Source organism: Haloarcula amylolytica (assembly GCF_049705545.1).
In the GTDB taxonomy this organism is placed as follows: domain Archaea; phylum Halobacteriota; class Halobacteria; order Halobacteriales; family Haloarculaceae; genus Haloarcula; species Haloarcula amylolytica_B.
In genome coordinates this window covers 1,873,689-1,930,687 of the sequence record NZ_JBNAMU010000001.1, presented here as the reverse complement: position 1 = coordinate 1,930,687, position 56,999 = coordinate 1,873,689, and the positions used below count along the sequence as shown (strand labels likewise).

At 64.4% G+C, this 56,999-nt stretch carries 51 protein-coding genes (2 of these 51 cut by a window edge); 12 read left to right on the top strand and 39 right to left on the bottom strand.

Annotated features, from left to right (window positions below; genetic code table 11):
• Positions 1–1,876, bottom strand: the 5' portion of a protein-coding gene (locus ACOZ4H_RS10095) for an ATP-dependent helicase (RefSeq protein WP_424329156.1). 875 nt of this gene lie to the left of the window's left edge; only the first 1,876 of its 2,751 coding nucleotides appear in the window; the start codon lies at positions 1,874–1,876; its stop codon lies off the left edge, out of view.
• 97 nt (positions 1,877–1,973) lie between these two features.
• On the opposite strand from ACOZ4H_RS10095, the gene ACOZ4H_RS10090 reads away from it, so the two are divergent.
• Both ACOZ4H_RS10090 and ACOZ4H_RS10085 read left to right on the top strand, forming a co-directional pair.
• The gene (locus ACOZ4H_RS10090; RefSeq protein ID WP_424329155.1) at positions 1,974–2,846 is read left to right on the top strand and encodes a dihydrodipicolinate synthase family protein; all 873 of its coding nucleotides are present in this window, start codon (positions 1,974–1,976) and stop codon (positions 2,844–2,846) included.
• A gap of 148 nt (positions 2,847–2,994) precedes the next feature.
• Entirely contained in the window at positions 2,995–3,822 is an 828-nt protein-coding gene (locus ACOZ4H_RS10085; protein WP_424329154.1) for an ArsR/SmtB family transcription factor, read from the top strand.
• Between the two features lie 22 nt (positions 3,823–3,844).
• Here the strand turns inward: ACOZ4H_RS10085 and ACOZ4H_RS10080 are convergent, their stop codons facing one another.
• Positions 3,845–4,459: a class I SAM-dependent methyltransferase gene (locus ACOZ4H_RS10080; RefSeq protein WP_424329153.1), complete on the bottom strand. Its 615-nt coding sequence runs from the start codon at positions 4,457–4,459 to the stop codon at positions 3,845–3,847.
• A 282-nt stretch (positions 4,460–4,741) separates the two neighbouring features.
• Here ACOZ4H_RS10080 and ACOZ4H_RS10075 point away from each other — a divergent pair, with 282 nt between their 5' ends.
• Positions 4,742–5,500: an MBL fold metallo-hydrolase gene (locus tag ACOZ4H_RS10075; protein WP_424329152.1), complete on the top strand. Its 759-nt coding sequence runs from the start codon at positions 4,742–4,744 to the stop codon at positions 5,498–5,500.
• Here the strand turns inward: ACOZ4H_RS10075 and ACOZ4H_RS10070 are convergent.
• The 17 genes from ACOZ4H_RS10070 to ACOZ4H_RS09990 form a co-directional block, all read right to left on the bottom strand.
• The gene (locus ACOZ4H_RS10070; protein WP_424329151.1) at positions 5,497–6,654 is read right to left on the bottom strand and encodes an ATP-binding protein; all 1,158 of its coding nucleotides are present in this window, start codon (positions 6,652–6,654) and stop codon (positions 5,497–5,499) included. The genes ACOZ4H_RS10075 and ACOZ4H_RS10070 overlap by 4 nt on opposite strands.
• Positions 6,655–6,773: 119 nt before the next feature.
• The gene (locus ACOZ4H_RS10065) at positions 6,774–7,841 is read right to left on the bottom strand and encodes an mRNA surveillance protein pelota (protein ID WP_424329150.1); all 1,068 of its coding nucleotides are present in this window, start codon (positions 7,839–7,841) and stop codon (positions 6,774–6,776) included.
• 76 nt (positions 7,842–7,917) lie between these two features.
• Entirely contained in the window at positions 7,918–8,637 is a 720-nt protein-coding gene (locus ACOZ4H_RS10060) for a DUF4013 domain-containing protein (RefSeq protein ID WP_424329149.1), read from the bottom strand.
• Between the two features lie 159 nt (positions 8,638–8,796).
• Positions 8,797–9,498, bottom strand: coding sequence for a DUF4013 domain-containing protein (locus ACOZ4H_RS10055; protein ID WP_424329148.1), 702 nt, complete (start codon positions 9,496–9,498; stop codon positions 8,797–8,799).
• 200 nt (positions 9,499–9,698) lie between these two features.
• Positions 9,699–11,078 (bottom strand): hemolysin family protein, encoded by a 1,380-nt coding sequence (locus ACOZ4H_RS10050; RefSeq protein WP_424329147.1) that lies wholly within the window; start codon positions 11,076–11,078, stop codon positions 9,699–9,701.
• An 11-nt stretch (positions 11,079–11,089) separates the two neighbouring features.
• The gene (locus tag ACOZ4H_RS10045; protein WP_424329146.1) at positions 11,090–13,201 is read right to left on the bottom strand and encodes a dipeptide ABC transporter ATP-binding protein; all 2,112 of its coding nucleotides are present in this window, start codon (positions 13,199–13,201) and stop codon (positions 11,090–11,092) included.
• The gene (locus tag ACOZ4H_RS10040; protein WP_424330361.1) at positions 13,198–14,088 is read right to left on the bottom strand and encodes an ABC transporter permease; all 891 of its coding nucleotides are present in this window, start codon (positions 14,086–14,088) and stop codon (positions 13,198–13,200) included. The genes ACOZ4H_RS10045 and ACOZ4H_RS10040 overlap by 4 nt, the downstream gene beginning before the upstream one ends.
• Before the next feature lie 26 nt (positions 14,089–14,114).
• Complete coding sequence (locus ACOZ4H_RS10035; RefSeq protein WP_424329145.1) at positions 14,115–15,110, bottom strand: ABC transporter permease; 996 nt, start codon at positions 15,108–15,110, stop codon at positions 14,115–14,117.
• A 172-nt stretch (positions 15,111–15,282) separates the two neighbouring features.
• Positions 15,283–17,151 (bottom strand): ABC transporter substrate-binding protein, encoded by a 1,869-nt coding sequence (locus ACOZ4H_RS10030; protein WP_424330360.1) that lies wholly within the window; start codon positions 17,149–17,151, stop codon positions 15,283–15,285.
• Positions 17,152–17,418: 267 nt separating this feature from the next.
• Positions 17,419–18,066 (bottom strand): helix-turn-helix domain-containing protein, encoded by a 648-nt coding sequence (locus ACOZ4H_RS10025; protein WP_424330359.1) that lies wholly within the window; start codon positions 18,064–18,066, stop codon positions 17,419–17,421.
• A 102-nt stretch (positions 18,067–18,168) separates the two neighbouring features.
• Positions 18,169–19,629, bottom strand: a complete 1,461-nt coding sequence (locus ACOZ4H_RS10020; RefSeq protein WP_424329144.1) for an SLC13 family permease — start codon at positions 19,627–19,629, stop codon at positions 18,169–18,171.
• A gap of 109 nt (positions 19,630–19,738) precedes the next feature.
• Positions 19,739–20,758, bottom strand: a complete 1,020-nt coding sequence (locus ACOZ4H_RS10015) for an AIR synthase family protein (RefSeq protein WP_424329143.1) — start codon at positions 20,756–20,758, stop codon at positions 19,739–19,741.
• Between the two features lie 45 nt (positions 20,759–20,803).
• Complete coding sequence (gene rqcH / locus ACOZ4H_RS10010; RefSeq protein WP_424329142.1) at positions 20,804–22,954, bottom strand: ribosome rescue protein RqcH; 2,151 nt, start codon at positions 22,952–22,954, stop codon at positions 20,804–20,806.
• A 36-nt stretch (positions 22,955–22,990) separates the two neighbouring features.
• Entirely contained in the window at positions 22,991–24,025 is a 1,035-nt protein-coding gene (locus ACOZ4H_RS10005; RefSeq protein ID WP_424329141.1) for an NAD(P)/FAD-dependent oxidoreductase, read from the bottom strand.
• A 71-nt stretch (positions 24,026–24,096) separates the two neighbouring features.
• Positions 24,097–25,401, bottom strand: a complete 1,305-nt coding sequence (locus ACOZ4H_RS10000) for a hypothetical protein (RefSeq protein ID WP_424329140.1) — start codon at positions 25,399–25,401, stop codon at positions 24,097–24,099.
• 110 nt (positions 25,402–25,511) lie between these two features.
• Complete coding sequence (locus ACOZ4H_RS09995) at positions 25,512–28,919, bottom strand: CARDB domain-containing protein (protein WP_424329139.1); 3,408 nt, start codon at positions 28,917–28,919, stop codon at positions 25,512–25,514.
• Between the two features lie 355 nt (positions 28,920–29,274).
• Positions 29,275–30,930 carry a tRNA uridine(34) 5-carboxymethylaminomethyl modification radical SAM/GNAT enzyme Elp3 gene (locus ACOZ4H_RS09990; RefSeq protein ID WP_424329138.1) on the bottom strand — a complete coding sequence of 552 codons (1,656 nt, stop codon included), beginning with the start codon at positions 30,928–30,930 and terminating at the stop codon, positions 29,275–29,277.
• Between the two features lie 107 nt (positions 30,931–31,037).
• Here ACOZ4H_RS09990 and ACOZ4H_RS09985 point away from each other — a divergent pair, with 107 nt between their 5' ends.
• Both ACOZ4H_RS09985 and ACOZ4H_RS09980 read left to right on the top strand, forming a co-directional pair.
• Entirely contained in the window at positions 31,038–31,172 is a 135-nt protein-coding gene (locus ACOZ4H_RS09985; RefSeq protein ID WP_424329137.1) for a hypothetical protein, read from the top strand.
• A gap of 139 nt (positions 31,173–31,311) precedes the next feature.
• The gene (locus ACOZ4H_RS09980) at positions 31,312–33,204 is read left to right on the top strand and encodes a methyl-accepting chemotaxis protein (RefSeq protein WP_424329136.1); all 1,893 of its coding nucleotides are present in this window, start codon (positions 31,312–31,314) and stop codon (positions 33,202–33,204) included.
• 3 nt (positions 33,205–33,207) lie between these two features.
• On the opposite strand, the gene ACOZ4H_RS09975 is transcribed toward ACOZ4H_RS09980, so the two are convergent.
• From ACOZ4H_RS09975 to glmS, 7 genes are all read right to left on the bottom strand, one after another.
• A complete protein-coding gene (locus ACOZ4H_RS09975) occupies positions 33,208–33,696 on the bottom strand; it encodes a cupin domain-containing protein (RefSeq protein WP_424329135.1) in 489 nt (162 codons plus the stop codon).
• A gap of 40 nt (positions 33,697–33,736) precedes the next feature.
• Positions 33,737–35,920: an OB-fold nucleic acid binding domain-containing protein gene (locus tag ACOZ4H_RS09970; RefSeq protein WP_424329134.1), complete on the bottom strand. Its 2,184-nt coding sequence runs from the start codon at positions 35,918–35,920 to the stop codon at positions 33,737–33,739.
• Between the two features lie 64 nt (positions 35,921–35,984).
• On the bottom strand, positions 35,985–36,248 hold the full coding sequence (locus tag ACOZ4H_RS09965; protein ID WP_310896252.1) for a hypothetical protein: 264 nt from the start codon (positions 36,246–36,248) through the stop codon (positions 35,985–35,987).
• 26 nt (positions 36,249–36,274) lie between these two features.
• Positions 36,275–36,907, bottom strand: a complete 633-nt coding sequence (locus tag ACOZ4H_RS09960; RefSeq protein WP_424329133.1) for a YIP1 family protein — start codon at positions 36,905–36,907, stop codon at positions 36,275–36,277.
• A 152-nt stretch (positions 36,908–37,059) separates the two neighbouring features.
• Positions 37,060–37,638 (bottom strand): NADPH-dependent FMN reductase, encoded by a 579-nt coding sequence (locus ACOZ4H_RS09955; protein WP_424329132.1) that lies wholly within the window; start codon positions 37,636–37,638, stop codon positions 37,060–37,062.
• A 109-nt stretch (positions 37,639–37,747) separates the two neighbouring features.
• Positions 37,748–37,909, bottom strand: a complete 162-nt coding sequence (locus tag ACOZ4H_RS09950) for a hypothetical protein (RefSeq protein WP_162470422.1) — start codon at positions 37,907–37,909, stop codon at positions 37,748–37,750.
• A gap of 135 nt (positions 37,910–38,044) precedes the next feature.
• The gene (glmS, locus tag ACOZ4H_RS09945) at positions 38,045–38,491 is read right to left on the bottom strand and encodes a methylaspartate mutase subunit S (protein WP_101350135.1); all 447 of its coding nucleotides are present in this window, start codon (positions 38,489–38,491) and stop codon (positions 38,045–38,047) included.
• A gap of 249 nt (positions 38,492–38,740) precedes the next feature.
• On the opposite strand from glmS, the gene ACOZ4H_RS09940 reads away from it, so the two are divergent.
• On the top strand, positions 38,741–39,280 hold the full coding sequence (locus ACOZ4H_RS09940; protein WP_424329131.1) for an N-acetyltransferase family protein: 540 nt from the start codon (positions 38,741–38,743) through the stop codon (positions 39,278–39,280).
• A gap of 21 nt (positions 39,281–39,301) precedes the next feature.
• Here the strand turns inward: ACOZ4H_RS09940 and ACOZ4H_RS09935 are convergent, their stop codons facing one another.
• The 3 genes from ACOZ4H_RS09935 to ACOZ4H_RS09925 form a co-directional block, all read right to left on the bottom strand.
• Positions 39,302–40,309: a sodium:calcium antiporter gene (locus ACOZ4H_RS09935; RefSeq protein WP_424329130.1), complete on the bottom strand. Its 1,008-nt coding sequence runs from the start codon at positions 40,307–40,309 to the stop codon at positions 39,302–39,304.
• 47 nt (positions 40,310–40,356) lie between these two features.
• A complete protein-coding gene (locus ACOZ4H_RS09930; protein WP_424329129.1) occupies positions 40,357–41,292 on the bottom strand; it encodes an A/G-specific adenine glycosylase in 936 nt (311 codons plus the stop codon).
• 126 nt (positions 41,293–41,418) lie between these two features.
• Positions 41,419–43,284 carry a sensor histidine kinase gene (locus tag ACOZ4H_RS09925; RefSeq protein WP_424329128.1) on the bottom strand — a complete coding sequence of 622 codons (1,866 nt, stop codon included), beginning with the start codon at positions 43,282–43,284 and terminating at the stop codon, positions 41,419–41,421.
• Between the two features lie 157 nt (positions 43,285–43,441).
• Here ACOZ4H_RS09925 and ACOZ4H_RS09920 point away from each other — a divergent pair, with 157 nt between their 5' ends.
• The gene (locus ACOZ4H_RS09920) at positions 43,442–43,768 is read left to right on the top strand and encodes a hypothetical protein (protein WP_014040440.1); all 327 of its coding nucleotides are present in this window, start codon (positions 43,442–43,444) and stop codon (positions 43,766–43,768) included.
• On the opposite strand, the gene ACOZ4H_RS09915 is transcribed toward ACOZ4H_RS09920, so the two are convergent.
• Complete coding sequence (locus ACOZ4H_RS09915) at positions 43,765–45,039, bottom strand: MgtC/SapB family protein (protein ID WP_424329127.1); 1,275 nt, start codon at positions 45,037–45,039, stop codon at positions 43,765–43,767. The genes ACOZ4H_RS09920 and ACOZ4H_RS09915 overlap by 4 nt on opposite strands.
• A gap of 123 nt (positions 45,040–45,162) precedes the next feature.
• A complete protein-coding gene (locus ACOZ4H_RS09910) occupies positions 45,163–45,438 on the bottom strand; it encodes a PadR family transcriptional regulator (RefSeq protein ID WP_004518082.1) in 276 nt (91 codons plus the stop codon).
• 209 nt (positions 45,439–45,647) lie between these two features.
• On the opposite strand from ACOZ4H_RS09910, the gene ACOZ4H_RS09905 reads away from it, so the two are divergent.
• Positions 45,648–45,920, top strand: coding sequence for an amphi-Trp domain-containing protein (locus tag ACOZ4H_RS09905; protein ID WP_424329125.1), 273 nt, complete (start codon positions 45,648–45,650; stop codon positions 45,918–45,920).
• Between the two features lie 248 nt (positions 45,921–46,168).
• Here the strand turns inward: ACOZ4H_RS09905 and ACOZ4H_RS09900 are convergent, their stop codons facing one another.
• Positions 46,169–46,315 (bottom strand): hypothetical protein, encoded by a 147-nt coding sequence (locus tag ACOZ4H_RS09900; RefSeq protein ID WP_424329124.1) that lies wholly within the window; start codon positions 46,313–46,315, stop codon positions 46,169–46,171.
• A gap of 59 nt (positions 46,316–46,374) precedes the next feature.
• Here ACOZ4H_RS09900 and ACOZ4H_RS09895 point away from each other — a divergent pair, with 59 nt between their 5' ends.
• Positions 46,375–47,094, top strand: a complete 720-nt coding sequence (locus ACOZ4H_RS09895; RefSeq protein ID WP_424329123.1) for a DUF7117 family protein — start codon at positions 46,375–46,377, stop codon at positions 47,092–47,094.
• 4 nt (positions 47,095–47,098) lie between these two features.
• Here the strand turns inward: ACOZ4H_RS09895 and ACOZ4H_RS09890 are convergent, their stop codons facing one another.
• The 6 genes from ACOZ4H_RS09890 to glyA all read right to left on the bottom strand — a co-directional run bounded on the left by ACOZ4H_RS09890 (position 47,099) and on the right by glyA (position 51,259).
• Positions 47,099–47,581 carry an NUDIX hydrolase gene (locus tag ACOZ4H_RS09890; protein WP_424329122.1) on the bottom strand — a complete coding sequence of 161 codons (483 nt, stop codon included), beginning with the start codon at positions 47,579–47,581 and terminating at the stop codon, positions 47,099–47,101.
• Positions 47,582–48,475, bottom strand: coding sequence for a bifunctional methylenetetrahydrofolate dehydrogenase/methenyltetrahydrofolate cyclohydrolase (locus ACOZ4H_RS09885; protein WP_424329121.1), 894 nt, complete (start codon positions 48,473–48,475; stop codon positions 47,582–47,584).
• Positions 48,476–48,549: 74 nt separating this feature from the next.
• Entirely contained in the window at positions 48,550–49,146 is a 597-nt protein-coding gene (locus tag ACOZ4H_RS09880; RefSeq protein WP_424329120.1) for a hypothetical protein, read from the bottom strand.
• A 110-nt stretch (positions 49,147–49,256) separates the two neighbouring features.
• Entirely contained in the window at positions 49,257–49,625 is a 369-nt protein-coding gene (locus ACOZ4H_RS09875; RefSeq protein WP_424329119.1) for a DUF5615 family PIN-like protein, read from the bottom strand.
• Positions 49,622–49,897 (bottom strand): DUF433 domain-containing protein, encoded by a 276-nt coding sequence (locus tag ACOZ4H_RS09870; RefSeq protein ID WP_424329118.1) that lies wholly within the window; start codon positions 49,895–49,897, stop codon positions 49,622–49,624. The genes ACOZ4H_RS09875 and ACOZ4H_RS09870 overlap by 4 nt, the downstream gene beginning before the upstream one ends.
• 114 nt (positions 49,898–50,011) lie before the next feature.
• Complete coding sequence (gene glyA, locus ACOZ4H_RS09865; protein WP_424329117.1) at positions 50,012–51,259, bottom strand: serine hydroxymethyltransferase; 1,248 nt, start codon at positions 51,257–51,259, stop codon at positions 50,012–50,014.
• A 144-nt stretch (positions 51,260–51,403) separates the two neighbouring features.
• Here glyA and ACOZ4H_RS09860 point away from each other — a divergent pair, with 144 nt between their 5' ends.
• The 3 genes from ACOZ4H_RS09860 (at position 51,404) to ACOZ4H_RS09850 (ending at position 56,430) form a co-directional block, all read left to right on the top strand.
• Entirely contained in the window at positions 51,404–53,491 is a 2,088-nt protein-coding gene (locus ACOZ4H_RS09860) for a hypothetical protein (RefSeq protein ID WP_424329116.1), read from the top strand.
• 379 nt (positions 53,492–53,870) lie between these two features.
• Positions 53,871–54,689, top strand: a complete 819-nt coding sequence (tbsP, locus tag ACOZ4H_RS09855; RefSeq protein WP_424329115.1) for a transcriptional regulator TbsP — start codon at positions 53,871–53,873, stop codon at positions 54,687–54,689.
• Between the two features lie 31 nt (positions 54,690–54,720).
• Entirely contained in the window at positions 54,721–56,430 is a 1,710-nt protein-coding gene (locus ACOZ4H_RS09850; protein ID WP_424329114.1) for a YcaO-like family protein, read from the top strand.
• A 26-nt stretch (positions 56,431–56,456) separates the two neighbouring features.
• Here the strand turns inward: ACOZ4H_RS09850 and ACOZ4H_RS09845 are convergent, their stop codons facing one another.
• Positions 56,457–56,999, bottom strand: partial view of a DUF63 family protein gene (locus tag ACOZ4H_RS09845; protein WP_424329113.1) — the end only. 606 nt of this gene lie beyond the right edge of the window; only the last 543 of its 1,149 coding nucleotides appear in the window; the start codon falls outside the window, past its right edge; the stop codon is at positions 56,457–56,459.

Sequence of the window (56,999 nt, the reverse complement as noted above, 5' to 3'; positions counted from 1 at the left end):
CGAGGTCGTAGGAGAGGGGGAGCCGCTCGGAGAACCACGACGGGACCGTCGGGCGGGCGGCGGTCCGGTCGACGTACACCTTCGACCCGCGGCGGTAGCGGTACTCGAAGTTGTCCCCGCCCAGCACGAACACGTCGCCTTTCTCCAGCGTGTCCAGATACGACTCGTCCAGTTGGCCGACCCAGCTATCGTCGCTCCGTGTCACGACGTCACACGTGAAAGAGTCCGGAATCGTCCCGATGTTGGTCATGTAGATGACCCGCGCGAGCCGCCCGCGCTTGCCGATGAGGTGCTCACCCACGTCGTACTCCTCGTAGTGGTGCTCGCCGTCAGGCGCGTCGTTCGTGTCCCGCCAGATCTTGGCGTAGACGTTCTTGTCCTCCATCCCCGGGTAGTCGGCGGTCATGTACCGCATCAGTTGTTCCCAGTCCGCGTCGTCGTAGCTCCGGTACGGGTAGGCCCGCCGGAGGACGCTCTTGAACGTCGCCTCGGGACGGACGTCGTTGATAGCCATGCCGTAGACGTGCTGCGTGGCCACGTCCTGTGCGTTCTCAGGGATGAACACGCGGTCGACGAAGCCCCGCTCGGCCTTTTCGAGCATCACCGCACACTCGACCAGTTCGTCGCGGTCCAGCGCGATGACGCGGCCCTCCACTGTTTCGCCCAACTGGTGGCCCGCGCGGCCGATGCGCTGAAGCAACGCGGCGACGGACTTGGGTGACCCGACCTGCACGACGAGGTCGATGTGGGGCATGTCGATGCCCAGTTCCAGGCTCGTCGAGGTCGTCACCACGTCCAGCGTCCCGGCTTTCAGCGATTCCTCGATGTCCCGGCGCTTCTCCTTCGAGAGCGAGCCGTGGTGGCAGCCGGAGTTGGACTCGTCGTAGTCGTCGAACTTCTCGCGGAGATTGTGCAGGACCCGTTCGGCCCCCGAGCGGGTGTTCGTAAACACGAGCGTGTTGGTGTGGGACTGGACGTGCTCGTGGAGCTGGGTGTAGAACCGCTCGGTGACGATGTCCCGCGGCGTGTTGATGAGGTCGTCGGCCGGACAGGACAGCTCCATGTCGAAATCGCGGGCGAACCGCGTGTCCACGATCTCGTAGTCCCGGGGGTCGCCGCCGGGTTCTGCGCGGCCGACCAGGAACTCCGCGACGGTGTCCAGCGGCTCGACGGTGGCCGAACAACCGATTCGCGTGGGCGATTCCTCGACCATCTCCTCTAGCCGCTCCAGCGACACGGAGAGGTGGGTCCCGCGCTTGTTCTCGGCGAGGCTGTGAATCTCGTCGACGATGACGTACTCGATGGTTTCGAGCTTCTTCTTGAACTTCGGGGAGTTCAGCAGGATGGCGAGGGTTTCCGGCGTCGTATTGAGGATGTGGGGCGTCGTTTCGAGCATCGCCTGGCGCTCGCTGTCGCTGGTGTCCCCGTGTCGGATGGCGTGCCGGATTTGGACGTCCTCGCCGCGCTCGTCGAGTTTCGCCGTGATGCCGTCCAGCGGCTGCTCGAGGTTCCGGTGGATGTCGTTGGCCAGCGACTTCAGCGGCGAGACGTACAGGCAGTAGACGGAGTTCTCTAGGTCGTCCTCGCGGGCCTTCCCGAACAGTTCGTTGATGATGCCGGTAAAGGAGGCCAGCGTCTTGCCGCTCCCCGTCGGCGCACAGATGAGGGCGTTCTCACGCTCGTGGATAAGCGGGATGGCCTCCTTCTGTGGCGGCGTGAAGAAGCCGCCGTTGCCGGGGACGAACTCACCGAACTGCTCGACCCACCACTCCTGGACGACGGGCGCGAGGCGGGAAAGCACCTCGGCGTCGTCGATGTCGACCGCCTCCGGGTCGAAAGCCGGGTCCGTCGCTGCGAGACGCTCGCGTCCTCCCATTGTCGGCTCTTACCGACCAGTAGGACCGCCGCGGCAAGTGGGTTCCGCCCTATCGACGGGGCAAACGCCTAAGCGACCGCCGCGTCTGGCCTGGAGCATGGCCGAATCCTTCGACGTACTGACGCCGCTGGTGACACCATTCGACGCCGACGGCGACCTCGATGTTGCCGGTCTGGAAGCGCTGGTCCGACACGTGTCGGCGGCCGGCGTCGACGGTATCGTTCCCTGCGGGACGACCGGCGAGTTCGAGACGCTCTCGCCCGGGGAGTACCGGACCGTCGTCCGAACCGCGACAGAGACAGTGCCCGAGGACTGCCGCGTCATCGTCGGGACGGCTGCGACCGATGTCTCGACCGTCCACGAGCGGATGGCGTTCGCCGCCGAACAGGGCGCGGACAGCACACTGGTCGTGCCCTCGTACTACGGCGGGCGGGCCAGCGGGGCGGGCAACGAGGCGTTCTTCGACGCGGTTCTGGCCGACGCGCCGCTACCGGTCTACCTCTACAACATCCCCGGGGCTGTCGGACAGGAGCTATCCGTCGAGACGGTCGCCGCGCTCGCCCAGTCCGACGCCGTCGCGGGGCTCAAGGACTCTTCGGGCGACCTCCCGTACGTCACCGCCGTCCTCAACCGAACGCCCGAGGATTTCACCGTCTATCAGGGCCACGACGGCCTGTTCGTCCCATCGCTCGTGCTGGGCGGCGACGGCGGCGTCAGCGCGCTCTCCCATCTACTGTACAGCGAGCTAGAACGAGCGGGCACCGCCGTCGCCAACGGCGACGTGGCAGAAGCCAGAACGGTCCAGCGGGAGGTCCTCTCGCCGCTCTCGGAGGCGTGCGCCGAGTTCGGCTTCGCGCCCACCGTGAAGGCGCTGCTCGCCGACCGCGGCATCATCGACCACGCGACGGTGCGACCGCCCCGGGATTCACTCTCACCGGACGCAGTGGAGTCCGTGACCGGGATGCTATAGTGGCAATCAGAGCGCGCTGCTCTGCATACCGAGCGCACTGCTGTCGTAGATGGTGTGTCGTTCGTCCCTCAATAGCGCGCCCTGAGACTCAAATGGCCCTGTGAGGTTCCACGAGATTCATTACGCTGGGCGGCAGTGAACGGAATATATGTCGTTGCTGCCCTCCCGCGGTCCCGACACGAGCACCTCACAGGACGGGGAGCTCCGGGTCGTCGGGGTCGATGAAGACGTCTCAGATGTCCTCGATGCCCTCTCCTCGGAAACGGCCAGAGAGATTCTCAACACCGTCTACGACGAGCCAGGAACGCCCTCCGAACTGGCCGACCGCCTCAATATGTCGATACAGAAGGTCTCGTATCATCTGGAGAAACTGGAAGACGAAGAGCTGATCACCGTCGCAGGGGTCCAGTACTCGGAAAAAGGCCAAGAGATGAAGGTGTACGAGCCCCCGGACGACCCGCTGGTGTTGTTCGTCGGCACGCAGGAGCGCAAGCAGTCGCTCCGGTCGCTCGTTCGCCGGGTCCTGCCTGTCATCGGGGTTCTCACCGCGGCCAGCGTCATGCTGCAACTCCTGCTCGGGCAGTTCCCGATCCAGTTCGGGAGTTCGGGGGCCGGCGGCGACGCGGGAACCGCCGGAGACGGTGGTCAGGGCGGGGGGGACGCGGAGAGTCTGGATGCGGCGAACGAGACGGCCGCGACGGCCGAACCCACGCCAGCCCCGACGGAGACAGACGACAGTGGGTTCCAGATAGCCGAGGCGACGGAGACGCCGGAAGCCACGCCGGCCCCGGAAAGCACTCCGGTTCCAGAAGCCGACACCCCGGTCGAAGCGATGACCGAGGAGGCGCGGCAACTGACGACCGACGCCGCGGCCAGTGGTGGCATCGACCTCGAACCGGGCGTGGCTTTCTTCCTCGGTGGGCTGTTGGTCCTGACGCTGTACGTCTCGTTCTGGGCGTACAGGAACTACCGCTGAGCGGAATTAGCGGCCGCCCCACTCAGTCCGAGTCGACCTGTTCGGCGACCAGCACGCCAGCCTGCTCGGTGACCATCTCGACGCCAGTCAGTGCGTAGCCGGCGTCGGTGAAGGCGTCGGCAAGGACGCCGACCGTCGCCGGGTCGTCGACTTCGGGGCTGTAAAACGGTGCGTCGGGATCGTCGTCGCCGAACAGCATCACGTCCCCGAGGACGATTCGTCGTGGCCCCAGATCGGCGATGGTGTCGATAGCCTCGCGTTTCTCGTCGTCGCCGAGGTGGTGCATCGCGAAGTTCGATGTGACGATGTCTACCGGGCGGTCGACGTTCGGAGCGCGGAAGCGGCCGTCGCCGAAGGAAACGTTCCCGATGCCGCGCTCGTCGGCCTTCTCCCGAGCTTTGTCCAACATCCCGTCGCTGATGTCGCGGCCGATGATCTCCCGTGCGTCGGGCGCGAGCGCGAACGCGATGGCCCCGGTCCCCGTGCCGAGGTCGAGTACCACGTCGTCGCTTTCGGGGGCTGCGTGCTCGACAACGAAGTCGACGCAGGCGCGATACGCCGCCGAATCCTGGTCCTCGTCGTAGGCGTCGGCGTGTTCGGAGAACCGCTCGGCGTGTTCGTCGAGTGATTTCTTCATAGTCGCTTCTCGTCGTGCTCGCACAAGTGTCTCCCGCTCCGTTTTGCGGTTTTGTCGATGGTTGGGTTCGGTTAAAACGGTTTTTGAGCCACGGGTGAATTTTTGCTATCCCCGTCCAAAGGATGAACTGCGCCGTCGACGGGTGACTCCCCCACGAGGCCGCCCTGATCCCGTCCCCGCCGACGGCCACCGCCCTCACTCCGCTGACGCTCCCTGGTGGTCTCCCTGACAGCGTGTCCCCACACGCCAACGCCTTTGTCCGTTCGCTCGCTGTCGCCCAGTATGCGACTCACGTTTCTCGGCACCGGCAGCGCCATGCCCACCGGCTCCCGGATGCAGTCCGGCTATCTGCTGGAGCGCGGCGGGAACCGGCTGCTCGTCGACTGTGGCAGCGGCGTGTTGCACTCGCTGGCCCAAACAGACACGGGCTACGAAGGCGTCGACACCGTCTTGCTGACCCACCACCATCTCGACCACGTTTCCGATCTTGACGTGCTGATGAAGGCCCGCTGGCTGGCCGGTGAGACAGACCTCACGATAGCGGGTCCACCGGGCACGTCCGATCTGGTTCGGGATCTACTCGAAACACACGACTACATGCAGGACCGTCTGGACCTGACGCTCAGGGACCTCGACGGCGGACCGTTCGATCTCGCTGGATTCAGCGGCGATACCTGCGAGACGCGCCACTCGATGCAGTGTTTCGCCTACCGGCTCTCCGTCGATGGCGGCCCAGCGATAACGCTTGGCGCGGACTCAGAGGCGTTCACGGACCTCGTCGAGTTCGCCGATGGGTCGGCCGTACTCGTCCACGACTGCTCGTTCCCGGATGACGTGGACGTGTCGAACCACCCGACGCCGACGACACTCGGAGCGACGCTCCGCGATGCTGACGCCGAGGTCGGGCGTGTGTATCTCACCCACCTGTATCCACACACGGAGGGACGACACGAAGAGATGCTGGAGTCGATAGCGGACAGCTACGACGGCGACGTGCAGTTCGCCGAGGACGGCCTGACGATAACTGTCGACAGGACCTAAACGCGTTCGAGCGTGACGCGGAACTCGGCTCCACCGGCGTCGCTTTCTGCCACGCTGACCCTGCCGCCGTAGGATTCCGTCAGCGCCCGGACGAACCCGAGGCCGAAGCCGGTCCCCGAGCTCTCCTGCCCCTTCACACCCATCTCGAAGATATTCTCGCGCAGGCTTGGCGAGACACCCGCCCCATCGTCGGCGAAACAGACAGTGACCTCGTCAGGGGTGGCTTCCGCCGGAGCCACTCGCATGTGGACCTCGCCCTCGTTGTGGACCGCCGCGTTGGACATGATGTTCGTGAACACGGAGTCGAGCAGGTCGCCGCCGTACACCTGGTAATCGAAGTCTGACGGCTCGAAGTCGATAGTCAGTGACCCGTAGTTGGCTCTGACATCCCGGACTGTGTCCCCGAGGACCGTCGCGAGATTCTGTGGCTCCGGGTTGTCCTGTGCTTCGAGCGTCGAAACGAGATCGCCGACGCGCTGGATGAGGTCGGCGGCGCTCTCGGCCGCGTTCTGGATCTTGCCGGCGTACTCCGCGGTCTGGCCGTCGACCTGTCGCGCGACGGCGTCAGCGAACCCGGCAATGACCTGGAGGTCGTTGCCCAGGTCATGGCGGAGGAGTCGGTCGTACATCTCGATCATCTCCTTTCGCCGTTCCAGATCCTTGTGGGCGCGTTCTAGCCGCTCGCGAGAGCGGATGTTGGAGATGGCCGTCGCGGCATGGGTGGCGAGGATCTCCATCGGCCTGACGTACTCGTCCCCGAACTCGTCGACGGTTTGCGACCGTGTGACTAACACCGCGGTCACCTCATCGCCCATCCGGGCCGGGACAGCCAGCGCACCCGTCACGTCCGAATCGGCTGTGACAGCGGCCTCCGCGCCCTGTTCGACGAGCGTCTCGCCGGCCTCCTGGGCCCGGCAAGCCAGGTCGCTCGGTGGCTCGCCCTGGACGAGATTCGGGTTCGTGCTGTGGACGACCCGGAGGTCGTCGTCACGAACCTCGACGAACGTGGAGTAGGAGAACTCGAACAGCAGCGACATCGCTTCGAGCGTGAGGGAGACGACTTCGTCGACGGAGTCACACCGGTTGAGCGCCTGGCCGTACTTGTTCAGGTCGGCGACCTGTCTGGCAAAGTCTTGTTGCTCTTCGAACGACATCTCACCCACTCCTCGCAGACATTGGAACTACATAGCAATAGAGAGCGGGACAAAAAACGGTTTCGGGGATTTCACCGATGAAATGAAAGATGGTAGACACACAATACGGGTCCACGACTTCAGTCGAGTCGGTACCGCAGTAGCGCCGCGATACCGCCGAGATTCGAGAGTTGCTGTCCGGGCGCGAACTCCGCGGAGAAGACGGTCACGTCGCCGCCCTTCTGCTCTGTCGTCTCGATGATCTGGTCGACATCGATGTCCCAGTCGCCCTCGCCGGCCCGCTCCAGTCGGAGTCGCTCATCGAGGACAAGCAGCGTTTCGATAGCGCCGTAGTCGGCCGCTTTTGCGACTTCCTCCGGACCGTAGGCAACCTCCGCGCCCGACCCGATGCGCTCCATCAGTTCGTCGATGTAATCCGCCTCCTCGGCGATGCGGGTCTGCTGTTGCACGTCCTCGACAGCGCCGCGTTTGAGCACTTCGTGGACGCCTCGGTCGCCGACAGCAGACGTGTCCACGACCGTGATCTGCTCGGCGATCTCGGGAATCTCGTCCTGGAAGTGGTCCAGTGCGTCCTGTTTGGTGAAACCGGGGCCAGCGAGGATGTAGGCGTCTACGTCCTGGCGTTTGAGGACTGACGCCAGTTCGTCGAACAGTTCCTTCCGGGGGCGGGCGTACTCCCCCTTGCCAGTCGTCGACGTGATGGTCGCCCGCTCCTCGGTGCCGTACTGTGCGACGGTGTGGACGTGGGCCTCACCCTCCTCGACGGTCGCGATTGCCACGTCGGGGTTCTCCGTCGCTTCGACGGCTTCCTCCAGGCGGTCGGCCTGGTCGGGCTTGAGGTGTTTCTCGACGGTGAGTTCGGTGTGTTCCTCGACGTTGAGCGTGTGGTGGAAACCGAGCTGGTCCTCGCGCGAACAGTCAACGATTTCGCCGCCGACCCGGAGGCGGTTGGCGAATTTCGCGAACTCCACGTCGGTGACCTCGATCTGTATCCACATCGGCTCGCGCTCGCCACCCTTGTCCCGGAGGTTGTCGTCGTTGCGCTGGATGCGCCGCGTCGTGTCGCCGGAGACGAGGTCCCCCGGCTCAATGACGTACGAGAGGTGCCAGAGGTCGTCCAGCGTCTCGGGGACCACCTCGATGCGTTCCGCCCCTTCCGCGGTGGTCTCCTGACTCTGTATTTGCATACTGAATCGTCCGCTTCAGGGACACAAGTGTTCTGCCATTCGACGCGCTGCCACGGGGAGACTGGTACCGGGCCGGTCACGCGACTGAGCGTTCAGCGCGCGTCTCGGATACGGTTCCGACGGCCGGCACCTCTCTGACAGCGGTCCCGATTGCGTACGCGCCGGCGACGTTGCCGTAAAAGGAGATGAGCGGGACCAGGACTGCGCCGATTACCGTGGCGGAGGCGAAGCCCCCGACCACCTGTGCGCCGATAGCGATGGCGACGGCGACCAGCCACGCGACGGCGTACGTCTGTGACCCGCCAATCGCGCGCAGCGTGCCGGGCGAAAACGCTGCCCCGATACCTCCGGTCACTGCGTACGCGGCCACGGCTGCGGGGAGGAGATATGCGACACCGAGCGAGACTACGACAGTGACGACGACAACGACGAGTGCAAGCAGGAGTCCGCCGACGGCGATACCCGTCGCCGGCTCACCGGCCGCCGTCGTGACCACGGATGCGGGCAGAATGAACGAAGCGATTGCGAGGCCGATAACCACCAGCGGGACGAGCGAGTACACCAGCGTAATCAGGAACACGACCAGTCCCTCGACCAGCAGGTCGCCCCACTCCTCAAACACCGGCGGCACCTCGGTGTCGCCGTCGTTTACTGCCCGGATGACGCGGACGAGATAGCCGAACACAAACAACACCGGGATGAAAAACACGCCCAGCAAGCTCAACACGCCGCCGATAAGTAACGTTTCGACCTTCCGCTCACCGTTCCAGGGGTACCGAATTGCGTCTTCTAACATGGGGACTCCGTCACTGTGGGGATCAGGGGCAGGCTCCGATAGTCTACTCAAACCAGTGACGACTCTGTCTTGCGAAAGCAGTAACATAAATCTGCACTCCCGGAGCGGAACGACGGACGGGAATTAAAAGCAGGCACCGAGAACCGTTGCGTGACCCTTTCAGGCCACAGGCTGGGCATCCGGCGTCTCGTCGCCCGCGTCGATGGCGGGCATCTCCCGTACGGCAGTTCCGACAGCGTAGGTCCCCGCCACGTTCGCGTAGAACGTCACGAAGGGGGCCAGCACCGCGCCGATGACGACGGCGTTCAGGACGCCGATGAGGACGCCGGCGACCAGGCTGATACCGAACGCGACCAGCCAGCCAGTCGCGTAGGTCCGGCTGAACGCGAACCGGCGGAGTTCGTCCGGCGCGAACGCTGCGGCAACGCTGTCACTGCGGGCGTACGCGACGATTGCGGCCGGGAGCACGTAGGCGATGGCGAGCGAAATCACCGTCACAGCGAGCGCGGCGACGAGGGCGATGAGGCCGACGGCCAGTCCGCTTCCCGATCCGCCGTTACCGAGGCCCAGCGTCGCACCGCTTGCGAACACTGCGGCGAGGGCGATAGCCGCCGGGACGAGCGAGTAGGCGAACCCGATAGCGAACACCTTCAGGCCGTCCATGCCGAGGGCACCCCAGTCGTCGAACACTGGCGGCTCGGCTTCGCCGTTCAGTACCGCCCGGAGCGTCCGGACGAGGTAGCCGAGAACGAAGAACGTCGGGACGACGAGGAAACTCAGGAACAGCAACGCGCCCCCGATGGCGATGGTTTTCACTGCGCTGTCGCTGTCCCGCGGATACGTTATGGCTTCTTGGAACATGGTGATACTCCGTGACATCAGCCTGGCCGGCGTGGCCCCTGCCACGTCAGTCACGACGAGCTGTCACATCTATTTATAATACTACTTACAAGTATATATACTAGTATGTGTGCCGTGCTGGCTGACCGTGTTCTGGCAGCAGACCTCGGGACACCAGTTATCGGGTCTGGGACGGCTGCCGACAGCGTACGCAGTCGGGGTTAGCTGGTTGCCGCGGCGTCACTGCCCGTCGGGTTATCCGGACCGGGCTCCCGTATCGTGACGCTGGTAATTCGGGTGTTTTCAACCCCGTCGACGACCAGTTCCGTGCCTTCGTGGGTGAACGACTCGCCGTGCTCGACCAGCCGCCCGGCGCGGTTGAACAGGAAGCCGGCAATGGTCTCGTACTCCTCCCCTTCCGGAAACGTCACGTCCAGCGTCTCGTTGACAACTTCAAGGGTGACTGCACCGTCGACCCGGACCGTCCGGTCGTCGAGGTGCGTTATCGGGGCCTCTTCCTGCTCTTCGAGGATTTCACCGACGATCTCCTCGACGATGTCCTCGGTCGTGACGATCCCCTCAGTCGTCCCGAACTCGTCGATGACGACGACCATCTCCCTGCGCTCGGCACGCATCTCGGTCAGCAGGTCATCGACGTTTTTCGTCTCGGGAACCTGGAGCGTCTCGGAGACGTGCGGGCCGATTGTCTCGGGATCCCTCCCGTTCGTTTCGGCTGTCTCGTTTGCGGGGCCGCCCTGAGCCGGGTTGCAATCGCGGACGAGGTCGGACAGTTCGACGATGCCGACGACGTTGTCGAGGTCGCCGTCGTACACTGGGAGCCGCGTGTGACCGGCCTCGACGCAGGTGGCGATGGCCGCTTCGGGGCTCGCGTCTCGCTCTACAGCGGTCACGTCCAGTCGCGGCGTCATCACCTCCTTGGCGATGGTGTCGTCGAACCGGAAGATGCGCTGGAGCATCTCGCGCTCGTCGGCCTCGATAACGCCCTCGCTCGCGCCCGTCTGGATCATCTCCAGGATCTCATCGCGGGTGACGTAGGAGGTGTCGATGGCCGCGTCAGCGCCGCCGATGCGATTGACGAGCCGCGTCAGCTTGTCGAAGGTGACCACCAGCGGGTACAGGCCGTACTCCGAGAACCTGAGCGGGCGCGCCACCGTGAGCGCCCAGCGCTCGGTGTTCTCGATGGCGTAGGACTTGGGCACGCTCTCGCCGAACAGCAGGACGACTGCGGTGATGCCGAACGTCGCCGCCAGCACGGACTGCCCCTGCGAGAGGTACATCGCGAGCAGGCCCGTCGCGATCGACGACATCGCGATGTTGACGAGGTTGTTTCCAACGAGTATCGTCACGAGCAGGCGGTGGGGGTCCGCAAGCAGCGACTGCATCGTCTCCGCTCCGGGAGCCCCGTCCTCGGCGAGCGCGTCGACGCGGTGGCGAGCCAGCGAGAACATGGCGATCTCCGACGAGGAGAAAAACGCCGAGAGGCCGATCAGTGCGACGAGTACGAGCGCGCCGAGTGCCGTGCTCGTCCCCCTGCTCGGCGACAGGCCCGCCGGTCCGACCAGTACCATCACGTTTGCCATGGTCTGTGGGCTCAGTCGCTCACCGAGTCGCCGTTCTTCGGGAGCGTGCCCCCGCTGTTCACACCAGAGGCGTCCGCCTGGCGCTCGGTGACCGATCCAGTCTCGCCGTCCGGGTAGTAACACGCCGCACGGTGGTCGTCGTCGCCCGCCTCGTCGAGACCCGGTTCGGCGTCCCAGCAGGCCTCCTCGGCCTTGGGGCAGCGGGGGGCGAACGCACAGCCCGAGGGGAGATCGACCGGGTCCGGCGGCTCGCCTTCGAGCAGCACTCGCGTCCGGTCCATCGTCGGGTCCTTCTCCGGGGCCGCGGCGAGCAGTGAGGTCGTGTAGGGGTGCTTGGGCTGGCCGGCGATGCGGTCCACGTCGCCCGTTTCGATGACCCGCCCCAGGTACATGATCGCAAGGCGGTCCGCCACCTGCATCAGGCTGGCAAGGTCATGGGAGATGTACACGATACCGATGTCCTCCGCGTCGGCCAGCCCCCGGAGCAGATTGAGGAGGTTGACCTTCAGCGACACGTCCAGCATCGACGCGGGCTCGTCACAGATGAGGAAGTCCGGATCGAGCACCAGCGCCTTCGCCACGGCGACGCGCTGGCGTTGCCCGCCGGAGAGCTCGTGGGGGTACTGATCGAGGAACTTCTCGGCGGGCGTCAGCCCGACCTTCTCGAGGGTCTCGATGATCGCTCGCTCGTACTCGTCAGTCCGGTAGTCGTGAATCGTCAGGGGTTCGCCGACGAGCTTGCGGACGGTCTGTCGCGGATTCAGGGAGTCGAACGGGTCCTGGAAGATGATCTGGACCTTCCGGCGGAACTCCGTGAGGTTCCCGTCCTGGTAGTACTCGTATGGCTGCCCATCGAAGGTCATCTGGCCGCCGGTCGGCTGTTTCAACAGTGCGATAGTCTCGCCGAGCGTGGATTTCCCGCACCCGCTCTCGCCGGCGATACCGAGGATCTCCGAGCGGCGAACGGACAGCGAGACGCCGTCGACGGCCCGGACATAGTTTGGCTCCTCGCCGCGGATCTTATCAAGGAGGGGCTGGCTCTGCTCGTAGTACTTCTCCAGCCCGTCCGTTTCGAGGATGACTTCCCCGGCGTCCGAGTCGTCAGCGCCCGAGTCCGGGATGTCCCACGTCTCCGGGTCCGTCGCATCCCGTCGCATCTGTGCGGCTTTCTCCACGTTGTGACAGGCCGACCGGTGGTTCCGGTTCGGGAGGTCCACGAGATCGGGGTGTGACTCGCTGCACTCCTCGGTCGCGAACGGACACCGGTCCTCGAACACGCAGGCGGTTGGCTCCGCGTTCAGGTTCGGCGGCGAGCCCGGGATGGCGACCGGGTCCTCGTCGCCGTCGTCGATTTCGGGGAAGGAGTTCTTCAGCCCCATCGTGTAGGGGTTCGTGGGGTTGACGAGCACGTTGTCGACGCTGCCCTGCTCCATCACCTTGCCGCCGTAGAGGATCGACAGCTCGTCGCAGGTCTCGGCGATGACGCCGATCTCGTGGGTGATAAGCAGGAGCGAGCTGTCCATGCGCTCCTGGATCTCCAGGATCTTGTCGATGATCTTGTCCTGGACGATCACGTCCAGCCCGGTGGTCGGTTCGTCGGCGATGATGAGGTCCGGCTCTAGGGCCAGCGCCATCGCGATGGTGACCCGCTGTCGCATCCCGCCGGAGAACTCGTGGGGGTAGTCGTCGATGCGGTCCGGGTCCAGCCCGACGATTTCGAACAGCTCTCTGACGCGATCCCGGGCCTTCGCGTCGCTGACGTTGCGGTGTTTCTGGATGGCCTGAACGATCTGGGCACCCGTCGACATCACCGGGTCCAGCGAGTCCATCGCGCTCTGGGGGATATAGGCGATGTCCTCCCAGAGCACGTCGCGGCGCTCCGCCTGCGAGAGCGAGGTCAGGTCCTTCCCGTTGAACTCGATGGTCCCGTGTTCGACGGTACCATTGCTCGGGAGGAGGCCGAGCAGGGCCTCCGCGGCGGTTGACTTCCCGGAGCCGGACTCGCCGGCCAGGCCGTAGTTGACTCCCTCGTCGATGCTGAAAGAGACGTCGTTGACAGCGTGGACTTTACCGCCTTCGGTCGAGTACGTTACCTTGAGGTCTTCGACGTTGAGTAGCGTCATTGGTCAGTTTGGATTTCGGGGTTGATGACTTCCTCGTAGGCGCGGCCGATGAGGAACACCGAGGTGGTTATCGCGGCGATACCGAGTGCCGGTGGGACCACCCACCACCACGCGACGCGCATGTTCCCCGATTCGAACACCTGCCGGAGCATCCGGCCCCAGCTGGTCATCGTCGGGTCGCCGAAGCCGAGGAACGCGAGGCTCGCCTGTGCCGCGATGGCCCAGGCGATGCCGTAGGCCGTGTACAGGAAGCCGATTGGCAGGACGTTCGGCCCGACGTGGTACAGCATCGTCCGGAGATCGCTCGCGCCGCTCGCGCGGGCCGACTTGACGAAGGTGCGTTCCCGGACCGACAACACCTCCGAGCGGACGACCCGCGCCGGCATCTTCCAGAGGAAGCCGGCGATGATGGCCGTCATCAGCCACACGCTCGGGGTCACAAACGTCAACAGCAGGAGCGCCATCGGCATGAACGGCAGCGAGAACGTCAGGTCGGTCAGGCGCATCAGTATCTCGTCGACCCAGCCGCCGTAGTAGCCGCTGACCAACCCCACGAGGAACCCGATGGCCCCGGTTCCAATGCCGCCGAACAGCCCGACGATGAACGTCGGCCGAGCACCGGCGAGGAACTGACTCAGTACGTCCTTACCGAAGGCCGTCGTTCCCAGTACGGCCTCACCTGACGGCTCCGAGAGCCGCAGTATCGAGCCGTCCTCGCCGCGCATGTCCTCCTCGATGGGGTCGTGCGGGGCGAGCATCGGGCCGAACAGGCCGAGGAAGATGAAGCCGGCGACGACGATGACGCCGAGCATCGCCAGCCGGTCCTGGCGCAGGAAGTCGAACTGGTCGCGGACGAACCCGCGAATCTCGTCGACCCGCTTGTATATCTGCCCCGCGGACTTGCTCTCGGTGCTCACGCGGCACCACCTCCGCTGGTCGAGACCGTCGGGTCGAAGTAAGCGTACAGCACGTCAGCGGCGAGGTTTGCGATGATGACTGCAAGCGCCATGATGAACACGGCGGCCTGCACGAGCGGGTAGTCCTGCTGTTGGATCGCCAGGACGAGTTCGCGGCCGATGCCCGGCCAGCCGAAGACGACCTCAAGGAGAATTAGACCCTGGAATATCATCCCCAGCCGAAGCGCGAAGTACGTCAGGATGGGGAGCATCGAGTTCCGGCCCGCGCGGGCGAGCTGTTGCATCTCCGTGAGGCCCTTGGCGCGGTGGAGCTTGAGGAACTCCGACCCCTTCTTCTCGACGACGCCGTTGCGGGCGAGCAGCAGGAAATCGCCGCTGTAGTACAGCACCGCGATAGTAAAGGGTAGGATGTAGTGGTGGGCGAAATCCAGCGAGAGGTACGTGTCGATGTACCCCTCCGGGGAGGCGGTCACCGACCGCATCCCGAAGGCGGGCACCAGTTCGAGGTTGTAGGCGAACACGATGATGAAGAAGATGCCCGTGATGAACACCGGCGTCGAGCGCAGGAACGTCGTCGTGATGATGCTGAGCTTTTCGAGCTTGCTCCCGCGGTTCCAGCCGACGTACATCCCGAGGCTGGAGCTGAGTATCGCCGTTGTCACGAGCGCCGGGACCAGCAGGATGAGCGTATTGATGAGCCGCGGTTCAAGGACGTCCCAGACGGGCTGGCTCCGCAGGATGGAGTACCCGAACTGGAAGGTGAGGAGGCTCGTCATGTAGTTTACGTACTGCTTCCACATCGGCTGGTCGAGCCCGTACAGCGCCCGGATTTCCTCGACCTGCGACGGGCTGAGGTTCCCCGCGGTGACCAGCGCCTCGAACGGACTCCCCGGCAGGAGCCGGAGGACGACGAAGATGACGGAGACGGCTACCAGCGTGAGCACGAGCGAAATGGCGAGTCGCTTCGCTAGGAACCGCTGGAACTGACTCATAGCACCGCCCCCCTTTGTCCGCGGTGTCGGTTATGTGCCGGTTCCACTGTGTCGTGGGCCCGCTCTGCTCTCCGGGAGTCACCGCACCCATCGCCGGGGGGATCGGCGGATGCGCGGCTGGTCGCGGTGACTCCCGGCGTCCCATTGTGGCCGAGCGTAGTGTCTTGCATCGTTACGAGAAGTCCGGCTGGTCGAGGTCGCTGCGGCGCTTGAACTGGTTGCCGTCCTGAATCCGCTCGACGAACGCGGTCCAAGCCTCCCCGTTCGGGAACCTGAGGTTGTCGTCGCCGTCCCACGTGTAGCCCGCGGATTCAAGGATCGAACGGGCTTCCTCCACGTCGTAGCCGTAGTCCGTCGTCTCGCTGTTGTGCCACTGCGTCAGGCTCGAAATCGGGTTCTCGCCGGACGGTGCTTCGGCGCGACCCTGGAGGACGCCCTCGACGAACCCCTCGGCGTCGACGGCCTTCGCCAGCGCTACGCGGAACTCCTTGTCCCGGACGAGAGGACAGGAGAACATCAGCTTCGTATCGAGCGGCGCGAAGTTCCCGGTCGACATCTGCTCGATGCCGCTCGTGCTGGCCGCCCGCTCGGCCTGGCTGTTCGAGAGCGTCGTTCCGACGGCGTCGATTTCGCCGCCCTGGAGCGACCCGATCATGGAGTCGATGTTGCCAACGTTGATCCAGATGACGCCGTCGAGACCGGGGCCAGTCGTGGCCTGGTCGCCGAGCACGTCGGCCCGCCAGTCGTCGTCGAACATCCAGTGGCCGTCGTTGCGGGACACCTCGAATCGGGTCCCCTGCTCCCAGTTTTCGTACTCGAACGGCCCCGTGCCGACCGGGTTCTCGGGGTTGTGCTGCGACGGATTATCGACGTTCTCCCACTTGTGCTTGGGGATGATGACGCTGCGGACCACGCGCTGGGTCATGAACGCTGCGTCGGGGTTCTTGAGGTTGAACCGGACCTCGTGGTCGCCCAGGATCTCGACGGACTCGATGGGCTCGTAGAACGGGGTCTGGCTCGACGCGGACTGGGCCTTGTACAGTTCGACGGAGAACTTCACGTCCTCGGCGGTGAATGGTTCGCCGTCGTGCCACTCGACGCCTTCCCGGAGCGTGAGTTCGACCGTCGTGTCGTCGACGAAGCCGCCGCCGGTGGCCAGCGCCGGGACGACGTCTAGGTCCGGCGAGGCGTCGAACAGGCCGTCGTAAATGTACGTCAGCCGCTTGGCCTCCGCACCGCCTGCTGCCCAGGGAAGGTTCAGGGAGTTCATCGACGTGGTGACGCCCTTGACGTAGGTGGTGTCGTCCGTCTCGGGCTGGAGGTTGACCTCGCTCCAGACGAACGAGTCCTTCGTCGGCCCGTTGCCCGGCGTCTTCACGTAGCCAGTCCAGTTCTGCGTGTTGACGGCCGTGATGACATCCGGGAACAGCGTGATGAGCGCGCCAACGTCCTCCGCGAATATCTCCTGTGCCTGGTTGACCAGTTCCTCCCGTTTCGCCCGGTCCGTGGTTTGGGCCTGTTCGTTGAGAATCTCCTGAAGCTCCGGATGATAGTAGTTATCGTAGTTTGACGGGTTCCCCTCTGTCCGGCGCATCAAGAGTGGGTTCGGGTCGAGGCCGCGCTGTGGGTCCGGCCCGTGGGTACTCATAGAGATGACTGCCTCCAGCCCCGGTGTGTTCCAGCTCTGGGCGTACAGCTGGTTCAGCGGCCTGTCGTTGAGCGTGGCGCCGATCCCGAGGTCGCTGAGCCCGCGCTGGACCATCAGCGCGTGCTCTCGCATCCACGGGTCGTCCTCGCTGGAATATTCGAGGGGGAGTGGGTCTAACACCGAACCCGCGGTCGCACTGTAGTCAAGCGGTGGCGAATCGGCATCGATAGACGACCAATCACGCCAGTACTGTGTCTCGACGGTCGTCGGCGTGTCACCCGGTGCGTCAGGCGTGAGGTTCTGTCCGCCGCTACCACCGTCGCCGCCGTCACCGCTACCGCCCGAGCATCCCGCGACCGCCCCAGTCCCGAGCGTCGCGGCAGTCGCCGCGATGTACTGTCGGCGGGTCAGTTGTCGTCCGGTGCCAGTGACCGAATCTTCATCATTTTTGCGCTGCATTCCTCCTCCTCTATCGGGGTATATAGAATGGAACTACCCCCGATAGTGGATGATAGATATTGTACTTTAAGTGCGGGTACGAGACGGAACCGGTCGCAGAGTACTGGGAACTGATCGGACAGTACCCCGCAGACAGGTCCGTTTTCCGGTACAGAAGCCGTTAGCTCCGTTATTTCCCGCGGTAAGGTACTCATATCGACCCTATCGAGGGCCGTAAATGAGCTCTAACAGGTTCCGTTCCGCGGTTCGAAGGCGTTCGTTGACCGTCGACTGTGCGATGCCCAGCTCTTCGGCGAGGTCGGTCTCGGTCACCTCTCGTGGCGCGCTGAAATAGCCCCGATTGTACGCGGTCTCCAGAATAGCCAGCTGGTCGTCGGAGAGCTTCGAGACGACGACCTCTGCCAGTCGGCCGCTGTCGAGTGGCTCCCCGGGGTCCTCGTTCTGGCTCACCGTCAGGAGTTCGAACTCCCCGAGCGTCTCCTGAATCTCGTCCGCCAGCGCCCGGAACTGGTCCCAGTCGCGGGTCGTTATCACGCATTCGAAGATGCCCTTGTGCAGGACGATGCGGTTCGGAATCGCTCGCTGTCGGAGGATCAAACCGAGGATGAACGGGTACGACTCGTTCGCGAGAATTGTCAGCCGCTGGACGTCGACATCGGTCGACGCCGACGGCACCGGCTGGGTGTAAAACAACTCCGCCCCGGAGATCCCCTCGATGATGCTCCCCGGGTCAAAGGGCTTGTTCGACGCGACGGTCAAGGACTCGATCCACTCGCCGTCTTCGACGTAGAACGCGTTGTCGAGCTCGATACTCCGGACTTCGGGGATCCGCTCGCTGATCGTCGCCATCACCCCTGTTCTGACGGTCGTGAACTCGACGCGGAGAATCGTTCGCTCACCTGTCGAAGCAGAACCCGCTCGGTTGTATATATCCACCGTTTACCGGCCGACTCAACAGCAGGCCGACACGACCGGCCAATACACGAGCCACGACGCTGCGGCGACCACGAGCGATAACCCCATCGTCACCAGTCCGAACGTCAGAACGTCCCGGTGTGAGAGCGGGCCGCGGTCCATCGACACGAGGACCGCTGTCGTGTTGAACGGCAGCACGGTCGTCGACCCGACCACGAGCAGGACCGACAGTGCGAGTGGGACAGGGGCCACGCCGAAGGCGTCCCCGAACTCAAGGACGATAGGCAACGCGACGACGATAGCCGCAGAGCCGGTCGAGAACAGCACCCGAATGCCGACGGCCAGCGCGAGGAGGATGCCGACCATCTGCCAGTGTGAGAGCGCGGCGAACGGGACCGCCCGCGTGAGCCCGTCGACGATGTACGCCAGCGTCCCGGTCGAATCCATGACGTCCAAGATCGAGAGCATCGCCCCGATGAGAAAGATGATCCCCCAGCTCACCTCCCGCAAGTCCCCCGTGTCGATGATGTCTAGCCCGGGCAGCGCCAGCACGAACACGGCGACTGCGGCCGGCAGCACCGTCGGGACACCCACGAACGACCCCGCGATCCAGGCGATGACTGTTCCGCCCATCACGCCAGCGACGACCCGCTGCTCGCGAGTCAGGCCGCCCGGGGTATCTGTATCGGCTTCGACGGACTCGACGTCCCTCGGGACCGTCTCATCCGAGCCGATTGTCGTCTCGCCGTCGACGGCACTGAACGCCGCCGCGCTGAGACTCGCCAACCCGTACAGCACGACCGTCGGGGGGAGCATCAGCACGGCCCACTCGACCCAGGTAACCGACTGCTCGGTCGCGTTGATGATCTCGGAGGTGACCAGTGCCATCCCGCCGCCGGTCATCAGCGCCATCGACGCGATGGGGTTGACGTGGCCGAGCAACAGAAAGGCCCCGCGTTCGAAGCCGCTGCCGTCCGCTAGCCCGTAAGCGTCGACCAGCCGCTTGACGATGGGGATAAAGGTCACCGCGCGGGCCATTGCCGAGGGAACGAGCACGGCGAGCAGGAGGATGTGTGCTGCCAGCGACCGGTGGGTCTGGCGCGGCGTGTGGTCGCCCGCCAGCAGTCGCTGGGCCACGCGGCGGTCCAGCCCGACGCTGGAAATACAGTTACTGAGCAGTAGCAACAGCAACAGGAAGAACACGAGCCGCGAGGCGTAGCCGGAGGCCGCCGCCGCGAAGGAATCGACGACGCCGAGTGCGAACAACAGCGTCACGCTGAGCACGCTGGACACGACGTAGGGAACCGGCTCGGTCAGCCAGAGGACCAGCGCGATGAGAAACACCGCCAGCACTCGCTGGACTGCGGCGGAAATCCCGGGCAGTGTAGGTCCGGCGAGGCATCCGACAAGCAGCAGCGCCGCCACGGCCAAGCCACCGATCTCCGGCAGCGAGAAATCGACAGACAGACCCGCCCCGTCGGTGACCTGGTCAGCCATTAGTTCGGGAGTCGCCGCTCCGTCCAAAGAATCTGGTGGAACCGACAAACAGCGCGATGACGGGACAGACAGTGGCTCGGTCGCCGCGTCAGCGCCGCACCCCTGTGTTTCAGTCTTCTTGTGCGGCCGCCTGTAAGCTGGCGAACGCCTCCCACGAGGGGTCCGCTCCGGGGTGGGACTGCCGGGCGCCATCGACGTACAGCCCCTCACCGTCGGTCACTTCGCCGACGACGGCGGCCGGCGTCCCGCGGTCGCGGAGCGCATCGACAACATCGTCGGCATCTGCGGGGTCGACGGCGGCCAGGAGCGTCCCGCAACTGCTGACGTGCCAGGGGTCGATATCGAGCGCGTCACAGAGCGCGTCGACGCCCTCGGCGACTGGTACCGCTTCGCTGTCAACGTCGAAGCGAGCGGACGCACCGTCGGCCATCTCGATGAACGCACCGGTGATACCGCCCTCCGTCGCGTCGTGCATCGCTGTCACGTTTCCGGCCTTCGTGGCGGCCATGGCGTCCTCGACGAGGGCGGTGTCGGCCAGGCGCTCCTGTGCGGTGGCGATTCGGTCAGGCGGCAGGCCGATCTGCTCCGGGAAGAGGTGCGCGAACAGGCCCGTGACTTCCGCGCCAGGGCCGGTCCCGACGACCAGTTTGTCGCCCGGTCGTGCACCGTCCGGCCGAACGATGTCGTCGTGGGACCCGACGCCAAGAACCGTCGCGCCGCCGACCCAGGAGTAGTCGACACCGGCGTAGCGGGCGGTGTGGCCGGTTACGACGCTCACGCCGACCTCCCCGGCCCGCCCGGCAAAGCCGTGCCACATCGCCGCCAGTTCGTCGTCGCTCATCTCCGGTGGGAGGGTGAACGTCACGGAGAGGTGCGACGGCGGGACGCCGGAGACAGCAACGTCTGCCAGTACCACGTCGAGCGCGAACCGACCGGCCCGCTCGAAACCGAGATCGGGCAGCACCGACAGCGGATCGGTGGCTGTGACGAGGGCGTCGCCGCCAACGTCGATGACGCCGAAGTCGATACCGTGCGTCGGCCCCAGCGTCACGTCCTCTCGGTCCGCGCCCAGTTCCGGGTAGATGACGGTATCGAACAGTTCGCGGTCGATTTTTCCGAGATCACTCATGCAGCCAGCTACCTCCGGCACGGTGTTCTCTCTGCCCCGGCATCGTCACTCCTCGGTCATCCGGCTGCCGCCCGGCGGCAGGAACTCCTGTATCTGGTCCGGGCTGGCGACCTTCCGGACGAACGTCTCGTCTGCGAAGCGGTCCTTGAATTCCCGGTACAGGCGCTTCGCGATGTCGTTCTGGGCGTACTGGCCCGGTTCGACGGTGATGCTGGTCGCGGCCTGGCCCTCGATGGCCGCCGGTGGCCCGCCGATGACCCGCGTCTCGTCGTCGCAGGTGATGCCGACGGCGACACCGACCGGCGTGCCCTCGAAGTACGTCCGGTCGCCGCGGATAGCGAAGCCGCCTTTCTCCAGGTATTCGCCGCTCTCGGGCGTTTTCGACACCTGATCGGGGTCGACCATGTACACGTCGCCGGCGAACTTCCCGTCCTTCCAGACCGAGGAGTACGACACCGCGAACTGTGCGGCCTGGTCCAGCGATGACTGCGGGAACTCCACTTGCTTGGATGGCTCGCTGGGGCCGGTGGCCTTGAGCACCGTGACGGGACCGCCGTGGGCCTGCGCGTGGAAGAACTTGTCACCGCCCTCCAGGTACTTCTGGACGAGTTCCTCGTTGTCGTCGGCGTCGCGGCCGCCGATGACGAGGAAGCCGTCCGAGGTGTGGAACCAGCGGAACTGCTCGTACCAGCGCTCGGTCGACCGGGTCGGGATAGACTGCATCGAGAGCCAGTCGGTCGGTTCGTCCTCACTCTCGTCCTCGTCGGATTCGTCGTCGCCGTCGTCGGCCTCCCACTCGTCCCGGCGTTCTTTGACCGCTTCGAGGTCCTCGCGGGTGTTCTCGATAGCTGCGAGCGCGCCCTCCTTCTTCTCCTCGATGCGTTTGGCCTCTTTGTACAGCTCGTCGGCGTTCTTCTCGACGCCGGTGAAGGCGTCGACCGTGACGCGCGTGCCGTCGATGTCGAGGGTCACCGTCCCTTCGCTCCCGTCGAGCGAGACGACCGCCTCGGCGGCTTCGATGCCGCGGTCGGCTCCCTCGTCGAACTTCGCCTCGATGTCGTCCCAGGACACGTCGTCCTCGCGGGCGGCTTGGACTGTCGAGAGTACGTCGTCGACGAGGTCGTAGTTTGCGTACAGCAGTTCGGCCGTCTCCCGCTCGGCCTCGGCGTCGGCCTCGAAGTCCTCGATGGCCTGCTCCTGCTGCTGGATGATGCGTTTCTGTTTCTCGATCTCGGCCTCGAAGTCCGGGCGCTGGGTCTCGCCGCCTTCGACTTCCTCCTCCCGCTGGAAATTGAAGAAGTAGTCGTCCAGCGCGGGATTGAACTCGGTGAAGGATTCGCTGTACAGTTCCTCGTACTCTGCCAGCGGAATCGGCGTCACGTCGACCCGTCGGCGCTCTGGCCCGTCGGACTCCCCGCTGCTCGCACCGTCACCATCGTCGAGCGTCTCGTAGTACACCCGCGGGTCGACGTCCCCCTCGCGCAGGCGCGTCCCCATCTCGTCGACGAGTTCGTACAGCCGCTCGAAATCGGACTCGTCGAGCTCATCGACGGCGACGTTGTAGTCGATGCCGGCGCGGGTACACAGTTCCTCGCCGTAGAGGCCGCCGAAGTTCAGTTGCGTCGCCAGTGTCCGGACGAGGTCGGCGTCGGATTCCTTGATGCGGGCGACGAACCCGTCGTAATCGACGGTCATCGGGTTGAACCGCGCCGACGGGAACTCGTAGGGCGTCCCGGGCGCGACGGTCCGTGATTTGAGCCTGACCGTCTCCAGACAGTCGATGACCTCGCCGTATTCGTCGAGGACGGCGACGTTCCCGTCCCCGAACAGCTCCGCGACGATGGTGGTCGAGGCGTCTTCGCGGTCGAACTCCAGTTCGATGATGCGGTCGAACTCGAACTGCTCGACGCGAACGAGGTCAGCGCCCGACAGCCGGTTCCGGAGCATCATCGCGAAATCCGGCGGGCGGCCCGGCGCGTCGGGGACGTGTGCTGGGTCGGCAGCGTGGGCGCGCTTGACGTCGCCGACCTCGATGAGGAACTCGACGCGACCGCGGTCGAAGTCCCGGAGCTTCAGTCTGACGAGGTCGTCCTCGGGGTAGAGGTACGCCTTGTCGAGCTTCGCGCCCTCGTAGCCGGCGAGTTCGCCCTCCAGAGCGGCGAGGTCGACGCTCGTCAGTTCCCGCTTGTGGTCCATGTCGGAGGCTGTCGGCGGGCACCCAAAGGCGTTCCGTTACCCGCTGTCGGCGATTGCCTCGCCAGTCTCCAGTCCGTTCCGTAGCGCCGCGTGGAGGCGCCCCTCGCCGGCCACCCAGTCGCCGGCGAAGTGCAGGTCGTGCTCGGCCGCACACGACAGCAGGTCGTGATCGACTTCGCCTTCTGGCTGGGAGTAGCGCCAGTGCTGGTGGTCGGTCCAGTCCGGGTCGGCCAGCCGGTCGTCGTCCAGCAGTCGAGCCGTCCGCGTTGCGATATCGTCGATGAGCGTGTCAGGGTGTTCGTCGTAGTTCGCAATCGACCAGGGTTCGTTCATCTGGACCAGCAGCAGGGACTCGCCGTCGGGGACGTGGCCGTCCTTGCACTCCTCGCGGCCGACCCAGCCGATGTCGTGGTCCTTGTCGCTGTTGACCGAGGCGTACCACGGCACGTCGATTTCGAAGGGATAGTGCAGCACCCCCGCAATGACCGTTCGATAGGGGACCGAAGCGATTTCCTGCCGAAGCGCCCGGCAGTCGTCGTGATCCCACCGCGACTGTCCCAGCAAATCTGCTGTCTGGGGGGCCGGCGGTGTCAGCAGCGCGGCGTCGAAGTGCCCCAGGTCCGCTCCGTCGTCGTCCTCGAGCCGCCAGCCGTCGCGCTGCCGCTCCAGGCGTTCGACCCGGACGCCGTTCTCTACTTCGGCGTCGGTCTCGTCGAACAGTCGCTTTGCAAGCTGTGTGATGCCCGCCTCGTACGTCCATTTGTGTTCGTCAGCGTCCCGTCCGGCGTCGATTTCGCCCGTCCGGTCAAACGTGTACACTGGTTCCTCGATATTGACGAGCCCCTCGGTCGGGAGTGTCTCGGTGACCAGTTCCGTCACGCGGCCGTCGTCGGCCTTGAGATAGTTCGCCCCGTACTCGTACGTGCAGTCGCCGTGCCGCCGGGTCGCGGCGCGCCCGCAGACGCCGCGGCTCTTCTCGAACACTGTTACGTCGACTTCCGCGTCGTGGAGCGCGTACGTTGCCGCCGCACCGGCAGCGCCGGCACCGACGACGGCGAGGTCACGAGCCATACTTGCCAGTCGGACGGTGCGAGTAAAAATCCACCACACAACCAGTTCGGACCGCCCGCCGGTAGTCCGATTCAGCGGTCCCGCTGGCGTCGGAGGGCCCGACTCGTCCAGCCGATGGCGGTGAGTATCGGGACAACTACGCCCACCTGTGCGAGTGAGAACCCGGGGCCCCGTGCCGCGGTCGTCGCCTGTTCATCGCCGACAGTGGCTGGAACGGACTGGTTTTCGACCGTGAGCTGGCCCGCCGTCACGCCGTTGACCCGGACGGTTCCGTCGACCGCCTCGAACTCGGTCTCGACGACGGTCTCCTCCGCGGGGTCGAGCGCCACTTCGTTCGTTGCCACCGGTTCGCCGTCGACCGTCACGGTCAGCGTCTCGTTGACCGGCCGGGAACGGGCGTTCTGGACCGTCGTTCGCACGGTCGTGTTGAACCCGGACCGAACCCAGTCGGCCGACAGCGACGCATCCCTGATCCGCAAATCGGCGGTCTCCTGCCCCGCGGGAGTGGCTGTCCCATCGGTGCCCGTTTCCGTTACGAATCCGGCGGTTCCGTCCTCCTGGTCGGTCGTGTTGGCGGGAGGCGCGCCCCCGCCTGCTGTTCCGTTCTGCGCGGTTATGTTCGCCTCGTCGGTCGACGTCCCGCTTTCATTGCCGTCTGATTCCGTGATCCCGTCGTAGATTTCACCGTCGGACTGTGAATCGTTGCTATCATCCGAGTCGTCGGAGTCATCGGACCCGCTATCGGGGTCGGAATCGTCGGAATCCTCTGAATCATCTCTGGTAGCGTCGGTATCGCCCTCAGAGTCATCACCGTCATCGGCTTCGGTTTCCGCTTGCGTTCCGCTTTCAGTTCCTTCACTCTCGGCCGGTTCCTCGGTCTCTTCATCGTCAGTTGGCTCGTCAGCCTGAGTCGGTGTCTCGGTCTCTGCTCCGTCTGTGGGGTTCTCAGTTTGCGTCGGCTCTTCCGTTTCTTCGTTTTCAGTCGGTTCCTCCGTTGCCTCGCTCTCAGTCGGTGTTTCTGTCTCCTCGCTCTCCGTGGATCCCTCCGTCTGTTCACTCTCGGTCGGCGTTTCGGTTTCTTCGGATTCCGTCTCTGCTTCAGTTTGGGCCTGCTCTGTCGTTGTCTGTTGGTCTTCCTCGGTTTGCTCGTCGTCAGCCGGTGTGTCGGTCTCGTTGACCTGCCCGAGTAGTGCCCCTGTGGTGCGCTCGAGAACAGATGGGATGGTGGTTTCGGATGTGCTTACCGAGGCGTCCGACATGCCGCTCTGTGGACTGGCGTCGGAAGCGACGACGCTGCCGACGGCGAATAGGAACGCGAACACAGCGACGGCAAAAACGACAGCGACGGCAGTACAGAGTGTTCTGGGCTCGTCCATACAGGGGCGTACGTGAGTAAAGGATTAGTTACGTAGCAGCCAAACCGTCGGTAAGGCCGTCCTTCTCACGCTGAAACGAGAGAGACAGAACGTCTCCGTCCGCTAGAGCCCTACACTCGTCGGCGGAGTCGGACGACACCGGCGACCAGCGCCAACACGATTGCGACCAGGTGGACGGTGAAGCCGGGCCCCGACGCAGCGGTCGTTTCCGCCGCTGGCTCCGCGCCGCCACCGCTTTCCCCGGTTTCGTCTCCGGACCCGCTTGCACTCGAACCGGAACCAACGCGCAGGTCACCGGCACTGACGCCGTTGACAGCAACAGAGCCATCGACAGCCTCGAACTCCATTGTGATCGTCGTCTGTTCGCCGGCATCGAGACTGACTGTTCGGGAGATCACCGAATCGCCGTCGACGGTGACTGTCAGTGGCTGCTCGACAGCTTCGTCAGTCGGGTTCTCGACGGTCGCCCGCACAGACGTATTCAAGCCGGCCCTGACCCAGTCAGCCGTCAGGGACGCATCAGTAACGGTGAGTTCGGCGGGCGTCGGGGTCTGCGTATTCGAGGGCGTAGCTGTCGTCAGGGTGGACTCGTTAGCAGCCGGTGAAACGACAGCGATGGTTGATAGATGGGGCGATGTCGCCCGGGTGGATCTGTTCGTCCCGTTGACGGTACTGGGCAGCTGACTCCAGGACTCGTTGTGGTACTGGAACACCCGGACGTTGTCCATCGACCCGTTGGCGGGAAGCGCGGATTCGTTGAGTCGCAGGGTGTACGTTGCGCGACTGATGGCAGACGAGTTTGGGCCGGAGGTGACGGTCACGTACCCGCGCACACCGTCTTCCTGGACCGCAGCCATATCCTTTGGCGTGGCGTGTGGGCCGAGCATCGTCGCGTTGAATCCGTCGCTCCCGTTGGTCACGTTGAGCGAGAGTCCAGAGAGAGTAAACGCCGGCGCTGTCTCGGACGGGCCGGAGCGGTTCAGCGACTGGGAGACCGTCGAGTTCGCAGCGTCCGCAGTCACCTGGACAGTGACACCGTTGTCAAGGCTGGACTGCGAGATAGCGGGGGGGTTTGCGCCGCCGCCGTTGTCGGTCTCGTCCGACTCGTCATTGAGATCGAATCCGCCACCACCGCCACCACCGCCGCCACCACCGCCTCCGCCACCGCCCCCACCGCCGCCGCTACTGCTTTCGGCTTCGACGGCGAGCGTTTCGGTGATGGCGTTGCCGATAGAGAGGGACCGGTCGCCCTCGCTGTCAAAGGAGATGCTAAAGGTGACAGTTTCGGTCTGACCGCCCGCAATCGGGCCGATGGTTTTGGACTTGAGCGCCTGGTCGCTTTCTGTGAGTTCCGCTGTGTAGTTCCCACTCTCCGTTCCGACGTTTGCGACAGTCGCCGTCACGTCCACTGACTCATCGGTTTCGACGGACGAACTGCTCAGCTGCGCGTCGCGAACCTCGAACGTCGCGGGTTGGGTCACTGAGATGTTTCCGCCGGAATCACTGTTGACCGCCACGTCGTACTCACCGCCGCTCTCGAAGGCATAGACGAAGGTGACTTCGGTCTGTTGACCGCCCGAGAGCGTGACGTTCCTCGTGTCCACGATGTCGTCGTTGGTCTGGAGGCGCACCGGGGAGGTGCCTGTCTCGTCGCCGTTGTTGGCAACCGTGGCAGTCACCTCAACAGGTTCGCCCGTCCGAACGCTCGTCCGGTTCAGTTCGACGGCAGCCGTGTCGAATGCCGCCGGCTCCTTGACCGTGACAGTGCCGGCCCGCTCGCCGTTGATGTCGACAACGTAGTTCCCGCTGTCGTTGAAGACGTGGTTATACGTGATCTCGGTCGCTTCATCGCCCTCTAGCGTCACTTCTCGGCTCTCTACAATGGAGTCCGCGACGGCGAATTCACCGGTGACAGTCCCCGCTTGTCCACCGGTGTTCGTGAGGGTCGCGCTGAGCTCGACAGAGCCGCCCTGGGTCACGGACTCACTACTGACCGCCGCGTTGCTGACCTCGAACGTCGCCGGCTCCGTGACCGTCACGCTGGCTCCGAACTGGTTGTCGACGGCGATGTCTCGCGTCCCCGCATCGCTGAACGACTGGACGAACGTGACGGTCGCTTCCTCGCCGCCGTCGAGTGTCACCGACTGCGTGTCGATGGTGGTGCCGTCCTCCTGCAGCCGTACATCGGCCGTCCCAGTCTGGTCGCCTTCGTTTCGGACGGACGCGGTGACGGCTATCGGCTCCCCGGTGACGACGTCCGTTCGGTTCAGGTCGACGGTAGTGGTCTCGAACGTCGCCGCCTCAGAGACCCGGACCGTTCCAGCGCGCTCGCCGTCGATGGACACCTCGTAGTTCCCGATGGCGTTGAAGGTGTGGGTGAACGTGACTGTCGTCGACTCGCCGCCGTCGAGCGTCACGGCCCTCTCGTCGACCTGACTTCTGGAGACGCGCAGCGGGACCTCGTACGTTCCGCGCTGTCCCCCGGTGTTCTCGACAGTAGCCGTGATCTCGACGTCTTTGCCTTCAGAAATCGTCGACGCACCGAGTCGTCGGTCGCGTACGTCGAACCGCGCCGGTTCCTCGACGACGACCTGCGTCATGTCACCCTCGACACCGTACTCGTAGGTGCCGGGGTCATCGAAGACGTGCACGTCAGTCTTCGTGGCGCTCTCGCCGGGTTCCAGTTCGAACTCCAGATCATCGACAGCTCCGCGGTCGACGTACGTCTCCACGATCCGCTCGCCCGCGTCACCGCCGGTGTTCTCGGCCGTGACCGTCAGCGCGACAGCCCCGCCGGCGGGGACCGTTGTCCGGTTGAGCTCGGCGTCCGTCGCCTCGATGGCGGCGGGCGACGTGACCGAGATCGTCCCGGCCGACTCACCGTTGACGGTCATCTCGTACGTCCCCGTCTCCAGCGGGTCGATGTCGTACTCCCAGTCAAGCGAGTCGCCAGCGGGCACCTCCGGGCCCGGTTCTCGCTCGTACACCACGCTCCCGTTCGCCCGAACGGTTATCGGCACCCGACCGTCGACGTCGCCGGTGTTCTCGAACTCCGCTTCCACAACCGGCCGCTCACCCTCCGACACCCTCGACTCGCGCACGCTCGCCTCCTCGACCACGATGCTGTCGGGGTCGGACACTGTCACCGCCCCGGCGCTCTCGTCGTTGACGGCGAACTCGTACTCGCCTGGCTGGTCAAGCGTCCGCGTGAACGAGACGGACTCACTCTGGCCGTCGTCAAGGGTGACCGTCGTCGAATTGACGACATTTCCGTCCTGCGACAGCGTGACCTCCTGCGTGGTGAGACTGTCGAAGGAGTTCTCCACCGTCGCGCTCACCGTCACCGACTCGCCGACGCTGACCGTCTCGGCGCTCACCTCGGCGTCGACGACGTCGAAACTGTCCGTTCCGTGATTCCCCGCGGCCGCGAGGCCCGACCCCGCCAGCGGTGTCGTCGCCATCGCCACCACCGACAGTATCATCAGCGTCGTCAGCCACAGGCCCGTAATCTTACCCATGGGAGGGCCGATGACAGTATGGTAATTAGTTAGCGGGAACGAATCGCCAAGTAAGGTCAAATTATCGGCTTTAACGTCCGCTACCGCCGGTTCTAGTCTAATAAAGGCCACAACCCGGCATTACTGATAATGGGTTGTTCGGCACAATCGGCCCGCCAGGCTGGAGCATCGGTATACATATAGTAACTCAAACGGCGGGCGTTCCTTCGGTCATCGCCCGACTTCTGCCACGCGATGAAGATGACTCCCCGCGACCGGAGACATAACAGCGAAGTTCTGCAGCTATGGTCCATCGACAGGCTGCTCAGTCACACGCCCGAGGGCGGTTGGGTGGGAAAATCGGGTCGGAAAGCGTTCAGAGACGCTTGCTCACGTATGGCCCGTCCTGCTTGTACCCCAGTTTCTCCCGGTAGTACTGTCGGACACCGATGCCGGAGATGACGGCCAGTTTCGGGAAGCCGGCGTCCCGGGCCAGTGCTTCCGCCTTTTCCAGCAGTTTCTTGCCATAGCCTTTGTGCTGGTGGTCCTCGTCGTCGCCCTCCTGACCGACGCCGACGGCGTTGCCGTAGACGTGGAGTTCGCGCACGATTGCGGCGTCCTGTAGCTCCCGGCGGACCGGGTCGTTCGGGAACCGAAGCCGACAGAAGCCGACGAGTACGTCGTTGTCGAAGTCCTCGAAGGAGATGAAGTGTTCCGTGCCGCCACAGGCCTCGTAGGTCATCACGTTGAGTTCGATGTTCTCGGCGGCGTCGTCGCTATGTCCGGCCTCCCGGCAGCGGATGCAGTCACACGTCCAGTCGTGTTCTTCCATCCGCTGCCAGGCGAGCTGGCGGAGGTTCGACTTCCAGACCCCGCCCTCGATGAAGTCCGCCGGGATGTCGCGCTGGACGCGCTGGAGGCGGGTGTAGCGGGGAATCATGTCCTTGATTTCGGCGACCAGCTCGGCCGCCTCGTCGTTGTCTAACGGGTCGAACTCGTCCTTGCGCCACCAATCGTAGGTGACGGTCCCCTCGACGATTAGCGTCGGGTATATCTTGAGGTAGTCCGGCCGCCAGTCAGTCTGGTCGAAGATGCGCCGGAAGTCCTCCAGACACATCTCCTTGGACATACCGGGCTGGCCCGGCATCATGTGGAAACCGACCTTGAACCCCGAATCGCGCAGGCGACGGTTCGCGTCGATGGAGGCCTGGACTCCGTGGCCGCGGTGCATCTCGCGGTTGATCCGCTCGAAAGTCGTCTGGACGCCGACCTCGACTTTCGTGCCGCCGAGATCGAGCATCCGGTCGATCTGTTCGGGGTCACACCAGTCCGGCTTGGTTTCGAACGTCGTGGCGACGTTACGGACGTCGGCGGTCTCGTTTTCCGCGATGACGTCCTCCAGATAGCGGAACTCGTAGTCGTCCTCGGCGAAGCTCACGTCCTCCGCGGGCGTCGGCTCCGAATCCACGTCGAAGTCGTTCATCGCCTCCAGGGCCCGCTTGACGAACCACTCCTGGTAGTCGTGGCTCCGGGCGGTCATCGTCCCGCCCATCACGATGAGTTCGGCCTTGTCGACGGGATGGCCGATTTCCCGCAGTTGGTTGAGCCGGAGCGTGACCTGGCCGTAGGGGTCGTAGTCGTTCTGTTCGCCGCGTGCGGCCGCGGGCTCGTGGCCGGTGTAGGACTGCGCGGAGGAGAACTCCGAATCCGGGCCGCCCGGACAGTACAGGCACTTTCCGTGGGGACACCGTTCGGGCGATGTCATGATCGCGATTGGGGAGACACCCGAGGCTGTCCGAACGGGCTTGCGCTGGAGGACCTCCTCCAGCACCTCGCGGTGCTCCTGTGGCGCGTAATCGAGCAGTTCGGAGTTTTTCGGCACTTTCGGTGCGGAGTACTCCCGACAGACGTCGATCTTGGCCGATTCGACGTCGTCGCGCTCGACCTCGCCCGCGAGAATCCGGTCGACCAGCTCCGCACACACCTGCTGGAAGGTCTCTGTCTCGTCTGGGTCCGGCGTCTCCGTGCTCATCGGCGTTGTGCGAAATCGGCGTTTCGCCCGAATAAGCGTGTCGCTCGGGTATCGTCGGTGACGGAGACAGCCGTGAGGTTCATTGTGCTTTCACACCAAGTGGAGGTATGAACGGCGAAACGGACGATTCCGGGAGCCTCGACCGGCCGACCTTCCGCGGGTGCGTGTTCTGTTACAGCGCGGAGTGGGCGTACTACGGCGCGAAGAAGGCAGCTAAGTCCGTCTCAGCGAGTGATACGTAGGGGCCCGGGTAGCAGCGAGCGAGCCGTCTGGGAACAACTCCGGAGTCGTTGAAGCGCCGCCACAGTCCCTGTACCTCGTTATTTCGAATGATACTGCCGGGGGAGTCTTTTAGTCGCTGCTCTCCTCCACTGTGTCTATATGCCAGACACGACCAGTGGGTCTGCACAAACTCGCTCCCGGGAATTGACGCCGACGGAACGATTCCAGGAGTTCATTGCATACATTCCGAGTGGCGATACGATCCCCGACGAGACGTGGCGCGGCCGACACCGTAATATCCTCGTTCTGCTGCTGGCGCATGTGCCGTTCCTGCTGGCGCTCGGGCTGTATTCGGGAACTGAGTCGCTCGTCACGGGCGCGACGCTCCCCGAGATCGACACGCTCCACGTTCTCGCAGAGGTGGGAGTCGTCGTCGGCCTCGCCGTCTTGGCGAAGTTGCCGTGGTTCAGTCGGCGGACGCGAACTGCGCTGGCGACGATGGGGCTCGTCACGACATCCGGGTTCCTGGTCCACTTCTCCGGCGGGTACATCGAGGCCCACTTCCACTTTTTCGTCGTGATGGCTGTGGTTGCTGTTTACGAAGACTGGCTGCCGTTCATGCTCGGCATTGGCTACGTTTCGATCCAGCACGGGGTTTTCGGCATGATCGATCCGAGCCGGGTATACAACCACTCGGCGGCAATCAACAACCCGTGGGTGTGGGCGTTCATCCACGCAGGCTTCGTCCTGATGCTGGCCGCGGCGCTGATGGCTCACTGGGCCTCGACCGAGCGGTCCCGTGAAGCGGCGGAACAACAACTCGAACAGGCCAGAGAGAAGACCCAGGAGGTCGAAAACCTGGAGGAGAAGAAAGCCGAGATGGAGCGGACCATCGCCGAGGCCGAAGAGGCGAAAGCCGAGGCTGAGGCCCGACAGCGAGAGGTCGAGGAGTTCAACGAGCACCTCGAAGCCACGGCCGACGCCTACAGCGCGGCGATGTCCCGGGCGGCCGACGGAGACCTCACAGTCCGTATTGAGCCCGACAGCGAGAGCGATGCGATGGCACAGATCGCCGAGTCGTTCAACAGGATGATGACGGAGACGGAGTCGGCGATGGCGGAGATACAGACGTTCTCCCAAGAGGTCGCGTCGACGAGCGACCAGGCCACGGCCGGTGCCAACGAGGCAACGGGGGCCAGCGAGGACATGAGCGAATCGATTCAGGGTATCGCTAGCGGGGCGGCCGACCAGCGGGAGATGCTCGAAACCGTCTCGGGCGAGATGACCGACCTGTCGGCAACCGTCGAGGAGGTCGCCGCCTCTGCCGAAACCGTCGCCGAGCGGTCCCGCGAGACGGCCGAGATCGCGGACGCCGGCGAGGAGACGGCACAGGAAGCGATAGCGGGCTCCCGAGAGGTTCAATCAGCGATCGATTCGACCGTCGAAAACGTGGAGCGGCTGGACGAGAAGATGGCCGAGATCGGCGATATCGTCGAGCTCATCGGCGATATCGCCGAGCAGACGAACATGCTGGCCCTCAACGCCAATATCGAGGCCGCACGGGCCGGAAACGGGTCGGGCGGCGACGGGTTCGCCGTCGTCGCGGACGAGGTCAAACAGCTGGCCGAGGAGACGCAGGCCTCGGCGACCGAAATCGAACAGCTCATCGCGGAGACCCAGGCACAGACCGAAACCACGGTCACGGAGGCACGGGGGGCCAAGCAGGACATGCAGAAGAGTACCGAAGCCGTCGAAGACGTCGTCGACACGTTCACGAAAGTGGCCGAGAACGCCGAGGCGACCGATAACGGGATTCAGGAGATCAGCGACACGACCGACGATCAGGCCGCCACGACCGAGGAAGCGGTGTCGATGGTCGAGGAGGCCGTGGACATCAGCGAGGCGACCGCCGCGGAGACCGAGACCGCCTCCGCGACCGCGCAGGAACAGGCCGCGTCCATGTCACAGGTCAGCGCCAGCATCGAATCGCTCGCCGAGCAGTCAGAGCGGCTCCAGACGATGCTGTCGGAGTTCGACGTCGGCAGCCGCTAAGGCTCACTCCTCCCAGTACTCTTTTTCCGCGTTCCTATCGAGATACGTCGACAGCGTTCGGTCCGCTTTCTCGCCGCCCGGTGGCGACCCGGCGTACAGCCCGACCATCTCCCGGTCGGGGTAGACGGTGATATCCGGCTCTTCCATCGTCGAAACCATCAGCAGTCGGAGTTCAGACTCGCCGGCTTCGATTTCGTGGGCACTCTCCTCTCCGGCCGGGAGCGCGACGTAATCGCCCGGCTTGAGCGTATGTTCCTCAGCGTCGGGCCCGAGCCAGAGCGTGCCGGTCCCGGCCTGGACGAATATCGCTTCCTCGTTACCCTCGTGGTAGTGGCGCACCCAGAGCCGCTTGCCCGGCGGGACGGCGTAGAGGCTCGCACCGAGTTTTTCGCCTCCGGCGGCGTCACCGATCTGCTTGCGCTTGAACGTCCGGTCGCCGTGGTCGTGGTCGGTCCAGTCGAGATCAGCTTCGTTGACGGGGCCGTCGCTCATGCCCAGGTAGATTGCCTGCGGGTAGAAAAAATCTCCTGTGCTACAGTTCGTCGGCCAGCACGTCAAGCGTGGCGTCGAGGACGGCCGGTCGCTCGCCGGCCAGGTAGCGGATGGTCCCCTCGCGGACGCTCCGCGTCGCGACACCGCCTTCCGGCACGCGCTCGCTGACTTCGCTGACTAGCTCGTGTAGGTCCAGATCGCCGTTGGCACGGACGTACATCGTGTCCGTCGAGATGCCGAGCACGGCGTCGCTCTCGTCGCGCACGTCCCGATGGAGTTCATCGAGCAGGAGCGACTCCGGCGGGAACTCGTACTGGTGGGTGAACGCGTCCGTATCGAGGACGGCGATGTCGACGTCGCCGACGGTCCGGTGGTCGAGGTTGGCCCGGGCGGTCGACACCTCTTCGTCGACCTTCTCGCGGAACTGCTCGGCGATGTGGCCGGCCAGGCCGCCCACGTCCTCCTCGTCGTCACCGAACACGAGGTCGGTGATGAGTTCGCGCTTGTCCTCGTAGGACTGGTAGTGGGCTTCGAGCGCGACGGCTTCGCGGAGTTCCGATACGGCGGTCTCGTCGTAGCCGGCCTCACTGGCTGCGTCAAGGTACGGTTCGGGGATGTCCTCCCAGAAGCTCACGGCCGGGAGGTGCTGCAGGTCGTCGCGGACGTCCTCGTTGACGTGTGCGGCGACGTTGGCCGCGAGCGCCGTCGAGGTGGTCTCCGAAACGGTGTCGGCCGAGGGGGAGACGACGGCGTCGACCGTATCGACGACCGCGCCGTCGACGTCGATGTCGTCGATGACGACGCTCGGTGCGCCGTAGACGTTCAGCAGGTCGAAGCCGTCGAGGCTCTCGCGCGTGCCGCCGGCGGCGACGAAGACGAACAGCGGGAGCTTCTCCTCGTGACGCTCCCGGTTGTCCAGCATCGTCGTCGTGTCCTTCGTCGCGTCGTCCATGTCGTAGACGCCGCCCTCAATCGGTCGCCGGTCGAAGTAGTGGTACTTCGCGTCGGCGCGGCGGTGCTGCTCGGTGACCAGCGGGAGTGCGGCGCGTTCGAGCGCGCTGCCGGCGAGGTAGCCGTCCGCGGTGTTGGCGTGGCGGACGATGACCGGCCGGTCCGTCAGCACTGCCTTCCGGATCTGGGTCGCCGCTTCGACCAGATCATCGGAGAGGGCCGCAACCGCCGTATCGTCGGCGAGCGGTTCGGCCGTGTCAGGTCGGGCTTCGTCGTCGAGGGCGTCGGCGAGTCGCTGTTCGACTTCCTCGCGCTCCTCGGCTTCGAGGACATCGAGCTCCTCAGTCTCGACCTGCAGTTCACCGCGACGCTCGCGGACTTCGCCCGAGAGTCGGACGTAGTCGTCTTCCTCGACCTCGGGGTAGGCGCGGACGCCTGCCTCGACGAAAGCCGCGCAGTCGACAGTGCCGGTCTCGTCCTGCAGTTCGAACACCGTCGGCCCGGAGGTCTGTCGGATGCCGACGACTTCGCCTTCCAGTCGAACGTCCGCGCCGACGTGGTCGTCGAGATCGCCGATAGCCGCGGCGACCGGTTCGGCCGCGGTCGCTTCCTCCGTCTCCGCCTCGGTTGCACCCTCGTCCTCGGTCTCGGTGACGACAGCGGTGTCTGATCCGCTGTCGTTGCCGCCGACGGCCGCAGTGCCTTCGACGCGCTCGTCATCGCTGGCCCGACTGACTGCGCCGGCGTTCGTGGCGCTGCTGTCGTCGGATTCGGTGCCGTCGTCCGCGTCCGATTCGTCGTCGCTTTGTCCCGCTGACTCGTCAGTTGAGGGTCGAGACGCCTCCTCGTCCGAATCGTCGGACTGTGCCTCGTCTTCGTCGTCTTCGTTTTCAAGCAGAACGGAGTGGCCGATTTCCGGGTCGTCGACGAGGACGCCGCGGAACTCGCGTTCGGACTGGCGGATCGACCAGCCGAGGTCGACGTTGCCGTTGTCCCGTACGTTCTTGACCTGGACGTAGACGGTGTCGCCCGGCTCCCAGTCGAGGGAGTCGAGCCGTTGGTCCAGTTCGCTCCGGTGGAGCAGCCCCGTTACGCTGTCGCCGATGTCGACGAAGACGCCGAACTCGGCGAAGCCGTCGACACTGCCGCGGTAGTAGCGGTCGACCGATAGCTGGTCGGCACGAGAGCCGCGGAACTCGAACAGGGCGTCCTCCTCGTGGAGGTCACAGATGCGTCCTTCGACAGATTTGCCGCAGATGATACACGAACCCATTACACGGTGCAAGCATGTCGGGCCTAAAACGGTTGTCGAATTCCGGACGAGCGAAACTCCCGCCTCAGTCGAACATCTCACTCTCTTCTTCCAGCAGTTCGAGGCCTGCAGCGACCGCTTTCGCCTGTTCCGGGAACAGAGCGACCTCGATTTCGCTCCCCTGCTCGTCTTCGAAGGCGATTTTCACGCGCTTGTCGCCGTACTCGCGAACGTCGACGCCCTCGACGTCGTACATCTTGATGGTCGCTTCCTTGTTCGACGGCCCGACACTCTTGAACGCTCCGTCCTTGAGTTCCAGCATGAACTGGTCGATGTCGATACTGAGCATCGTGCGGAAATGCATGCGGGCAGACCCTAAAACCCGTAGTCGGCAACCAGCATCGAGATGGCCTGGAAGCCACGGAAGCCGTAGCCGAAGATGATCGCGGCGGGAACGGCTCCGACGATTGCAGCCACCGGGAGCCGGATATTGTGGACGACAGCAGTCCCGAGCAGGTACAGCCCCGCGCCCCAGGCGGTGACGAGCACACGGACCTCTGCGCTGGGCAGGCCCGCAAGCAGACAGGGGGCCATCGCGTAGCACATCACCTGGACGGTTTCGCTCACGCCGCCGCGGTCCGACGCGACGGGGAGCAACAGCAGGGTCTGCAACGCCGCTGTCAGATGCACCGTTGCCGGCGTGACGAACACGAGGATGGCAAACAGCGCCAGCACCGCGACGCCGGGCGAGAAGCCGCCGATAGCGGGGTAGTCGAACGGCCCGGTAGACAGGAGCCCCCGCTCGGCTAACTTGACGACGGCGTAGCGGCTCACTTCCTCGAAGAGGACCACCGTCGCCGCGAACACCAGCCCCGGGGCCTGGTCGCCCGGTGCGACGCCGGTGCGGAAGAACCGCCGCGGGCGGCTGAGTATCTCGACCCACGCACGCACCAGCGCGGTGGGCCCGCGGTCCCGGCCACCGGTCGGATTCTCGACCCACTGAGTCACGCCAGAAACTTGGGCGCGAGCCGGTTTGATCGTTTCCTTCTCTCGGTCAACGGCCCCCTACTGCTCGGACACGGAGAGCGGTCCTCACGGCTAATCATCCGCTCCTGCGGACCGGACGCTCACGGCTCGGACACGCACAGCGGACCTCACCGCTAATCGTCCGCTCCGACGTTCTCCGTACTCTCGAAACACGCCGGGTCCGGCTCGATGTTCGCGTACTGGACCGCTTCCTCGCCAAGTGTCGCCACGCGTTCCTCGATACCGGCGTCAACTATCTGCCCGTCGGCGATGTGATTGCGCGCGTTCGGAACCGCGGCCTGATGCGGGATGACCCAGCAGTTTAGCGCCCGACAGACCGAGCGGAGGTGTTCGAGCGCAGTGATAGGAAAGCCTCCGCCGGCGACGGCCAGCAACCCCACGGTCTTGTGTTCGAACTCGTCGAAGCCACAGTAGTCCAGTGCGTTCTTCAGCACGCCGGAGTACGACCCGTGATACACCGGCGTCCCCAGTAAAATCGAATCGGCCGCGTGGATTCTTTCGGCGAACGCGACGGCGTCGCCGGCCTCGCGGTGATCGGCGTCGAACACTGGCAGATCGAACTCCTGGAGGTCTAGCGATTCCGTCGTCGCCCCCAACCCCTCGGCAGCGGCGAGTGCGCGCTCGATACCGATCCTGGTGTAACTCTGCTCTCTGAGACTGCCGACGACACCGACGACGTGTGGTTCGGACATGACGGCTCTATGGAGCGGGGACGGTATATCGATAGGGGAGACGAGGTCTGCCACTGGTCTCGGTCCCACTGTCGGCTTGTCAGACCATCGAATTCGCTCTAGCCGACGCTCAGTTGTCGTGGTAGACGTAGAGGAGGTTCGGATACGGGATGTACGCGACGCGTTCGAGCCCGCCGCTGCCGACCTCCTTCTTCAGGTGGACGCCGTTCGACCCTTCGACCACGTCGTGGATGTTCTTGATTTCGGTGCCGTCACTCAGCTCAGCGGTCATGTGTGACATCATGAATCATACACGTTCTGGTCGTAAAGCACCCCGGGCTGCGCGTGGTCGACGACAGCAGTCGATGAGTGGCTGGCGGATTACGCATGGTTCGCTACGCTAGCGGCTGGAAAAGGAGTCCGAGGCTCAGGAGCCGAGCTGAATCTTCTCGGACGACGCTTCCTCACGGGAGCGGTGACCGAGATCGGCCTTCAGCGCCTCGATGGCCTCCTCCGGGTCGGTCTCCGAATCGAAGACCCGGTCGAAACCGAGCGCTTTGAACGTCTCGCGCGTCTCCTCGAAGGAGTCCTGCCCGACAGCGAGGTTGCCGCCGATGTACGTCGTCACGTCCAGACCCGCCTCGTTGATCTGCTGCTGGAACCCCTGGCAGTCCTGCTCGGCGTGGCCGTACAGCGACGAAACGAGTATCGCTTCGGCGTCGTGTTCATCCGCGGCGTCGATGAACTCCGACTGGGACGACTGGACACCGAGGTTGACTACGTTGAACCCTGCCGCTTCGAACGCTCGTTCCAGAATGGTAATCCCAACGACGTGCGCGTCGGAGCCGATGACACCGAGGATGACTGTCCTCATACAAGACCACCAATGGGTGTCAACTACATAAACCTAATGATAAACCATGATAGATTATGAGAGCAGTTCACACACACCAGGGGAGGATATTAGCCATGATAGCACAAACGAACCGATAGACACAGCACCTATGGTACGCGACACGTCTCAGCATCTGGCAGATCCCCGGGTACTGCGCCGCCTATCGCATCAGTCCACCCACTGTGGCACCCGCTCGGAACAATCTGTCTGTCCGTCGTCGGGACACGCATGACGACCATCCGCCGAGCCTTCGACGCCGACGCCGACGGCATCCGCCGGGTCGCACGGGCGGCGTGGCACGACGCCTACGACTCGCTGGATTCCGACGTCATCGACGAGACGATATCCGACTGGTACGCCGACCCGCTGGGCAGCGCGCTCCACGGGTGGGCCGGCGGCGTCCCGGCCAACGACCTCGACGACATCGAGGCGACGCTACTAGTCGCCGAACAGGACGGCGAAATCATCGGCTTCACCCAGGGCATCACCATGCATACGATGGGGACGATGCTGCGGCTGTACGTCCACCCGGACTACCACGGGGAGGGTGTCGGGACGGCGCTGTACGACCGGCTCGAAGACATCTTTCTGGAACACGGCGTCGAACAGTTCCGGGCGCTCGACCTGGCCTCGAACGACCGGAGCCGGGAGTTCTTCGAGAACCTCGGCTTCGAGCGGATCAAGACTCGGACACTCACTATCGGCGGCGATCCCTACGACGAGGCCGTGTATTCCCGCGAGCTATCGCCCGAAGAAGGCGACGAGTAGCGTCAGCTAACGCGATCCGTCTCAGATACCACTGACCGTCTCGATGAGCCCGACCGATTCGAGGGCCATCCAGCAGACGAACACCACGTACAGACCAAGCAACGTGTACGCTTCGCGGTCAGAGAGTTCGAGCTCCGTCCGGATGAACACGATGAACACCAGCGTTGCGAACCCCAGAAACCCCATCGTCGGAATCGCCACGAGAAAGTCGATTGTCGCCCGCCCTGCCAGGAGGACGCCGACCGGAATCGCCACCAGCAGATTGAACGTATTGCTTCCCAGAACGTTCGTCAGACTCGTGACACTGTCGTCGTTTTTCGCCGCCCGGACGCTGACGAAGGCATCAGGGAGGCTCGTGCCGGCAGCGATGACGGTCAACCCCCAGAGGAACGTCGGGGTGTCGAAGATGACACCGAGGGCGAGCGCGCCCTGAACCATCCCCTCGACGCCGACAGTGATGATGACGAGTCCGACCCCGAGCATCCCCCACTCCCGGCCCGGCCGGACGCTGTGGGTTTCGTCCGCGACGTGCTCGCTGGCGTCCTGCTGATGCAGGAAGACGTAGATGCCGTAGGTCACGAGCGGAATGGCGGCGAGCGTGGGGGTCAGAATAGCCGCCTCGTTCGTTCCGCCCGGGACGTACGTCGCCCCGAGCGCGAACACGATGAACAGGATGAGGACGCTGATGACGTAGAACTGGGCGTCTTTGTGGACGATGTCACGTGTTGACCGGAGTTCCTCGCTGGAGAGCGCCGCAAGGGCCGGGATCACCAGGAGATTGAATATCGCGCTCCCGACGATGGCACCGACGCCCAGCGAGAACTCGTCGTGGACGACGGTGCTGATAACGACCGAACTTATCTCGGGAAAGCTCGACCCGACGGCGACGACGATTGCGCCGTGGACCGCCACCGGCAACCCGTAGTACTTGCTCAGCCGTTCTGCGGCCCGCTCGAAGTACGCGCTCCCTTTCCAGATGACAGCGGTTGCGACGACGATGAGAGCGACCGAACCCAGCAAGCCAGCCATTGTGGACGTATTGACCGCACGGGTTCAAGGGTGTATGCCACTGGCGGTCAGCGCTGGAGGCGCGCGACCGTCTCGCCGTCGCTATCCTCGACATCGACTAGGCCGTCGTCCGCGAGATCGTCCAAAAGTCCGCGGAGCCACTCCCGGCCGTACTCTCCCTGGGGGGCGTAGTCTACGCGCACACGCGGCCCCAACTGGTCCAGGCGCAGTTCGTCGTACTCCTTGAGCGCCGAGATGACGCGGCCGCGCATCTGTCGACGGCTCCCCTCGAACTCGGCCTGGGTCGGGACGTCCGGCGCAGTGAAATCGCCCGTCTCGTACGCCGAACACCACTCGCGCCAGGGGCACTGTGCGCCGTCGCAGTCGGGCGTCTTTTCGCAGGCGACCCCGCCCAGTTCCATGACGGCGTTGTTCCAGACCCGGGACTGCCCCTCGGGCATGAGCGCGCTCGCGGCCGCTTCAAACGCCGAGTCGTCGTCTGGAACACCGAATGCACGATACAGGACGCGCTTGACGTTCGTATCGACGACGGCGTTCCCGTTGTTGAACGCGAAGGAGGCGACAGCGTTGGCGGTGTAGGGACCGACCCCCATCAGGTCGCTGAGGCCGTCCGGGTCGCGGGGCCACTCGCCGTCGTAGTCGTCGACCACTTGGCCGGCCGCCTCGTGGAGGTACTTCGCACGATTGTTGTAGCCCAGCGAGTGACTGGTCCAGAAGCCCACGACATCCGAACGGTCGGCCTCGGCCAGGGCCGCCGCAGTCGGCCAGCGGTCCAGAAAGTCCTCCCAGGCGTCGACGACCCGGTCCAGTTGGGTCTGCTGGCTCATCACCTCGGAAACGAGAATCTCGTAGGGGTCAGTCGTCTCCCGCCACGGGTACGAGCGGTGGTCCGCCTCGTACCACTCCACGAGCGCGTCCTGGACGGCCGACGGGTCCGCGGGCACGCCTCCCGGGCGGTCCGTCGCTGTCGACTGGTCAGTCATACCCCTGTTTAGCCCTGTCCCGATTTGTGCGTGGCGGTCGTTGCCGCTCATACTGTCGGCTGCACGTCTGGAAAGAATCGTCGCCCTGGGATGGCGGATATCTTGCAGTAGTTACAGCCAACAGTATCAGTCGTCGGCTTCGGACCGTCCCCACTCGAACTCAGTCCCGTACCAGTCCGGCTCGTCCTCGCTGAACACGTCCGCGAACACGAACATCGCGCCGTCGGGGTACGTTGTGTCGATATACAGCCGCCAGCCGTGGGCCTCCGCGATGGTCTTGACGATAGAGAGTCCGAGCCCGGTTCCGTCCTCGCTCGTCGTGTGGCCGTACTCGAAGATATCGTCGACCGCTTCGGTCGGAATCCCCGGCCCGTCGTCAGCGACGTAGAACCCGTGGTCCGTCAGCCCGACCGTGACGGTCACCTCCGGGCCGACGTGGTCGAGGGCGTTGCGAAACAGGTTCTCGAGGGCTCGCAGCAGCCGTGTCCGGTCGGCGTCGATGGTTCGACTGCCCGCGATCTCGATGCTGGCGTTTTTGTTGTCGATGTTGTCCCACGCCTCGGTGACGAGTCCCTCCAGTGGAACCGGGGCCGTCTGCTCGACGCTTGCGCCCTTTCTCGTCAGCGTCAGCACGTCGTCGATGATCGACTCGATGCGGTCGTGTGCGTCTTCGAGTTTCTCGATGTGTGACTGGAGGTCGGTCGAATCCGTACCCGGGTCCGACAGCCGCGTCGCAAGCAGTTCGACGTGGCCCCGGGCGACCGTAAGCGGGTTTCGGAGGTCGTGGCTCAGTGTCGACGCGAACTCGTCCAACCGCTCGTTCTGACGTTCGAGTTCGCGGCTCGACCGCTCGGCTTCCTCACGGGCCGCCTGGGCCTGTCGGATCTGGCTCCGGAGCGTATCCCGCATGTTCCCGAAAGCGGCGTACAGTCTCCCGATTTCGTCCTGCCGGGCTGTCGAGATGTCAACGCCGAGATCCCCCCGCTCCATCGCCTGCGCCCGGTCGCGAAGCTGTATCAAGGGCCGAATCGTGTGCCGCCCGAAGAGGTATCCCGCGACGACCAGGGAGACGACTGCCGTCCCGACGACGGCGAGGAAGCCCCAGCGGACGAGCCGACTCGTCCCGTACAGTGACTGTCGCTCTGCGCTCGTCATGACCACCCACGACGTACCGTTGACGGGCGTGTACGCCGCGACGCTTCCCCCCGTTTCGATAGTCGTCGTCCGGCCCGCGGTCGCGGCCCGGAGGCCGTCCTGGCTGATGGACGGGGACCCGTCCTGGCCGTCGATAAGCGGGTCCCCGTCCCCGGTGAGCAGTTGCGTCTCGAACCCGTCGCGCCCGTCGTGAAACTGGTCGGTCGGGACCCTGGCAACGAGAATCAGGGCCCCATCGCCATCGGTCACGGGAGTCACGAACGCCATCGAGTGACCGTCACCGTCCGCGTAAACTGTTGAGCGCACCACTGTCTCAGTGTCGGTGGGACCGTCCATCGCCGCCGTAACTGGTGACTCCCACGCGGATTCGACTGCCCACGGGGACCGTCCTTCCGTGTTCGTCTCAGTGCTAGCGACAACTGTCTGTGAGTCGTCGACAGTGGAGACGTAGTGGAGCGACCGGATCTGTGACGACTCTGCCGTGGCAACGGTGGCGAGGTACTGTCTGATATCCGCGGGCGTCCCGGTGTCGTAGACCCCTGCGGCCGCGATAGCGACGGCCTCCGTCTCGGTGGTCGTCCGCCACTGCTCGATACTGCCGGCGCGATGCGTGGCCGTCGTTTCGAGGTCCGTCGCCGCGTCGCTGACGACTCGTTCCTGTATCTGCAGATAGCTGACGAAGCCGACGGCTGCGAGTACGACGACGATCACTGCCAGCGCGACAGCGAACTTCGCCGTGTAGCTTCGCGCGAACACGCCCGGTACGACCGCGTGGAGCCGCGCTGTCACCCCATCGCGCCGACTGGACGCTGCGTTATCGTCCCCACCACCTGTCATTATCTGATCTGATTCCGTCAGTAGTCGACTGCTACCCGTCGTTATGTTTAGTCCATGATATAATTTATCATATGTTATAATCGTCGACACCTGCGTTTCGGGGTACGGTCCCAGACGAGTCGTAAGGGGTTTCCTCGCGCTCATCGTCCCCCTTCGTATGAGCCTCGACGACCTACAGGAGGATATCGAAGCGGCGTACGGTGACTTCGACGACGACTTCGAGCTATCTATCGACCGCGAGACGCGCAACGAACTCGCGATGCTGTCTGTCGCACTCGACCCGGATGACCCGGACGAACTCGTCAGGCGCGCGGTTCACATGCTGTTCCAGTCGACCGTCGACCGCGGGACGCTGGATTTCCACCTCCGGTCGAGCTACGACTGCACGTACGACGAGTATCTCTCGGGGATGACCTTCGATCAGATGACCGGGAACGACTTCCCACAGCAACAGGACAAGGACGACCGGCGCTACCAGTTTTAAACGAAGAGTCCGAGCGCCAGCACCGTTGCGACACCCAGGACCACCGAACTCCAGAACGCGACGCGCGTGGCGAAAGCGCGGTTCGGTCCTGGGGCAGTCAGTGCAGCTTTGACCATGATGCTGGCGGCCGTCGCGGTCAGAATGGCGAACATCGCCGTCGGCCCGTCGATAGCGCCGCCGCGGTACAGCAACACGGCCGAGGTCGTCGCCCCAGCACTGGAAACCAGGCCGCTGAGTGCCGACGTGATGTAGAGCCCCGCCGTCCCGAACTGCGTTTCCGCGAACCCGCCGCCGACGACGACTAACAGGAACACACCGCCAAACGCCAGCGCGTTCCGTAGCGAGAACGGGCTTTCAAGCCCCATCTCGACTGTTTCCGACCAGTCGGCGGTGTACGCGGCGACGGCGACACTGCCGACGATGACGGCTCCCAGCGGGAGGATCGCCTCGACCAGGACGCCCCGTTCGATGGTGAAGAACACGGTAATGAGGAGGTTCCGGAGCGCCATCGCCGCGTCGGCGAGCAGAATCGCAGCTACCGCGTACGAGGTCGCGTCCGGCTGCTGTCGGACGTGGTCAAGCATCGTGCCGACCACCGCCGTCGACGACGCCAGGCCGCCGAAAAAGCCGGTGACGGCGATGCCACGGCCGCCGTAGGTCTGGACGATAGCGTAGTTGACGATGCCGATGCCGGCGACGAACACCACCATCAGCCAGATGACCCGCAACTCCACGGCGATATCCAGCAGTCCCCCAGGTATCTCGACCGGTTCTGATGGGAGCAAGGGGTAGATGACGAAAGCGAGGATGGCGAACTCCGTCGCCGAGCGCAATTCCTCGCGGGAGAGCCCCCACGCCAGGGAGTGGAGCTCCCGCTTGAGCACCAGCAGCAGCGACGAGAAGACGGCGACTGAGACGCCTTCGAGGATGAACCCCTGTGCGACCAGCGCCCCGATGCCGTAGGCGACGAGCATCGACACGGATGTGGTCAGTGACAGCCCATCGGCTTCCGCCTCGCCGAGGAGCCCCTGCACTGCGAGCAAAATCCCTTGCACGATGACCAGCACGCCTCCCACGACGAGCAGTGCCTGGCTCTCGACCAGCGTGAACACCGCAGCGAGCAGGCTAATCAGTGCGAACGTCCGAATACCGGCCGACTTCTGTGACCACTCCCGCTCTAGCCCGAGAAACATCCCGAGCGCCCCCGCAAGCAGGATTCGAAACACGGTCGTCTGAATCGGCTCCGGGGATAGTTGCAAAAGAGGTGACACAGATGTGATACGGCAGGCAGTGGCTAAAGTGATAGGGGGTCGCGACAGCAGATACCTGTCGGGTCACAGACTCGACGCTACCGGCGAAACGACGGCCTCGGCACAAGCGGCGCTGCGACGTTGTTACAGGTCGACGTACTGGTCTTCCCACTCACGGCGGGCGTCGATCTCGCGTCGACCGCGACGCGTGAGCGTGTAGAAGTTGGTCCGGCGGTCGCGTTGGCCCTTCTCGACCAATCCCTTGTCGACCAGGGTATCGAGGTTCGGGTAGAGACGACCGTGATGGATCTCCTTCTCGTAGTACGCTTCGAGTTCCTCCTTGATAGCTAAGCCGTGGGGTTCCTCCCTGCCAGCGATCACGTAGAGAAGATCACGCTGGAATCCTGTCAAGTCGTGCATCGATTCACCTATGTAATGATTTAGTATCTATACTGTTAAATATATCGGCCCAGAGAATTTGGAGTGGTTTCGGTCGATTGGGGTGTCGAATTTTCTGTATTTAGAGCCTCTGTCTACTGTTTGTCCATATGGTAAATACAGTCAGTATATCATCATTCTTCGGAAACTGATGGCAACAGTATTATTTGTCAGTACAGCCTACAGGTGATATGGTAGAAACAGTCCTGTTCGAAAACGAGCAAGTACTCGACCGCAGTGCCGTCGCGGCATATCTCAGAACGATGGCCGACTCACTGGAGGAAGGGTCTGAGATCACACTCAGCGCAGGAGAGCAGGAAGCCACGTTCGCACCGCCATCTCAGGTCGAATTCGAGGTGAAAGCCGAGCGCGAGGGGCCGGAGGGTGGCGACGGCGAGCTCAGCATTGAAGTCGAACTGGAGTGGCCCGAGAACGCGACGGACACAGAGTTGTCTATCGAGTGAGTCGTCTCGGCCAGTAGTCACTTTTTAGAGATGCAGAAATCGCTCGTATCAGGTCGTTTGCAGCGAAGTAAGTGGAAAGCGGTCGCGAAAAACGCGACCGCTTGCCGCCCTGAATTGGTCCCCGCTGACGCTTCGGCCCTCCAAGCGAAGCGTCACTTGGTCGAATGGGGCAGAATAACTTAAAAGTACCGGCCCCGTCCAGCAGATGTTAGTTATCGGATTAGAAGCGGATGTAAGTTGTAACTAACCTAGATGTGTTCCTCCTCAAGCACCCACCCGAGTGCCCGCTTGTAGTGGGTGAACATCATCCGGACCCGCTCGTGGTTCATCTCCTCGTCGTCTAGCTGTTCGGCAAGGAACTCGTACTGCTCGCGGATCTCGTCTTCCGAGCGCATACACTGACATAGACAGCCCTCGCGGAACAATCTTGAGGGCTGGCCTCTCAGCATCACGTATGAAAGTCCGCGGGGAACGCGAGTGCCAGGACTGTGGCACGCGATGGCGGTACTACGAGACGGGGAGCATCGCCTGTCCGGACTGTGGCAGCGTCCACAGCGTCGGCATCGACGAGCACACCGAACACACCGACGCACCGGCCACGCTCGACCTGACACCGGTCCGGAGCCGGATCGACGCGGATTCGACTCGGGAGATCGCTGACGCGGCTGCGGAGCGTTGCCGGGAGTATACGCGAAAGCGGGGATTCATCGACGCGGGCGAACTTCGCTCGCTTGATCCGACGTTCGTCGCTGCGGTCGAACTCCAGCACGTCGGTGCACACCTCTCCCGGGAGCTGCGCAGTTCCGACCCGGCGGAGCGGTACTTCTACGAACTGCTCGGCGGGGCTGACGACGGCGACCGGCCGGCTGTCGAAGAGGTCCCGTCGGCGCTTCGAGTGCCGTACGGCCTGGCGATGGCGGCCGCCGTCGACAGCTATCAGCGGGACGTACGGACGTATCTGGACGCCGATCCGGAACCTACTGCGCGACAGCTCTCCGGACGGATTCGCGACCATCGAAAGCGGGTCGAGGCCCTGGACGGCGATGTCAACCCCGCGGACGCCAACCGTCTCGTCCACGCGGCGCGGGACCTTGGCTCGTACATCACCGGCGATGAGAGCGCCTTCGTCAGAGCCGAAAACTGGCTTGCCGGGATCGAGGACGATTCCGTCTAACTCCCTATCGGAGCCGCCGAACAAGCGTCTCGTCCAGACAGTTTCCCGGAACCGAGTCTCGCCACGCGACGGTCTCTATCGATTCGCCGACAAGTCCGGGGTCTGACGCGAGCGTCGTCGAGTCGGCCGTCCCACGATAGGTCCCGAAGAAGAACGTCGCTTCGCGCCCGCCGTCGGTCACTGTGACCTCGGTGACAGCGGCCAGTTCATCGATGGTACTCTCGACGCCGGTCTCCTCGCACACCTCGCGGCGCACCGCCTCCTGGCGCGTCTCGCCGGCCTCGACGCCGCCGCCCGGAAGCTTCCACGTGTCGTCCTCGTAGACGAACAGCGCGCGGTCGTCGGGGTCGGTGACGAGCGCGCCCACCGCCCAGTGGAGACCGCGGTCGGCGCGGGCGCGGACTCCCTCTACGCCCGCTCTGCCGGTCTCGCGGGTCACCCGGCGCGTGAGCACGTCACGATCCTCGAAGGCCGCAAGCGACGGCATTCAGGGCAGGTCGACGTCGATGTCGTGCTGGAGGCCCGTCGCTTTCACCGTGTTGTACAGGAGCATTGCGCGGGTCATCGGGCCGACGCCGCCGGGAACCGGCGTGATCGCGCCCGCGACCTCCTTCGCGCTCTCGTACTCCACGTCGCCGACGAGTTCGTAGCCCTTCTCGGTGTCAGCGTCGACGCGGTTGATGCCCACGTCGATGACCGTCGCGCCCTCCCCGATCATGTCGCCGTCGATCATCTCGGGCACGCCGGCTGCGGCGACGAGGATGTCGGCGTTCCGGGTCCGCTCTGCGAGGTTCTCGGTGCGGGAGTGACACACCGTCGTCGTCGCGTTGCCGCCCGGTGCCTTCTGGATGAACAGGTTCGCCATCGGCTTGCCGACGATGTCCGACCGGCCGACGACGACGGCGTCCTTGCCCTCGGTATCCACGCCGGCGCTCTCGATGAGCTTTTGGATGCCGTGGGGCGTGCAGGGCTTGTAGCGGGCGTCACCGGCCACGAGCCGGCCGACGTTCTCCGGGTGGAAGCCGTCGACGTCCTTCATCGGGTCGATGGCTCGAAGGACGGACCTGTCCTCGACGTGGTCGGGGACGGGCATCTGGACCAGGATGCCGTTGACGTCGTCGTCGGCGTTGAGGTCCTCGATGGTGTCGTACAGCTCGGCGGCGTCCGCGTCGGGGTCGATGTCGATGTCGATGGCCTCGATACCGACCTCCTCGCAGTCGTCCTGTTTCATCGAGACGTAGGTCTCGCTGGCGGGGTCCTCGGACATCAGGACCGTCGCCAGCGACGGGCGCTCGCCCGCGTCGGCGAGGCGGTCGATGGACGCGACCAGGTCGTCCCGGATCGACTGTGCGACGGCGTTGCCGTCGATAATCTCTGTCATTACGTACATCGGCGGCACGGGGCGGTATGAACGTCCCGGATTCGGTCAACCGCGACAGGCCGGCACGCTCTCATTCAGGGGCAGTCCGACGCGGCGACTGGCTGTCGCTCCGACCCCTGCTGGATGGTCCGTGTCGTGCCGTCCGGCACGGCCACGGCCATCGCTTGCCCGCCGTACCCGTGGGTCTGGTCGTGGCCCCGGACCACAACGCAGGCCGCGTCGTCGGGAACCGGGATCGTCTCCGACCGGGTGAACGGGGCCGTCGAATGGGCGTGCAGGAGGTCCCGGCGACCGAGCCGGTCGCCATCGGGCGTCTCGACCTGCCACCAGTTCGCGTAACCGTCCTCGCCGTCGTCGTCATGATAGAGCGTTACGTCGAAACGGTAGTCGCCGCTGCCCTCGCCTGCGATCTCGACGCCGACGACGTTGGCCTCTCGGAGGTCGAGTTCTGCTTCTGTGGCTGTCCCCGTCTGTACCGTAGTCGACCCCTGGTCTGTCGCGGTTGTGGCGTCCGTCTCTGACGCCGTGGCGGCTGCTGTCGGCTCGCTCGCGCCGCCCTCGCTTTGCCCGGTTTCTTCCCCTGACTCGACCTCGAACTGCGTACAGCCACCGAGTGTCGACAGGGAGGCACCCAGCGCATAGAGCATCCGGCGTCGGGTCGTGCAGGGCATACCGGATGTGTCGGCTGGCCAGGGTAAAAATCCCGTTAGGAATGGCAGGAAAGGTAGCACCAGCTGTAGTCGCTCTGGACGGCGTCAGACCTCAACGCAGCCTCTGCCATCTACTCGTGGAGCCACTCGTACCACTCGCCCAAGTCGACCAGCTCATTTTCGATGCCGGCCATCTCGTACTGATTGAATACTTCGTCGACAGTCCGAGCTAGTCCTTCCGGGTCGGTATCCGGGAGCGTCTGTTCGTAGTAGAGGAGGAGCCCTGCGTGGTCGTATTCCTGGCTCAACGATTCGAAGTCTTTCGCGTTGTTCGTCAAAAGGACAGTACTGTGCTCACCACACCACTCCAGTAGTTCAGCGTCAGTCGTGTATTCCCCGAACCGGTCTTTTGCTTGTTCGACATCGTAACCACGCTCACGAAGCAACCGCTCGAAGACTCGACCGACGTGCTCGTCGAGAAGAATCCTCGTGTCCGTCACTGGACTGGTTCTTTTGGCTTCAGTGACGACTCCCGCACCTGCTCGAACGCATCCTCGTTAGCTCGTTCGAGTTCGCGCATCTCCTCGATATGTGCGTAGTAGTACGAAAGTGCCTCATACACTTCTGAAAGAGAGATATCGAGCTGGTCAGCGACGTGAGCGGGACTCAGACCACTTTCGATTGCACGCGTCGCAACGTGGCGAACACCGACTCTCGTCCCGTCGACCCTCGGTTCGCCACCCAAGATGTCTTCGTCGTGTGTGATACTCATATGACCAGTTAGACTCCCTCACCGGTTATATCTTTTCGGCGGTCAGAGCAAAAGGTCGCGAACAGTACTCGACACGAAAGTCCGCATCGGGGGAGTGGACGGGGAACGGGACGACTACTCGTACAGCGTGTACTCGTCGGTCAGTTCGTCCACGCGGTCGCTGACTTCCGCGACGACATCGTCGTCGTGCGGGGCATCGACCACGTTGTAGATCAGGTCTGCAACTTCGCGGCAGGCGTCCTCGTCAAAGCCACGGGTGGTGAGCCCGGGCGTGCCGGCGCGGATGCCCGAGGGGTTGAACGCCGAGCGGGTCTCGCCGGGGACAGTGTTGGCGTTGAGGACGATGCCGGCCTCTTCCAGCGCTTCCTCGACTTCCTTGCCCGTAGTGTCGGGATGGGACGGCCGGAGGTCGATGAGCACGAGGTGGTTGTCCGTGCCGCCGGAGACGAGGTCCAGGCCGTGCTCCTTGAGGCGGTCACCGAGGGCGACGGCGTTGTCGACGGTCTGCTGGGCGTACTGCTCGAACTCGGGGGCCAGCGCCTCACCGAAGCCCACGGCCTTGCCGGCGACGTTGTGCATCAGCGGGCCGCCCTGGGTGCCGGGGAAGACGGCGTTGTCGATGTCGTCGGCGTACTCCTCGTCGCACATGATGATGCCACCGCGGCCGGCGCGGATGGTCTTGTGCGTCGATCCAGTGACGAAGTCGGCGACGCCGACGGGAGACTCGTGAACACCCGCCGCCACCAGCCCCGTGATGTGGGCGATGTCCGCGAGGTGGTAGGCGTCGACCGCGTCGGCGGCTTCCTGAATCCGCTCGAAGTCGACCTCACGGGGGTACGCCGAATACCCCGAGACGATGATGTCCGGGTCGAACTCCTCTGCGTGGTCGTGGAGGCCCTCGTAGTCGATGTAGCCGGTCTCCTCGTCGACTTTGTACTGTTCGACCTCGTACACCTGGCCGGCGAAGTTCGCCGGGTGACCGTGCGAGAGGTGGCCGCCGTGGGTCAGGTCCAGCGAGAGAATCTTGTCGCCGGGTTCGAGGACGCCGAGATAGACGCCCATGTTGGCCTGCGAACCGGAGTGTGGCTGGATATTGACGTGGTCCGCACCCCACAGTTCTTTCGCGCGGTCGATAGCGAGCTCCTCGACGTCGTCGGCGTACTCGCAGCCGCCGTAGTAGCGCTCGCCGGGGTAGCCCTCGGCGTACTTGTTCGTCAACTCGGAGCTCTGGGCTTCCATCACGGCTTCGCTGACGTGGTTCTCGCTGGCGATCATCGCCAGCGTGTCGTTCTGCCGGCCTCGTTCGCCCTCCAGGGCGTCTGCGACTGCCGGGTCCGTTTCCCGCACGGTTTCGTAGCTCATGTATCCGAGTCGGGACCGGCACGACAATAATCTACCCTTTGGGCCCACGCGTGTGAGTAGCTGGCACGTCATGTCCGCTGCCGCGAGTACGGTAGGCTCTAACACCCGTACGTATATATTGGATGACGGTCCACATCCTCACGCATGGTCACCTGGGGGGTGACAGGCGAGCGGGTGGGCCGGGACAGCAATGAGACGCTGGACTGGGACGGGGAAACGGTCGACCCGACCGCGCTGGTGCGCCAATTACACAGTCGAGAAGTCACGGACGGCGAACAGTTACCACAGCGTGTCGACGACTGTTACCGGGGGAGTGTCACCGAGTTAGCGCTACCGTCGGTGGATGCCAGGGTAACCCGAGTTGACACTGACGCTGACACCGAGACGGTTGACTCACCGACGACGCTACAGGAGGGAACGTATCTGCTGACGATGCAGGCCCGGGCTGCCGGTAGCGACCGGGAATCGCCGCTCGGTGTCGTCGACGACATTCGGATTCACGTCCGCTTCGACGGCCCGGCGTCGCTCCATTCGGCCGGCATTACCTCTGTCCTTGCCTTCGGAGAGCCGACGAGTGTTACAGTCGGGTTCGTCTGGGAGACGAACGCGGAGCGGCCGCATCTGCAGATCCCGGCAACGCCCGCGGGGCTCGCAACGGCGATCACGCACCTGAGCGGCGCACATCACACGATGCAGCCGTCCCGTTCGCACCCGGAACTCCGCAGCCATCCGCCGATAGTCACGACCGGCGAGACGACCCGCATCCCCGAAACAGTTCGGCAGAACCGCCCTGAAACTGGCATCACGCTCCGTGTCCCAGAGTGCGAGGCGGAACTGCTCGTCAGCGCACCGCTGGCGTACTATCTCGGGGCCGAAGTGGTCATCGAGTCGCGGGATGACACACTGTTGACCGCGGATGGCACGTCGGTACACCTCTCCTTCGACGCGTGGCCGTCGCTACAGGACGGCGTCGCGGCGCTGCTCCGGAAGGTGTTCTACCTCGACTGTCAGGTCAGACACGTCGATCCGGCCGAGAGCGGGAGCCGCATCACGTCGGCGCTCTCGCTGGATCCGGACGCGCTCCGCGCGCTGTCGCCGGCCGGACGCCTCGAACGGTACGTCGAGGTCTCCGACGAGGCTGTGAACTCGATTCTGCCGGAGTGGCCCCTTTCGACGTACGTCTCGCCGGCACCGGAGCGGGTCCGCTGCCTGCCCTTTCTTCTCGACCGGCTCAGCCTCATCTACCTGCCAGACAGCAGCCGGCTCGACCGGGACGAACTCCTCGACAGGACGTTGACGGATTCGTATCTGAGCCGCGGGTCGGCCGAGCGTCCCCCGGTCATCGAGCCGAACTTGCGCGAAGGCCAACTGCACGCCTGGCTCGCGCCGGGCAACCCGATTGACGCCTGTAAAACACCGCCGGAAGCGTATGTGAATCGCTACCGGTGTCAGAACCGCGAAACCGATAGTCAGCGGGTCGCAGTCGTCCTCAACGACGAGGAGATGGCAGATGAACACACGGAAGTCACGGAGATATACAGGGCAGCGGACCTCCCGATGGACGTTCAGGTCAGCGAACTGCTGTCGGTGAACGAACTGGCCGACGTGTTCCAACAGCCGACGGACTTCGTTCACTTCATCGGCCACTGCGACGACGAGGGCCTGCGCTGTCCCGACGGCAATCTGGCGCTGTCGTCGCTGTCGGAGGCCCGAACCCAGACGTTCTTCCTGAACGCCTGTGGCTCCTACGACGAGGGGCTGGAACTGGTCAAACAGGGCGCGGTCGCCGGCGCGGTGACGCTGACCGACGTGTTGGACAAACACGCCGCGCTGGTCGGGACGGCCTTCGCGCGCCTGCTCAGCAACGGCTTCAGCATCCAGCGAGCCCTGGAACTCGCCCGTCGCCGGATAATGATGTGCAAGGACTACGCGGTTGTCGGCGACGGGACCTATTCAATCGTTCCCAGTCCCGCACAGCCGGCGGCTGTCTGGCTCTCGGAGACAGAGGCGGGGTTCGACGTACAGTGTACGGTCGTCGCCCCGGAGCGACCCGGCGAGAGTTACCGGCTGCCGTTCGACGACAGCGCGGCACTGAACGGCGAACAGACGAGTCACTCGCTCAGCGCAGTGGAGCTGGCCGACGCCCTGGGCCAGACTTCGCTGCCAGTCATCTACGAGGGGGAGTTCCACTGGTCCGACGACCTGGCCGCGCGCCTCCGAACAGATTTCTGATGGACCCGCAACTGTCACGTTCCTTGGTGGGGCCCGGGACGGCAACCGCTCGCTTCTGAGCATAGTAACCGAATGGTCGCTGAGATACGACACTGCAAGGACCCCTTGCGTACCCAGGTGCAGATTTGATACTGTGATCTCAGTCACGAAGTCGCCCGACTGAGAGACAGTCACACCGGTCACTGATTCGACCGCCTTACCGCAACGCTGACGCGCAGAACAGGTAGTTCAGTCCGTGAGAGGAACGGCTTCTGCTTAGGAGGAGAAGTCAATATTTTATCGCTTCTCGCCACTGGGTGTTGTCTGATTGTTGGCGAAATCAACACGACTTGGTCGGTAAAATTAAATATAATAATACACTATATACTGCCATCGGACAATGACTGAAAATCTCCTACAGGACGACGTCGGTTCTATGTTGACCACGGTGTTTGGCGCAACTGACGAGCCGGTGTACGTCGTGAACCCGTCGCGGCGGAGCATCTCGGAACTTGTATCGACACTGGATGCAGACTCGGACGCCCCGGAAGTTCGTCTGCTGGCCGACGAGCGCGCATTGAAAGACGTCATGGACGACTTCCTCGTTGCGAGCACTGCCGCCGATCTCATCGACGAAGAGCGACTCACGATGCGGCTGCTCGACGACGTGCCGAACCACTCGGTCGCGGTGACCGTCGATACGGTGTACGCGCTCGTCACGATCAGCGACACGGTCGGCGGCCTCGGGACCGATGACGCGGAGTTCGTCGACAACGCCTACGACTACTACGACTCAGCCTGGGCGGACGCCGACGAGTACTCGCTTCGGACGCCGCCGCTCAATCGCGTCCAGAGCACGCTGGAAGCCGACATCGGCCCGGAAACCGCGTCGGACTTCAACGACGTTCTGAACTCGCTGTCGACGGCCCGCGGCGACGGCGACGGCCTCGACGAGGTCACCATCAGCCTGCTCGTGGCCGCACGGAACGGCGAACTGCTGTACGACATCAGCAAGTGGGGCGAGGACGTCGGGCTGGCGAGCAAGGCGACGTTCTCGCGGACGAAGACGAAACTCGAAGACATGAACCTCATCGACACCGAGAAGGTCCCGATAGACGTGGGTCGACCGCGGCTCCGCCTGATGCTCGGCGATGAGCGGCTCAGGGACGCCGACCCGGACGAGCTGGCCTCCGTGGCCCAGTCTATTCTCGCCGCGTAGGTTTTTCCCGCTTCACCACGAGGGCTTCGGCATGCAAACTGTCGAAGTCGTCGGGCGTGGACCGGCCGTCGACGCACTTACCGCGTTTCTCGCTGATATCGATGTCTCAGTAGCACAGCCGTCGACACCGGCGGACAGCAGTGGCGACCTCACCATCGTCGTCGATACCGTCGGTTCGGAGACGTTTTCGACGTGGAACGAGCGGGCGAAAGACGATGGCACCCCGTGGGTCGCCGTCGAACTGGGCGGCGTCGGCGGCGTCCCGGTAACCGACGCGGCGATCAGCGGCTTCGGCCCGGAAACGGGCTGTTTCGCCTGTCTCCGGACTCGGGTCGGGGCTACAGTCGACGACACCGAGGCGCTCGCGGAGGCCCCACCGGCGGCCACTCAACGATTTGCGGGAGCGCTGGCCGGCCGACTGGTAACCCAGTTTCTCAACGGCGATGGGGCCCTCTTCGGGACTGTCACGGAACTGCCGCACACGCAGCGACGATTTCTCCCCGTCCCGGGCTGTGACTGCGGCGAGAGGACGAGCCAGAACCTCAGCGACGGCCGCCAGACGGCCCCCGACGGCGAGGCACTATCGCGGGCGGAACTGGGCCTCGACGACCGGGTCGGAATCGCCACGGAGGTCGGTGAGGTCGAATCGTTCCCGGCTCCGTACTACCTGTCAACGCTCGCCGAGACTGCCGGTTTCAGCGACGTACCGGCCGCCGCCAAGGCCGCCGGTGTCGCTATCGACTGGGACACGGCGTTCATGAAAGCGCTGGGCGAGAACTACGAGCGGTACGCGGCCGGGGTCTACCGAGAAGGGAACCTGCGGCACGGGACAGTGGACGATGTTCCGGACGCCGTTGCGCCCGCGGCGTTTGTCAGAGAGGAGGACGAGTGGGACGAATCGACGGCGCTTCCCTGGGTCCCGGCCGAAAGTCTGCTGACCGACGAACGCCGGTCGCTTCCCGCCGGAACCGTCCATTATCCGCCACCATCGAACGCCGTCAGACCGGCGACGACGACCGGGCTCGGGCTTGGAAACTCCGTCACCGAGGCGCTGCTGACCGGGCTGTACGAGGTCATCGAACGCGACGCCGCGATGCTGTCGTGGTACTCGACGTTCGAGCCGCTCCGAGTCGCTCTCGACGACCACGAGCGGTACGAGACGCTCCGACGGCGCGCAACGTCCGAGGGGCTCGACGTGACGGCGCTGTTACTGACACAGGACGTGGACGTGCCGGTCATCACTGTCGCACTAGAACGGGACGAGTGGCCCCGTTTCGCGCTCGGCACCGATGCGGGCCTGGACCCCGGTGCGGCCGCCGTCGGCGCGCTGGAGGAGGCGCTCCAGAACTGGATGGAACTCGACAGCATGGGTCCCGAGGCGGCCATGGACGCACAGGGTGCTATCGGGCGGTACGCCGAATCGCCCGGCGAGGCGGCCGACCTGACGGCCACCGAGACGACGGTCCCGTTGGACTCGCTCGGCCCCGACGCGGCCCTCTCCGGCGAGGCAGAGCTAGAGGCGCTGTGTGAGCGGGCGGCTGATGCAGGGCTCACGCCCTACGGGGCGCGGCTGACGACGCGCGACCTCGAACAACTCGGATTCGAGGCGGTCCGTGTCGTCTGTCCCTCGGCACAGCCACTGTTCTTCGGAGACGCGTTCTTCGGCGAGCGGGCCGAAACCGTGCCGGCCGATTTGGGCTTCGAGCCGCGACTCGACAGGGGTCATCATCCGTTCCCGTAGAAGTGAACGGCGTAGCGAACGAACGCTCAGATGCCGAACGTCGCCCGCAACATATCCCGGGTGCCCGGTCCGAGGCCGACAGCAGTGACGGCGATGAGTAACAGGAGCGCGTACCGCGGGCTGTCGTCGATGAACTCCTGGTTGAACAGCGAGACGACCAGCGAGGCGACAGCGAGCTTGACGACCAAGAACGGCCAGGACGTGCCGATAGCGGCTGAGAGGCCGGCCGGCTGGAGCGCCTCGGTGGCTGCGATGATGAACTCGTTGGCTGGGTGTTTCGGGTAGTACGTCAGCGGGACGCTGAGCGCGTCGAGCCAGTCGGCCAGCACAACGTTCGCAACACCGTCGATGGCGTGGCCCCAGATGACCAGCAGGCCGATATACCCGGTGCCGTCGTTCATCGCCGGTCGGTAGGTTTCAAAGGCCCAGTAGAGGCCGTACGACAGCGCCGACGCCAGCGCGACAGTGGTGATGAGGACCGACGGGTACAGTGTCGCGTACTCGCGTGTGAGCGCGACAACTGTGAGATACAGGAGCGTCACGGCGACGAGGACGCCACCGACAGCGCC

Coding starts and splice junctions, on each gene's coding strand:
- ACOZ4H_RS10035 (WP_424329145.1), bottom strand. CDS start 15,110: ATGAGTCAGTTCCAGCGGTTCCTAGCGAAGCGACTCGCCATTTCGCTC.
- ACOZ4H_RS10085 (WP_424329154.1), top strand. CDS start 2,995: ATGTCGTTGCTGCCCTCCCGCGGTCCCGACACGAGCACCTCACAGGAC.
- ACOZ4H_RS10055 (WP_424329148.1), bottom strand. CDS start 9,498: ATGTTCCAAGAAGCCATAACGTATCCGCGGGACAGCGACAGCGCAGTG.
- ACOZ4H_RS09970 (WP_424329134.1), bottom strand. CDS start 35,920: ATGGGTTCGTGTATCATCTGCGGCAAATCTGTCGAAGGACGCATCTGT.
- ACOZ4H_RS09955 (WP_424329132.1), bottom strand. CDS start 37,638: ATGTCCGAACCACACGTCGTCGGTGTCGTCGGCAGTCTCAGAGAGCAG.
- ACOZ4H_RS09885 (WP_424329121.1), bottom strand. CDS start 48,475: ATGACAGAGATTATCGACGGCAACGCCGTCGCACAGTCGATCCGGGAC.
- ACOZ4H_RS09895 (WP_424329123.1), top strand. CDS start 46,375: ATGAAAGTCCGCGGGGAACGCGAGTGCCAGGACTGTGGCACGCGATGG.
- ACOZ4H_RS10015 (WP_424329143.1), bottom strand. CDS start 20,758: ATGAGTGATCTCGGAAAAATCGACCGCGAACTGTTCGATACCGTCATC.
- glyA (WP_424329117.1), bottom strand. CDS start 51,259: ATGAGCTACGAAACCGTGCGGGAAACGGACCCGGCAGTCGCAGACGCC.
- ACOZ4H_RS10025 (WP_424330359.1), bottom strand. CDS start 18,066: ATGGCGACGATCAGCGAGCGGATCCCCGAAGTCCGGAGTATCGAGCTC.
- ACOZ4H_RS10000 (WP_424329140.1), bottom strand. CDS start 25,401: ATGGACGAGCCCAGAACACTCTGTACTGCCGTCGCTGTCGTTTTTGCC.
- ACOZ4H_RS09930 (WP_424329129.1), bottom strand. CDS start 41,292: ATGACTGACCAGTCGACAGCGACGGACCGCCCGGGAGGCGTGCCCGCG.
- ACOZ4H_RS10080 (WP_424329153.1), bottom strand. CDS start 4,459: ATGAAGAAATCACTCGACGAACACGCCGAGCGGTTCTCCGAACACGCC.
- ACOZ4H_RS09925 (WP_424329128.1), bottom strand. CDS start 43,284: ATGACAGGTGGTGGGGACGATAACGCAGCGTCCAGTCGGCGCGATGGG.
- ACOZ4H_RS09850 (WP_424329114.1), top strand. CDS start 54,721: ATGCAAACTGTCGAAGTCGTCGGGCGTGGACCGGCCGTCGACGCACTT.
- ACOZ4H_RS10005 (WP_424329141.1), bottom strand. CDS start 24,025: ATGGCTCGTGACCTCGCCGTCGTCGGTGCCGGCGCTGCCGGTGCGGCG.
- ACOZ4H_RS09890 (WP_424329122.1), bottom strand. CDS start 47,581: ATGCCGTCGCTTGCGGCCTTCGAGGATCGTGACGTGCTCACGCGCCGG.
- ACOZ4H_RS09870 (WP_424329118.1), bottom strand. CDS start 49,897: ATGAGTATCACACACGACGAAGACATCTTGGGTGGCGAACCGAGGGTC.
- glmS (WP_101350135.1), bottom strand. CDS start 38,491: ATGAGGACAGTCATCCTCGGTGTCATCGGCTCCGACGCGCACGTCGTT.
- ACOZ4H_RS10090 (WP_424329155.1), top strand. CDS start 1,974: ATGGCCGAATCCTTCGACGTACTGACGCCGCTGGTGACACCATTCGAC.
- ACOZ4H_RS09965 (WP_310896252.1), bottom strand. CDS start 36,248: ATGCTCAGTATCGACATCGACCAGTTCATGCTGGAACTCAAGGACGGA.
- ACOZ4H_RS10020 (WP_424329144.1), bottom strand. CDS start 19,629: ATGGCTGACCAGGTCACCGACGGGGCGGGTCTGTCTGTCGATTTCTCG.
- ACOZ4H_RS09980 (WP_424329136.1), top strand. CDS start 31,312: ATGCCAGACACGACCAGTGGGTCTGCACAAACTCGCTCCCGGGAATTG.
- ACOZ4H_RS09985 (WP_424329137.1), top strand. CDS start 31,038: ATGAACGGCGAAACGGACGATTCCGGGAGCCTCGACCGGCCGACCTTC.
- rqcH (WP_424329142.1), bottom strand. CDS start 22,954: ATGGACCACAAGCGGGAACTGACGAGCGTCGACCTCGCCGCTCTGGAG.
- ACOZ4H_RS09900 (WP_424329124.1), bottom strand. CDS start 46,315: ATGCGCTCGGAAGACGAGATCCGCGAGCAGTACGAGTTCCTTGCCGAA.
- ACOZ4H_RS09905 (WP_424329125.1), top strand. CDS start 45,648: ATGGTAGAAACAGTCCTGTTCGAAAACGAGCAAGTACTCGACCGCAGT.
- ACOZ4H_RS09880 (WP_424329120.1), bottom strand. CDS start 49,146: ATGCCCTGCACGACCCGACGCCGGATGCTCTATGCGCTGGGTGCCTCC.
- ACOZ4H_RS09975 (WP_424329135.1), bottom strand. CDS start 33,696: ATGAGCGACGGCCCCGTCAACGAAGCTGATCTCGACTGGACCGACCAC.
- ACOZ4H_RS09950 (WP_162470422.1), bottom strand. CDS start 37,909: ATGACCGCTGAGCTGAGTGACGGCACCGAAATCAAGAACATCCACGAC.
- ACOZ4H_RS09940 (WP_424329131.1), top strand. CDS start 38,741: ATGACGACCATCCGCCGAGCCTTCGACGCCGACGCCGACGGCATCCGC.
- ACOZ4H_RS10075 (WP_424329152.1), top strand. CDS start 4,742: ATGCGACTCACGTTTCTCGGCACCGGCAGCGCCATGCCCACCGGCTCC.
- ACOZ4H_RS10060 (WP_424329149.1), bottom strand. CDS start 8,637: ATGTTAGAAGACGCAATTCGGTACCCCTGGAACGGTGAGCGGAAGGTC.
- ACOZ4H_RS10045 (WP_424329146.1), bottom strand. CDS start 13,201: ATGACGCTACTCAACGTCGAAGACCTCAAGGTAACGTACTCGACCGAA.
- ACOZ4H_RS09920 (WP_014040440.1), top strand. CDS start 43,442: ATGAGCCTCGACGACCTACAGGAGGATATCGAAGCGGCGTACGGTGAC.
- ACOZ4H_RS09860 (WP_424329116.1), top strand. CDS start 51,404: ATGGTCACCTGGGGGGTGACAGGCGAGCGGGTGGGCCGGGACAGCAAT.
- ACOZ4H_RS10050 (WP_424329147.1), bottom strand. CDS start 11,078: ATGGCAAACGTGATGGTACTGGTCGGACCGGCGGGCCTGTCGCCGAGC.
- ACOZ4H_RS09910 (WP_004518082.1), bottom strand. CDS start 45,438: ATGCACGACTTGACAGGATTCCAGCGTGATCTTCTCTACGTGATCGCT.
- ACOZ4H_RS09990 (WP_424329138.1), bottom strand. CDS start 30,930: ATGAGCACGGAGACGCCGGACCCAGACGAGACAGAGACCTTCCAGCAG.
- ACOZ4H_RS10065 (WP_424329150.1), bottom strand. CDS start 7,841: ATGCAAATACAGAGTCAGGAGACCACCGCGGAAGGGGCGGAACGCATC.
- ACOZ4H_RS09995 (WP_424329139.1), bottom strand. CDS start 28,919: ATGGGTAAGATTACGGGCCTGTGGCTGACGACGCTGATGATACTGTCG.
- tbsP (WP_424329115.1), top strand. CDS start 53,871: ATGACTGAAAATCTCCTACAGGACGACGTCGGTTCTATGTTGACCACG.
- ACOZ4H_RS10070 (WP_424329151.1), bottom strand. CDS start 6,654: ATGTCGTTCGAAGAGCAACAAGACTTTGCCAGACAGGTCGCCGACCTG.
- ACOZ4H_RS09935 (WP_424329130.1), bottom strand. CDS start 40,309: ATGGCTGGCTTGCTGGGTTCGGTCGCTCTCATCGTCGTCGCAACCGCT.